The following is a 53,266-nucleotide window of genomic DNA, read 5'->3' on the forward strand; positions in this document are numbered from 1 at the left end:
ATCCGCGCCACCATTTCGCTCACCACCTGCAAGTCCAGCATGAACTGCTCCACGGTCTTGAACTCGTTGTCGTTGTGCCCGGTGTACTTCACGTCCGGCATGGCCAGGCCAAATTGCACACCGTTGGGAAGATCGTGCACAGAAGTCGCGCCGGCCGAGGTTCCGAACTCATGCTTCATACCCAGGTTCTCGGTGGCCACAGCGAGCAGAGCCTTGACCCATTCGCCTTCAGGGTTGCGGTACATCGGCTCGTCCAGGCTGAAGTCGAACGCCACCGAGGTGTTGCTTTGCCGGGTCCATTTGCCCAGTTTGTCGGCCAGTTCGTCCTTGATCGTGGCGATCGGCTTCCCCTTGGGAATGCGCAGATTCACCGCCAGTTTCAAGCCTTTGTCATCCACCCCGACAAAAGTCAGCGAGGTGGTCAGCGGGCCCATGAACGGGTCCTTGAAGGCCACGCCGAGCTTGTTGCCCAGGTAGTCCAGGCCCCAGTTTTCGGCGGCGTAGCGGGCCGCGTCGGTAAAGTGGTTGTGCTTGAGCGACACCTGCTGGCCGAGGCCATTGATGAAATCGAGCATACGCGCCACCGGGTTGATGCCGGATTCCGGCTCCGAAGAGTGTGCGGAAACACCGGTCACGGTGAGCAAGACTTGCTTGCCGTCGGCCTTGGCGTCGATGCTGAAGTCGCTTCCATGCTGCTTCACATATCTGGCGCCGGCTTGCTGCAGGTGCTTGACCAACTGTGCCGGGTTGTCAGAAATCAGGGTCGCAACCGAAGTTGTCGGGATCTGGTTGGTGGCCAGGCCACCGGTCAGGTTGACGATCTCGGCACCCTTGCCGCTAGCCGGGCGCTTGGTGAAGCTGGCCATGACCGTGCCGTAGCCTTTCTCGGCAATCACTACCGGGTAGCCGCCGTCGAGGGCCAGGTTGTAATCGGGCGTAGGGTTGCGCTCAAAGTAGTAGGGGATGGCATCACCGCTGGTTTCTTCGGTGGTGTCGATCAGCAGCTTGAACTGCCGGGCGAGCGGCAGGTTTTCGTCCTTGGCCACTTTCAGCGCGTACATCGCCACCACGATGCCGTTCTTGTCGTCTTCTGTGCCGCGGCCGTACATGCGGTCACCCACCAGGGTGACCTTGAACGGGTCTAGGCGCGTACCGTCGGCCAGCTTCCAGTTGTCCGGGTTGACCGGCACGACGTCAGCGTGGGCATGGATGCCGATCACTTCCTTCCCGCTGCCCAGCGAGATCTCGTACACCCGGTTGTCGATGTTGCGGAAGGCCAGGCCGAAGCGGTCGGCCAAGGCCTTGATCTTGTCGGCGATCTTGAGGAATTCAGGGTTTTCGTACTGCGGCGTACCCTCGACATTGAAGGTGGGGATGGCTACCAGTTCACGCAGGGTTTCGGTCGCGGCTTTGCCATACTTGATGCGGGTATACAGGCCGAGCAGGCGGTTGATCTCGTCTTGTTGCCCGGCGGCCAATGGCTTGTCGGCCAGGTAGGCGTCGACGGTTGCCTTGAGGTTGTCGGCCTTGCCCTGGTCGCTGTCTTTGAGCTTGCCGAGGAATTGCCTGAAGTCGCTTGGGTCGCTGCCGTCAAAGGCTTTGATGATGGCTGCGGACTGCTGCTGGGTGAGGTTGGCTTGAGCAGGCAGGGTAAACAGGCCGATGCCGGCCAGCAGCAGGGTGGTGGCGGTGAATTTTTTCAACTGCATGGTTGTGCGCATTCCTTTGCCAATCATTGTTCAGGGTTACCCGTTCGGGAAACGGGAAGACGCCCACGCTAACACCAATGACCCGTGGTACGGGAGTACCAGAAAGGTGACGTGTCGCACAAACGAAAAAGCCCCGGGCTCAGGCCCAGGGCTTTCTTGATATGGCGCACTCGGCGGGATTCGAACCCACGACCCCTGCCTTCGGAGGGCAGTACTCTATCCAGCTGAGCTACGAGTGCAACGCGCACGCATGATACCCATCTGTGTCGTTGACGTCCATCGCCTTGATCTGTAGCTGTTTTTACCGCGTTGGCTGTGCAGATCCCTTTGGGGTGGATACACGACAATACCGATCGGAAATGAACAACGGTGGGTCGGGGAGACCGGCCTTAACCGGGCGCACGCCAATGCCATCGATTACGGCGCCGATGACGACAGCATCATCGTTTCAGCCCAACATCAGGGCGGGGGGGAATTGGCCGTGACAAGCAGTAAAACGAATTTTTGCTTCGCCCCACGTCCGGCCGCAGCATCGTCTACCCTTCAGCGGCCATTCTGCGGGCGATTTCAGATGGGCTGTTCAACCATTCGTTCTTTTTTTCGAACAGCCTATTGTCCAACACCCCAGCAGCCGCTTAGCATTCGTTTGAGATTTCAAACGCTCGATGCCCTGCCTTGGGCGCTTTTCAACAATCAACAATTCGGGAAGCCGACATGCAGCTCAAAGACGCTCAGTTGTTCCGCCAGCAAGCCTATATCAATGGTGAGTGGCTGGATGCGGACAACGGCCAGACCATCAAGGTGACCAACCCGGCCACCGGCGAAGTCATCGGTACCGTGCCGAAGATGGGCACCGCGGAAACCCGCCGCGCCATCGAAGCTGCCGACAAGGCCCTGCCGGCCTGGCGTGCCCTGACTGCGAAAGAGCGCTCGGCCAAGCTGCGTCGCTGGTTCGAACTGATGATCGAGAACCAGGACGACTTGGCTCGCCTGATGACCACCGAACAGGGCAAGCCGCTGGCCGAAGCCAAGGGCGAAATCGCCTACGCTGCCTCGTTCATCGAGTGGTTCGCCGAAGAAGCCAAGCGCATCTACGGTGACACCATCCCGGGCCACCAGCCAGACAAGCGCCTGATTGTCATCAAGCAGCCAATCGGCGTTACCGCGGCCATCACTCCGTGGAACTTCCCGGCCGCCATGATCACCCGTAAAGCCGGCCCGGCCCTGGCCGCTGGCTGCACCATGGTCCTCAAGCCGGCTTCGCAAACCCCATACTCCGCTCTGGCGCTGGTCGAGCTGGCCCACCGTGCCGGCATCCCGGCTGGCGTGCTGAGTGTGGTTACCGGCAGCGCCGGCGAAGTTGGCGGCGAACTGACCGGCAACTCCCTGGTACGCAAGCTGTCCTTCACCGGCTCGACCGAAATCGGTCGCCAGCTGATGGAAGAATGCGCCAAGGACATCAAGAAGGTTTCCCTGGAGCTGGGTGGCAACGCCCCGTTCATCGTGTTCGACGACGCCGACCTGGACAAGGCGGTCGAGGGCGCGATCATCTCCAAGTACCGTAACAACGGCCAGACCTGCGTCTGCGCCAACCGTATCTACGTGCAGGACGGCGTCTACGACGCGTTCGCCGAGAAGCTGGCCGCTGCAGTTGCCAAGCTGAAGATCGGTAACGGCCTGGAAGAAGGCACCACCACTGGCCCGCTGATCGATGGCAAGGCTGTCGCCAAGGTCCAGGAACACATCGAGGACGCCGTCAGCAAAGGCGCCAAAGTGCTGTCCGGTGGCAAGCTGATCGAAGGCAACTTCTTCGAGCCGACCATCCTGGTTGACGTACCGAAGACCGCTGCTGTCGCCAAGGAAGAGACGTTCGGCCCACTGGCGCCGCTGTTCCGCTTCAAAGACGAAGCCGAAGTCATCGCCATGTCCAATGACACCGAGTTCGGCCTGGCCTCGTACTTCTACGCCCGTGACATGAGCCGTGTGTTCCGTGTCGCCGAAGCCCTGGAATACGGCATGGTGGGTATCAACACCGGCCTGATCTCCAACGAAGTCGCGCCGTTCGGTGGTATCAAGGCTTCGGGCCTGGGCCGCGAAGGTTCCAAGTACGGTATCGAGGACTACCTCGAAATCAAATACCTGTGCATCAGCGTCTGATAGCACGGTAAAGGCTTTACCTCTGCCAGCGGGGCGCGAGAGCGACGTCTCGCTGGCCTTTTTTACATTGCAGTACCTGGTGGCCAGGGCGTTCACGACAGTCGATCAACGAATACTGTTCGCGAGCACTCCCAGCCGCCCCCGAATAAAAGCGCCATTCCTGTCGGCGCAATGAGGGCATTATGAGCAAAACCAACGAATCCTTGATGCAACGTCGTGTAGCTGCCGTTCCACGTGGCGTCGGCCAGATCCACCCGATCTTCGTCGACACCGCGAAGAACTCGACCGTGATCGACGTTGAAGGCCGCGAACTGATCGACTTCGCCGGCGGCATCGCAGTACTGAACACCGGCCACCTGCACCCGAAAGTGGTTGCAGCCGTGCAAGAGCAGCTGACCAAGGTCAGCCACACCTGCTTCCAGGTGCTGGCTTACGAGCCCTACGTAGAGCTGTGCGAAAAGATCAACAAGCTGGTCCCAGGCGACTTCGACAAGAAGACCCTGCTGGTCACCACCGGCTCCGAAGCCGTTGAAAACGCCGTCAAGATCGCCCGTGCTGCCACTGGCCGCGCTGGCGTCATCGCCTTCACCGGCGGTTATCACGGCCGTACCATGATGACCCTGGGCCTGACCGGCAAGGTCGTGCCGTACTCCGCTGGCATGGGCCTGATGCCAGGCGGCATCTTCCGCGCCCTGTTCCCGAGCGAACTGCACGGTATCAGCGTTGATGACGCCATCGCCTCGGTCGAGCGCATCTTCAAGAACGACGCCGAGCCGCGCGACATCGCCGCAATCATCCTCGAGCCAGTACAAGGCGAAGGTGGCTTCCTGCCAGCGCCGAAAGAGCTGATGAAACGCCTGCGCGCCCTGTGCGACCAGCACGGCATCCTGCTGATCGCCGACGAAGTACAAACTGGCGCTGGCCGTACCGGCACCTTCTTCGCCATGGAACAGATGGGCGTTGCGCCTGACCTGACCACCTTCGCCAAATCCATCGCTGGCGGCTTCCCGCTGGCCGGTGTGTGCGGCAAGGCCGAATACATGGACGCCATCGCGCCTGGCGGCCTGGGCGGTACCTACGCCGGTTCGCCGATCGCTTGCGCCGCGGCCCTGGCCGTGATCGAAGTGTTCGAAGAAGAAAAACTGCTGGACCGCAGCAAGGCTGTGGGTGAGCGCCTGACCGCCGGCCTGCGCGAAATCCAGAAGAAGTACCCGATCATCGGCGACGTCCGTGGTCTGGGCTCGATGATTGCCGTCGAAGTCTTCGAGAAGGGCACTCACACCCCGAACGCTGCTGCTGTTGGCCAGGTTGTCGCCAAGGCTCGTGAAAAGGGTCTGATCCTGCTGTCTTGCGGCACCTACGGCAACGTCCTGCGTATCCTGGTTCCGCTGACCGCCGAAGACGCGCTGCTGGACAAAGGCCTGGCCATCATCGAAGAGTGCTTCGCTGAAATCGCCTGATGTGACGCGCTTCAGAAAAAACCCGCCTAGGCGGGTTTTTTTTATGCCCAGATAAGCCGTGTGGCGCTATGGTTATCGGAGGACTGGCTTTGGAAGCTGCGACGGACTGTGTGTCAGGTTATTCAGGAGTAGTTGGCGATGAGCGCTGCAGCCCCCACCCCACCAAGCGTACTGATTGTCGAAGGCGATCCTTGGGTACGGGACATGCTCAGCGAGATGCTGCTCAGCGTGCGCTGTGACGCCCGCCTGCAGGTATGCGCGGACGGCTCGCAGGCGCTTAGTGCCTTGTCCAGCAAGCCTGACCTGATCATCGCCGCCCGTGAGCTGGCCGGTGTCGACGGCCTCGACCTGCTGCGCAAGGTGCGCGCCAAAGGGCCAGGGGTGCCGTTCATTCTCATGAGTAACCGCAATGACAGCGCCAGTGTGCGCGAAGCGCTGCCCCTGCACCCCACGGCGTACCTGAGCAAGCCGCTGAACCTGGATAACCTGCGCAAGCGCCTGCAAGAGTTGCTGCTGGCCGTTGGCGAGGAGATCGCCTGCCCGGTACCGGCGTTGCAGGCGGGGGCCACCCTGTCAGCCTACCTTGAGCAGCGTCGCGCTACCGCCGATGGCGGGCCGCTGCTGGCCGATGTGCAGGTAGCGATCAATCGAGCGCTGAACCCCCAGGGCCTGAACCTCAGGGTGCTCGAAGAGGAAGTGCGTAACGACCCGCAAGTGACGGCGGTGCTGATCGCCGCCGCCAATAGTGCGGCATTGCACCGTGAAGCCCCGGTGCAGACGTTGCTGCAGGCCCTGAACAAGCTTGGCAGTACCCAAAGCATGAACCTGATCCTGGGCATGACCCTCAAGCGCAGCGCACGCCTCAGTGACCCGCTGTTGGCGGAGCACGCGACCCGTTACTGGGACCTGTCACTGCACACTGCCGAATATGGCCGCACTTTGGCGCGCATGCTCGAGCTGGACGAGGGGCGTTGTTACTGCGCGGGCTTGCTGCATTGCCTGGGCGACCTGGCGGTGTTGCGCTGCCTGCAAGAGTGGCGGTTGGCCGGGGGGGATCTGGACGAGCGCAATGTGCAGCAATCGCTGGAAGAGTTTGCTGCGGCATTCGGCTCGGCGTTGCGTACTCGCTGGCGTTTGCCGCTGGCACTGCGCGAGCTGATCGCTGCGATCTACCAGTTGGGTGGTGGCGTTTACTCGCTGGAGATCCTGGCCATGAACCTGGCTGGGCAGTTGTCGCGGCTGCCGGCTGGGCAGGGCCTGGAGAAGGTGGCCAGCGGCAAGACGGCGCGGCTGCTCAAGCTTGGCCTGCCGGAGCTGAGGCGGTTGCGCAAAGAAGAGAACCCGGAAGTAAAGCCGCAGGAAGAACCGCCGGTGGCTGGGGCCGAGGTTTCCAGCTGAGATTCGGGGCCGCATTGCGGCCCTTCGCGGGCTTGCCCGCTCCCGCAGGCCCTCGAATACCGGCCAAAGCCAGTGCCCGTGCCGCCTGATCAGCCGCGGACTATCTGGTTCTTGCCCTGCCGCTTGGCCCGGTACATTGCCGCATCGGCCCGCGCATACAGGCTGTCCAGCGCCACATCCTCGTCGGTCAGCCCGGTCAGCCCCTGGCTCACCGTCACCCCGTACGTCTGCTGGCCATGGGTGAAGCTCAAGTGCTGAATCTGCCGTTGCAAGCGCTCGGCAATCTGCTCCGCTACCTGGGCGTTGCAGCCCGGAAACACTGCCGCAAATTCTTCGCCGCCAATGCGTCCGAACAGGTCGCCCCGGCGTAGCACGGCCTTGCCGCTGTCGGCGATGTGTTGCAGCACCTGGTCGCCTTCCTGGTGGCCATAGCTGTCATTGATGCGTTTGAAGTCGTCGATATCCAACAGCAGGAAAGCCAGCGGTGTACCGTCCTCACGTGCACTGTCGAAGGCTTGCTGGGCACATTCGAAAAAGTGCCTGCGGTTACTGCTCTGGGTCAGCACGTCGGTGGTGGCCAGGCGCTGCAGTTCGCCTTCAAGCTGCTTCTTCTCGGTGATGTCTTCGGCGATACCGACAATGATTACCCGGTCGCTATCGTGCTGCTGGTTGATGTAGCACTTGTCGCTCAGCCAGCGCAGTTGCCCGTCGGCATTGAGGATGCGGTACTCGCGGTCTTCCACCGCGCCCTTGAGCAGTACCTGGGCCAGGCTACGTTCGGCGAACTCGAGGTCGTCGGGGTAGATGCTGTCACGCCATTCGTTGTAGTCAGCCAGCACCAGGCTGACCGGGCGGCCAAAGATGCGCTCGTAGGCTGGGCTCACGTACAGCACCTGACGGGTTTCCCAGTCGAAGGCCCAGAGCACTGCGTTGACGCTGTCGAGCAACGAGCTGAACAGCTGATCACGCTCACTCAGGCGGGCAACCTCTCCTTGGGCGTGGAGCAACGCCAGTAAAGTCTGGGCGGCTTCGGGAGGAGGGGTGCCGGGGAAAATCGTTGGAATGTTCTTGGCCATGTGCACGGAGCAGGTCTCAACGTGAAAGCGTGCGGCCAGCATCCGGCCCGCCACGCAGGCGATATTCCGGATTCGAGTGGAGAGGTGGGGGCGAAGTTCCGAATGGCACGCCCCGCTGCGGGGCGTGCCGATCAACGGCGGTCAGGCGCCGGTCGGGCGCAGCGAGTAAGTCTTGAGTTGTGCTGCGAAGTCGCGCAGTGCCTGGATGCCGCTGGTTTCGGCCTCATGTACCCAGTCTTTCATGGCTGCCAGCATGTCGTGGCCGTTGGCACTGGTGCGCGCCCAGATCTGCTGCAGGGCCAGGCGCTTTTCGTAGATGGTTTTCAGTGCCTGGCTGTGCGCGAGCATGGACTCGATGCGCACGTGGTGGCGGTCTTCCAGCAGGCTGGTTTCGCGAGACAGCAGCCGCTTGGCCCGGCGGAAACGGTGACGCACCGAGGCGTCGACACGGGCCAGTTCCTGTTTCACCAGCGGGCCGATCACCAGCTTGCGGTACTGGGCCATGATCTGGAAGCGGTTGTTGAGGATGGCCATGGCGGTGTCCATGTCCAGGCTGGCCTTGCCGGCCACCCGGTGGGCGATGGGCGCCACGCGCTGCACCTTGGCCAGACGCAGCAGGCAGAACAGGCGGATCCACGCCCAGCCCATGTCGAACTCCCAGCGTTTGACCGAGAGCTTGGCCGAGTTGGGGTAGGTGTGGTGGTTGTTGTGCAGTTCTTCACCGCCGATGACGATGCCCCAGGGCACCAGGTTGGTGGCGGCGTCGCGGCATTCGAAGTTGCGATAGCCGAGGGCATGGCCCAGGCCGTTGACCACACCGGCGGCCCAGAACGGAATCCACATCATCTGCACCGCCCATATGGTGATGCCCAGGGTGCCGAACAGCAGCAGGTCGATTACCGCCATCAGTGCGATACCGCCCAGTTTGTAACGCGAGTACAGGTTGCGCTCGATCCAGTCATCCGGGCAGTTCTTGCCATAGATGCGCAGGGTTTCGGGGTTGCGCGCCTCTTCACGGTACAGCTCGGCACCTTTGCGCAGCACTGTGCCCAGGCCCTTGTACACCGGGCTGTGCGGGTCGTCGGGGGTTTCGCACTTGGCGTGGTGCTTGCGGTGGACGGCGGTCCACTCGCGGGTGTTCTGCGCCGTGGTCAGCCACAGCCAGAAGCGGAAGAAGTGCTTGAGCGCGCCGTTGAGCTCCAGGGCCCGGTGCGCGGAGTAGCGATGCAGGTAGACCGTGACGCTGACAATGGTCACGTGGGTCATCAACAGAGTGATGCCGACCAGTTGCCAGGCCGACAGGTCGAGCAGGCCGTTATACCACATAGGTGCAAATACCCTCGAAATGCAGGGGGAAGGGCTGATTATCCCTTGGCGGGGAAATAAAACCAGTCAACCGTTGAGATAGGAGGTCACGACATGTTTCAGCCTTTATAATGCCCACTCCTTTTTGATGGCCTTTCCCACCCGACATGTCTGTTTCCGTTCGCGACGCCTTGCGCATGGCTGCGCTGTATGTGGTGCTCTCGATCCTCTGGCTTGCGCTGGCGGAGGTGATGCTGCACAGCATGACTGACGATCCCTTGGCACTGACCGTGGGGCGGCAGATCAACGTGGTGGTCTGGGTGCTGCTCAGTGCCTTGCTGATCTATGTGTCGCGCGTGCGCCTGCTCAATTTCATCGGCCATGGCGCGCGTTTGCGTTGTGAAGACCGTGAACGGCTGCGCATGGCTGCCGCAGTGTTCGACAGTACCCTCGAAGGTGTGCTGGTGACCGACCGCCAAGGCCTGATCGTGCACGTCAATCGTGCCTTCATGCGCATCACCGGCTACCAGCAGGATGAGGTTATCGGCCAGCGCCCGAGCAAGTTCAAGTCGGGCCACCATGGCCTGGCCTTCTACCAGGAGGTTTTCGCCACCCTGGCCGAGAAGGGCGAGTGGAGTGGTGAAATCTGGAACCGGCGCAAAAGCGGGGAAATCTACCCGCAGTGGCAGACCATTTGCGCCATTCGTGATGACGAGGGTGAGCTCAGCCATTACGTGGCGGTGTTCAGTGACATCAGCGCCATCAAGCATTCGGAACAAGAGCTTGCCTACCTCGCCCACCACGACCCGCTGACCGGCCTGCCCAACCGCCTGCTGTTTACCGACCGGCTGGAGCAGGCATTGGCGGCTGCGCAGGCCAACAAGCGCGGTTGCGCCTTGTTGCTGCTGGACCTGGATCACTTCCAGAGCATAAACGACGGCCTGGGCCATACCATTGGCGACCAGTTGCTGAAGCTGGTGGGCGAGCGTCTGGGGGAGGTGTTGGGTAACGGTGTGACCCTGGCGCGTCTGGGCGGCGACGAATTCGGCGTGCTGGTCGAGAACTGCCAGCAGGTCGGCCAGGCGGGCAAGCTGGCGCAGTGCATCATCGAGCGTATGCGTGAGCCGTTTCAGTTCGACGGCAATCGTCTGTTCATCAGCGCCAGCGTCGGAATCAGCCTTTACCCCAGCGATGCCTTGGGTGCCGAGCAGTTGCTGCGCAATGCCGACTCGGCGTTGTACAAGGCCAAAAGCAACGGGCGGGCCTGCTATGCGCTGTACACCGAAGAGCTGACCGCCCACGCCCAGCATCGGGTCGAGACCGCCGCTGAATTGCGTCGGGCCCTGGAGCAGGATGAACTGCGGGTGTACTTCCAGCCGGTACACGACCTGGCATCAGGCCGACAGGTCGGGGTCGAGACGCTGGTGCGCTGGCAGCACCCCAGGCGCGGTCTGGTACCGCCGGGCGAGTTCATCCCGATTGCCGAACGCACCGGCCTGATTGCCGAGATCGATACCTGGGTGCTGCGCCAGGCCTGCCGGCAAATGGTGCAGTGGCAGGCTCAAGGCCGGCAGCTGGCATTTGTGGGGGTGAACATCTCCAGTCGCCTGTTTGGCCAGCATGAGCTGTATCGGCAGGTAGCCGAAGTGCTGCACGACACCGGCCTCGCCCCGGCCTTGCTGGAGCTGGAAGTGACCGAAAGCGCGGTGATGGAAGACCCTGAGGTGGCGCTGGAGCAACTGCACCGCTTGCGTGAACTGGGGGTGACCCTGGCCATCGACGACTTTGGCACCGGGTATTCGTCACTGCTGCGGCTCAAGCGTTTGCCGGTGCAGAAGCTGAAAATCGACCAAGGGTTTGTGGCTGGGTTGCCAGTGGATGAAGACGACATCGCCATTGTGCGGGTGATCATCGCCTTGGCCCGTAGCATGGGTATGCAGGTGCATGCCGAGGGCATCGAGCAGGCGGAACAGGCCAGCTTCCTGCTGCAGGAGGAGTGCCAGTTGGGTCAAGGGTACTGGTTCGGGCGGCCAGTGCCGGCTGCGGATCTTCGCTGGGATTGAGACCGGGCTGCAACGCAGCCCTGGATTTCAACGCTTGTTCAAACCCTTCGCCAGGCGGTCCCCGCCCAGCTGGATCAACGCCACTAACGCTACCAGCATGGCGATCACGGTCAGCATGATCTGGCTGTCGAAACGCTGGTAGCCATACCGATAGGCGATATCCCCCAGCCCGCCGGCACCAATCGCCCCGGCCATCGCCGACGAGTTGATCAAGGTCACCAAGGTAATGGTGAAGCCCCCGACGATCCCCGGCAGCGCCTCGGGCAACAGTACATGCCAGACGATGTGCCAGCGCCGGCAGCCCATGGCCTGTGCGGCTTCCACCAGACCATGGTCGACCTCACGCAGGCTGACCTCGGCAATCCGCGCAAAGAACGGTGTGGCGGCAATGGTCAGCGGCACCACTGCCGCCCACACACCATAAGTGGTACCCACCACCAGGCGGGTGAAAGGAATCAGCGCAACCATCAGGATCAGAAACGGAATCGAGCGGAACAGGTTGACGAAGGCGCCCAGCACCCGGTTCAGCAGCCGCGCCTCGAAGATCCCGCCCTTGTCGCTGGTCACCAGCAGCACCGCCATGGGTACACCCACCAGCAGGGCGATCAGTGACGAAACCCCAACCATCAGCAGCGTATCAAGCAAGCCTTCCAGCAGGCGATCAATCCACATGGCCCAATACCTCCACGTCCTCGGCCCAACGGCGGGCACGTTCCAGCAATTGATGGGTGTCGTGCGGCGAGTGTTGCACCGAGAGGATGAGTTGCCCCAAGGCATGTTCGCCGATGGTTTCCACGCCGCCCTGCAGCAGGCGTACACGCCCGCCCAGGTCGTTGAACAGGGCAGACAGCTCTGGCTCGCCAAGCACCGTCAGTTTCAGCACTACGGCGCTGTTGCCGCTCGCCGGGTGGGCCTGGAGGCTGGCTTGCAGTGCGGCGGGTAGCTTGGCCTGCAAAGGGGCGAGCAGGGTGCGGGTAACCTCGTGACGAGGTGAACCAAACACCCGCCAGACCTCGCCCTGCTCGACCACTGCGCCGCGTTCCAGCACCACTACCCGGTGGCAGATGTCGCGAATCACCGCCATTTCGTGGGTGATCAGCACGATGGTCAGCCCCAGGCGCTGGTTGATATCGCGCAGCAGCTCCAGGATCGAGGCGGTGGTTTCCGGGTCCAGCGCCGAGGTGGCCTCGTCGCACAGTAGGATCTCGGGGCTGTGCACCAGTGCCCGGGCAATGCCCACGCGCTGTTTCTGCCCGCCGGACAGTTGCGCCGGGTACACGTGATGTTTTTCCTGCAGGCCGACCAGTTCCAGCAATTCGCGCACTCTGCGCTGGCGCTCGGCCTTGGGCACGCCGGCGACTTTCAAAGGCAATTCGACGTTCTGCCACACGGTCTTGGCCGACATCAGGTTGAAGTGCTGGAAGATCATGCCGATGCGCCGGCGCAGGGCCACAAGGTGGTCCTCATCGAAAAGCGCGATATCCACCTGGTCGATCAATACGCGGCCCTGGCTGGGTTGCTCCAGGCGATTGATGGTGCGCAGCAGTGATGACTTACCGGCGCCGCTGCGGCCGATGATGCCGAAGATCTCGCCATGGCGGATGTTCAAGTCGATGCCTTGCAACGCCGGTTGCGCCTGGCCCGGGTAGGTCTTGCCCAGGCCGATGAAGCGCACGTGGGCTTCATTGACCTCGGGGCGCAGGGCCTGTTCCCTGGCCATTGGCGGCAGTGCTTGGGGTGTAGGCGCCCTGAGCGCGCTGGCCTGGCTCATTTCAGCCTTCCCAGCCGGCTTGGTAGAGCTTGCCGTGAGCTTTGTTCAACGCAGCGCGCACCGCTGGCGAATGCTGGTAGATGTCGACGAACTTGGCCAGGCGTGGATCGTCCTTGCTTTGCGGGCGAATGACGAACTGGATCACGTATTCCTTGTTTTCCAGCCCGTCGAACAGCAACGCCGAGGTGGCATCGAAGGTGTTGGCCAGGCGGATGTAGGCCGGGTAACCCTGCACCAGGTCGGCGTCGTCGTAGGCACGTACCAGTTGCACCGCCTCCACCTGAAGGATCTTCAGCTTTTTAGGGTTGGCGACGATGTCATCCTCGGTGGCCTTGTAGCCCACGCCTGGCTTCAGGGTGATCAACCCGGCCTTGGCCAGCAGCAGCAGGCCACGGCCGCTGTTGATCGGGTCGTTGGCGATGGCCACGCTGGCGCCTTCAGGCAGCTCGGCAAAGCTTTTGTACTTTTTCGAGTACAGGCCAACGTTGTTGATGATGCCCGGGGCGTAAGGCACGAGGTTGAAGCCTGCAGCAGCCTTGGCGTTTTCCAGGAAAGGGATGTGCTGGAAGTAGTTCGCGTCGATGTCGCCGCTGTTGAGGCTGACATTGGGCGCAATCCAGTCGCTGAACTCGATCAGCTTCACTTCCAGGCCTTGCTTGTGGGCTTCTTCAACCGCGGCTTCCAGCGGAATGGCAAAGGCCGAGGTGGTGCCGATCTTCAACGGCTCGGCAGCAAGGGTACCGGCGCACAGGCCGAGGGTGATGGCAATGGCCGCGACGGGCCGGAACAGTTTCTCAAGCATGGTGCAGGGCTCCAGTCGGGGTAGGGGTAAAGCGGTAAGCCGAGCCAGGGTGGTCGGCGGGTAAGTGCGGGTGGTCGGCCTGGAACAGTTTTTCGCGCAGGGTGCCTTCGGTGTAGGCAGTCTTGTAGCGGCCACGCTGCTGAAGTTGCGGGATGACCAGCTCGATGAAGTCCTCGAAGCTCTCCGGGGTGACGGTGCGGGTCAGGTTGAAACCGTCCAGGCCGGTTTCATCGATCCACGCGATCAACTGCTCGGCCACCTGTTCAGGCGCGCCGACCAGGGTTACGTAGCGGCCGCCCAAGGCGTGCTGTTGCAACAGGCGCCGGCGGGTCCAGGCGTTGTCCTGCAACTGGCGCGTGGCTGACTGGATGGCGTTGCCCTGGTTGAAGGCAATGGGTTCGTCCAATTCATAGGCGGCGAAGTCGATGCCAGTGGACGCGGCGAAGTGCGCGACGCCCGCTTCGGCGCTGGCGTGGCGCAGGTACTCGGCATGTTTGGCCTGGGCCAGTTGCTCGGTGGCCGCAACGATCACCGTGATGCCCATGAACACCTTGACCGCCTGCGGGTCGCGGCCGGCGGCCTGGGCGGCCGCGCGAACCTTGTCGACCTGGGCGCGGGTGGCTGCCTTGTCCTGGCCACTGATGAACACGCATTCGGCATGGTTGCCGGCGAAGGCCAGGCCACGCGGCGAGCTGCCGGCCTGGAACAGCACCGGGGTGCGCTGCGGTGAGGGCTCGCACAGGTGGTAGCCTTCGACCTTGTAGAACTCGCCCTGGTGCTGAACCTTGCGCACCTTGTCGGGCGTAGCATAGACGCGATGCTCGCGGTCGGCGACCACTGCGTCATCGGCCCAGCTGCCTTCCAGCAGCTTGTACAACACCTGCAGGTATTCATCGGCCTGGTCGTAGCGGCGATCATGCTCCGGTTGCTGCGCCAGGCCCATGGCCCGGGCAGCGCTGTCGAGGTAGCCGGTGACAATGTTCCAGCCCACCCGGCCATTGCTCAGGTGGTCGAGTGTGGAAAGGCGCCGGGCGAACAGGTACGGCGCCTCGTAGGTGAGGTTGGCGGTAAGGCCAAAACCCAGGTGACGGGTGACCGCAGCCATGGCGGACACCAGCAGCAGCGGGTCGTTGACTGGCAGCTGGATCGACTCCTTGAGGGTGACGTCCAGTGACTGGCCGTAGATGTCGTAGGTACCGACGATGTCGGCAATGAAAAGCCCGTCGAACAGACCGCGTTCCAGCAGGCGTGCCAGGTTGGTCCAGTAGTCCAGGGTCTTGTACTGGGTTGAAGTGTCCCGTGGGTGGGTCCACAGACCGTGGTTGATGTGCCCGATGCAGTTCATGTTGAAGGCATTGAGCAGAATCTGCTTGGCCATCAGATGGTCCCCCGGCGTGGCGGGTTGGCATCGTTGAGGTAGTAGTTGCCGATGGCGTGGTACTTCCAGCGCACCGGGTCGTGCAGGGTGTGCACGCGAGCGTTGCGCCAGTGGCGGTCGAGGTTGTGTTCGGCCAATGTTGCCTGGCTGCCGCCCAGTTCGAACAGGGTGGTACCGGCGGTGAGGGAAATTTCGGTACTGATGGCGCGTGCTTCGGCCACGGCAATGGAGGCGGCGGCCACGTTGTCGGCAGTGCTGTCGTCGCGGGCGCGGTCGAGGTATTCGCCTGCGCGCTCCAGCAGGGCTTCGGCCGCATGCAAGCGGACCGCCAGATGGCCGAAGCTTTTCAGCGTTAGCGGGTCATCCGTGGCCTTGTCCAGGCCGGAGTCGACCCACGGACGGCTGCGGGTGCGCACGAAGTGCAGGGCGTCTTCATAGGCGGCGCGGGCAATGCCGGTGTCGATGGCGGCATGGAGGATCTGCGCCAGCGGGCCAACCGGGGTGGGGCGCTCGAAGGCGCTCTGGAACGGCACCACGTCGGCTGCGCTGACGTACACGTTATCGAACACCACCGAACCGCTGCCGGTGGTGCGCTGGCCGAAGCCGCTCCAGTCGTCGATCACCTGCAGCCCTTGGCTGTCGGCCTGGACGAAAGCCAACTGCTGTACGCCTTGCTCATCCACGACCGAGGTTGGAATGCGCTGGGCATAGATGGCGCCTGTGGAATAGAACTTGCGCCCGTTGATGCGGAAACCGTCGCCGTCACGGCTCAGGCGGGTGGTGCGCTCGTGGGCGGTCTTGGTGCCCAGCTCGGCCAGGGCATTGCCGAAACGGCGGCCAGCCAGTACCTCGGCGTACAGGCGCTGTTGCTGTTCGGGGCTGCCGTTTACCCGCAGCACTTCCAGACCGTAGAAATGATTCTGCGGAATCTGCCCGAGCGAACCGTCGGCCTGCGCGATACGGGCGATGACCTTGGCCAGGGTGACGTTGGAAACGCCGGCACCGCCGAAGGCTTTGGGCACGCTGATGGCCCAAAGGCCGGAGCGCGTGAACAGTTCGAGTTCGGCCAGCGGCAGGCGGCGCTCGCGGTCGCGCAAGGCGCTGTCGCGGCGCAGTTGCTGGGCGATGTCTTCGGCGACGGCCAGGGCTTGGGCGTCGCTGGTGATGATAGCGATTGTCATGGAGTTCTCCGGGGGCCGCTTTGCGGCCCTTCGCGGGCTTGCCCGCTCCCACAGGTAAAGTGATGCCGGTTCAGGCGGTGACAATCCTGTGGCAGTGGGCAAGCCCGCGAAGGGCTGCGCAGCAGCCCCAAAGGCAGCAAATCAGATCCAGGAATGCCGTGCAGGCAGGGTGCCGTTAAGGTGGTAAGCGCCCACCGCGTGGTACTTCCAGCGCACCGGGTCGTGCAGGGTGTGCACCCGGGCATTTCGCCAGTGGCGGTCGAGGTTGAACTCGGCAAGGGTGGCGCGGCTGCCGGCCAGCTCGAACAGCTTTTCGCTGGCCTGCAGGGCAATCTCGGTGGTCAGCACCTTGGCCTCGGCCACCGCAATCGAGGCCCGTGCCGCGCTGGCTGCGTCGATAGGCGCAGCATTGACCTCGTCGAGTACCCGAGCAGCTTTGCGCAGCAGCGCTTCGGCGGCGTGCAGCTCGAGTTTCAGGCGGCCGATGTCGGCAATTACATAAGGGTCGTCACTGGCACGGTCGACGTTGGCTTCAATCCACGGCCGGGACTTTTCGCGCACGAACGTGATCGCATCATCGATAGCCGCTTCGGCGATGCCGGCGTCGATCGCCGCCTGGATCAGCTGCGAAGCGGCGCCCTGAATGTTGGGGATATCGCGCTGGCGCCAGTTGTCGATCACCAGTTCCGCGTCAACCGGCACCTGGTCCAGCAGCACGGTACCGCTGGCGGTGGTGCGCTGGCCGAACCCGGACCAGTCATCGACAATGCGCAACCCCGGGCTTCCCCGGCGCACGAATGCCAGGCGCTGGCGGCCTTCATCGTCTAGGGCTTTTACCGCCACCCAATGGGCGAACAAGGCACCGGTGGAGTAGAACTTCTCGCCACTTATGCGGTAGCTGTCGCCGGCGCGCGTGATTCGGGCCTTGAGGGTGAGGGTATCCTTGGTGCCACGTTCAGGCCCGGCATTGCCGATGCGCCAGCCGTCGAGCACGCTGCGGAAGATCAGCGCTTGTTGCGCCTCGCTGGCCGTCAGGCGCAGCAGTTGCAGCATGCCGAACTGGTTCTGCGGGATCTGCCCCAGGGCGGGGTCGGCGGCGCTGATCAGGCGGAACACTTCGGCGACGGTTGCGAACGACACGTCGGGGCCACCGTAGGCCTTGGGTACGGTGATGCTGCCCAGACCGCTGCGGGTAAACAGTTCGATTTCGGCCCAGGGCAGTTTGCGTTGCTGGTCGCGCCGGGCAGCTTGCTCACGGGCGACCTCGGCCAGCTCGCGGGCCGCTTGCAGGGCTTCGGCGTCGTTGCGCAATACCTTGGCCGGCAGCAGCGGGGGCGAGCTGTCGAGATCGCTATGGAATTGGGTGTTGGCTTGGCTGGGCATCAGTGCCGCTCCTTGGCTGCACTCAATGCCCTGGCGTTACGCACTGGGGTGATTGTGATCCTGACCATTCCTGACCTCACAAAATAGTTATGTCGCTACAGCTGATCGCGACAGACGTGTGCTGGTCCGGTGGTCCGGTATATATACCCTAATGATTTATAAAAATTTTATGAACTAACTTTTTGGAATATTTATAGAAGGGGGATTTGTTACAGAGGTGCCGGGCTCTTCGCGGGTAAACCCGCTCCTACACACATGCCTCAAGATCTGTGCACTGTAGGAGCGGGTTTACCCGCGAATGGGCCGGAACAGGTTTACTCTGAGGCCGCAGTCCCGAGGAACTTGCGCAAGAACTGCCGCGTACGCTCTTCCTTCGGCGCTGCAAACAGGGCCTTGGCCTCGCCCTGCTCCACGATCACGCCCTTGTCGAAGAAGATCACCCGGTTCGCCACGTCCCGGGCAAAGCTCATCTCGTGGGTGACGATGATCATGGTGCGCTTTTCCTCGGCCAGGCCGCGGATGGTCGCCAGTACTTCACCGACCAGCTCCGGGTCCAGCGCCGAGGTCGGTTCGTCGAACAGGATTACCTCCGGTTCCATGGCCAGGGCACGGGCGATGGCCACGCGTTGCTGCTGGCCGCCGGACAGGCGCCGTGGGTAGGCGTCTTCCTTGCCCGCCAGGCCGACTTTGGCCAGCAGGCGCCGGCCAAGCTCGATGGCCTGCTCGCGAGGCGTCTTCTTGACGATCACCGGCCCCTCGATCACGTTCTCCAGGGCGGTGCGGTGGGGGAACAGGTTGAAGTTCTGGAACACGAACCCGGCCTGCTGGCGCAGACGGCGAATCGCACTCTGCTGCCCGCCCAAAGGTCGGTTGGCATCGATGCTGATGGCGCCGATCTGGATCTGCCCGGCATCGGGGGTTTCCAGCAGGTTAAGGCAGCGCAGGAAGGTGGTTTTGCCCGAGCCACTGGGGCCGATGATGGCCACCACTTCACCGGGCTGCACGGTCAGGTCGATACCGTTGAGCACGGTCTGGGCCTTGAACCGCTTGGTCAGGCCTTTGACTTCAATCATGCTCAATGCTCCTGGTCATGCTGGTTGACCCGCGCTTCCATGCGGTTCTGGAAGTGCGCAAGGATGCTGCACAGCACCCAGTAGATGACCGCGACCGCCACGTACATGGTGAACACTTCGAACGTGCGCGCAGTAATCAGCTGGGCTTGGCGGAACAGCTCGGGCACCTGGATGGTCGCCGCCAGGGCGGTGTCCTTTACCAGCGAGATGAAGCTGTTGCCCAGCGGTGGCAACGCGGTGCGCAAGGCCTGCGGCAGGATCGCCCGGCGCATGGCTTGCACGCGGGTCATGCCGATGCTGGCGGCTGCTTCCCACTGGCCGCGGTCGATCGAGGAAATCGCTGCGCGCAGGATCTCGCAGATGTAGGCCGCCATGTTCAGCGACAGGCCGATCAGCGAAGCGGGGATTGGGTCGAGCTCGATGCCGATTTGCGGCATGCCGAAATAGATGACGAACAGCTGCACCAGCAGCGGCGTGCCGCGGAAGAACGACACGTAGACCCGCGCCAGCCAGTTCAGCGGCAGAATCTTCGACAGCCGCATCAGCGCCAGGGCAAAGCCCAGCACCAGACCGAAGAACATGCCGCCGACACTGAGCAGCACCGTATAACCCGCGCCCTTCAGCAGGAAGGGCGCGGAGTCGACAACGAGTTGCAGGCTTTCAGCGATCATTTGGTGACATCGGCACCGAAGTACTTCTCGGACAGCTTGGCCAGCGTGCCGTCAGCTTTTAGCTTGTCGATGGCCTTGTTGATGGCTGCCAACAGTTCCGGCTCACCTTTGCGCAGGGCCACGCCGCTTTCCAGGCGCGAGAAGGCATCGCCGGCAAGTTGGGTGTCCTTGGCTTTCTGCGCGTATTCCAGCGCGGCCAGGCGGTCGATCAGGATGGCGTCGATGCGGCCGTTGCGCAGGTCAGCGAACTTGCTTGGGTCGTCTTCATAGGTGCGCACATCGGCTTGCGGCACGTCCTTTTTCACCCACTGCTCGTAGTTGGTGCCAAGGCCTACGCCGACCTTTTTGCCGGCCAGGTCCTGTGCGCCCTTGATGTTCAGCTGCTCGGCTTTCTTCTTCAGGATCAGTGCCTGGATGCCGGAGACAGTGTAGGGCTCGGAGAAGTCGTACTTTTTCTTGCGCTCTTCGGAAATGGTCACCTGATTGACCACTACATCCAGGCGTTTGGATTCCAGTGCGGCGAGGATGCCGTCCCACTTGGTCGGCTGGATCTTGGCCTTGACCCCCAGCTCCTTGGCCAGCAGCTCGGACAGCTCCACTTCGAAGCCGGTCAGTTTGCCGTTTTCGTCCTGGAAGCTGAATGGCGGGTAGGTGCCCTCGAGGCCGACGTTGATGACGCCCTTTTCCTGGATGGTCTTCAATTGCTCGCCAGCGAAAGCCTGACTGAGCAGGCCGGCACCCAGCAGGAGGGCCAGGCTGGCGTTGAGTAGCGGTTTGGCGAATTTCGACATGGCAGAGCCCCGCGCTTGTTGTCTAGGTAGTGAGGTGGCGACTATAGGGTTGGCTGATTAGGCCGGGAAATACTAAAAAATAACTTTAATATTCCCTTTTTTGATTTTTGCCAGGTGCCGGCTGCTTTGAGGGTAGGCGACGATACCCACTCCGTCATCGCGGCTTATGCCTGACTTAGCGCAGGATGGAATAAAGCGTTGTTTTTTCCAAGCCTCGGATTTGCCGTAAAGTGGATTGCATGCAGGCAGGTTCGGCCCTTTCGCGGGCCTGGCAACAAAATCAGATGGCCTATACGGCAGGAGAAAACCGTGAGCGAACAACCTTCATCCGCGCATTGGCAGTTGCAGAGCATTGTCACTGGCCTGCGCGGAGCCCGTGAGCAATGGCGCACCCGCAATGGCCGCAGTATTGGCGAGCAGGGCGGGCGCGAGCTGCCGTCGCGCGAAGCGATGCGGCAGATTCTGGAGCAACTGTGCGGGGCGCTGTTCCCCATGCGCCTGGGGCCAGTCGACCTGCGCGAAGAAAGTGAAGACTTCTACGTCGGCCATACCCTGGATGCCGCGCTGACCGCCTTGCTGGCCCAGGCTCGTCTTGAACTTCGCTACGCGGCACGGCAAAGCAAGGCTGAGCTGGCGGGCGTCGACGCCCGTGCGCTGAGCCTGATCCAGGGCTTTGCAGCTGCGCTGCCGGAACTGCGCGTTCTGCTCGACACCGATGTGCTGGCCGCCTACCACGGCGACCCGGCAGCGCGCAGCGTCGATGAAGTGCTGCTGTGCTACCCGGGCATCCTGGCGATCATCCACCACCGGCTGGCTCACCACCTTTACAAGGCCGGGCTGCCGCTGCTGGCGCGGATCAGTTCGGAGCTGGCGCATTCGGCCACCGGTATCGACATTCACCCCGGGGCGCAGATCGGCCCGAGCTTCTTCATCGATCATGGTACGGGTGTGGTGATTGGTGAAACCGCGATCATCGGCGAGCGCGTGCGCATCTACCAGGCGGTGACCCTGGGCGCCAAGCGTTTCCCCAGCGATGAGTCGGGTACGCTGCATAAAGGCCTGCCACGCCACCCGATCGTCGAGGACGATGTGGTGATCTATGCCGGGGCCACGGTGCTGGGGCGTATTACCATCGGCAAGGGTTCGACCATTGGCGGTAATGTGTGGCTGACTCGCAGTGTGCCGGCTGAAAGCAACATTACTCAGGCCAACCTGCAGCTGGATTGCCAGGACAAGAACTGATCCCGCATTGAAATTGCCTGTGCTGGCCTCTTCGCGGGCAAGCCCGCTCCTACAAAGAACATACCAATGTAGGGGAGGGCTAACCCGCGAAAAGGCCGGAGCAGGACGACACCAATCAGCGCCCCAATTCGCATTGAAATCCGATCCATGTTTAACTTGAACGCTTGTTCAATGAAAAAACGCTGGTCCGCTGCCGGTGTTCAACAGGAGGATTCCTTTGCTGAACCCGTTCATTCCGAACCTCACGTCATTCGACGAGGTGCACGCCCTATGAGTGCACCGAACCCTTCCCTTGCCAATGGCAAGATCCGCATGAACCCCCCGGTGTTCTACTTTGCGGCGAGTTTCATCCTCATCTTTGGCCTGGTAGTCATCTCCAACCCGCAAGCCGCAGGTGACTGGTTGCTGGCAGCGCAGAACTGGGCGGCCAACACGGTCGGCTGGTACTACATGCTGGCGATGACGCTGTACCTGGTCTTCGTGGTGGTCACCGCCTTGTCTGGCTACGGCAAGATCAAACTCGGTGCCGACCACGACGAACCCGAGTTCAGCTACCTGTCGTGGGCCGGCATGCTGTTCGCCGCCGGCATCAGCATCACGCTGTTCTTCTTCTGTGTCTCCGAACCGCTGACCCACATGCTGCAACCGCCGCAAGGCGAAGCCGGCACGGTCGAGGCCGGGCGCCAGGCGATGCAGATCCTGTTCCTGCACTGGGGCCTGCATGGCTGGGGGGTGTTCGCCTTCGTCGGCATGGCATTGGCCTATTTCGCCTACCGGCACAACCTGCCGCTGGCCCTGCGTTCGGCGCTGTACCCGCTGATTGGCAAGCGCATCAACGGCCCGATCGGTTATGCGGTGGATGGCTTCGGCATCATCGCCACGGTGTTCGGCCTGGGCGCCGACATGGGCTTTGGGGTGCTGCATCTGAACGCCGGTCTGGACTACCTGTTCGGTATCAGCCACAGCCAGTGGGTGCAGGTGATCCTCATCACCCTGATGATGGGCGCGGCTGTGGCCGTAGCCGTGGCCGGGGTGGAGAAGGGGGTGCGGGTGATGAGCGATATCAACCTGTTCCTGGCCTGTGCGCTGCTGCTGTTCGTGCTGTTCGCCGGGCCTACCCAGCACCTGTTCAACACGCTGATCCAGAACCTGGGCGACTACCTGGGTGCGTTGCCGCGCAAGAGCTTCGACGTGTATGCCTATGGTGAAAACCGTGGCTGGCTGGGCGGCTGGACCGTGTTCTACTGGGCCTGGTGGATTGCCTGGGCGCCGTTCGTGGGCCTGTTCATCGCCCGCATCTCCCGTGGCCGTACCATCCGCGAGTTCGTCTTTGGCGTGCTGCTGATTCCGCTGGGCTTCACCCTGGCGTGGATGTCGATCTTCGGCAACAGCGCCCTGGACCAGGTGATCAACCACGGCATGACCGCACTGGGTCAGTCGGCGTTGGACAACCCGTCGATGAGCCTGTACCTGCTGCTGGAAACCTACCCCTGGAGCAAGGCAGTCATCGCCACCACGGTGTTCATCAGCTTCGTGTTCTTCGTCACCTCGGCCGACTCGGGCACCGTGGTGCTGTCGACCTTGTCGGCCAAGGGCGGTGACGCTGATGAAGATGGGCCGAACTGGCTGCGTATCTTTTGGGGGGCGATGACTGCACTGATCACCAGTGCGCTGTTGTTCGCTGGCAGCATCGATTCGCTGAAGTCGGCAGTGGTGCTGACGTCGCTGCCGTTCTCGCTCATTCTGCTGTGCATGATGTGGGGGCTGCACAAGGCGTTCTACCTGGAGTCGCAGCGGCAGATCGCGCAGATGCACTCGCTGGCCCCGTTCGCCCAGTCACGTCGCGGTCGTGGCGGCTGGCGCCAGCGCCTGAGCCAGGCGGTGCACTTCCCGTCGCGTGATGAGGTGTACCGCTTCATGGATGATGTGGTGCGCCCGGCGATTGCCGATGTGCGTGAAGTGTTCGAGCAGAAAGGCCTGGTACTGATTACCCAGGACGACCCTAGCCATGACAACGTCAGCCTGAAGATTGGCCATGGCGAGGAACAGCCGTTCATTTACCAGGTGCAGATGCGTGGCTATTTCACGCCATCGTTCGCCTTGGGGGGGCTGGGTACGCAGGAGTTGAAGAACCGCCGCTATTACCGGGCGGAGGTGCACCTGAGCGAAGGCAGCCAGAACTATGACCTGGTGGGCTACAGCAAGGAGCAGATCATCAACGACATCCTCGACCAGTACGAGCGGCACATGCAGTACCTGCACCTGGTCCGCTGAGCAAGCTCTCCTGTCCTGGCCTCTTCGCGGGCTTGCCCGCTCCCACATGCACGGCACCGGTTTCGAACCCTGTGTTGTACCTGCGGGAGCGGCCCGCGAAGAGGTCAGGACGGGCAACCGCTAGAAGGGTGCATCCCCAAGGATGGTTGCCCGGTGCATCACCCGCCGGTTCGGTCGGTAATCATCCACCGCAAAATGCTGGGTCACGCGGTTGTCCCAGAACGCCACGTCATTCTCCTGCCAACGCCAGCGAATGCTGAACTCCGGTCGCGTCGCATGGGCGAACAGCAGCCTCAGCAGCGCATCGCTTTCCAGTTCGCTCAGTTCATTGATGCGTGTAGTGAACCCTTCATTGACGAACAACGCCTTGCGCCCGCTCACCGGATGCGTGCGCACCACCGGGTGCGACAGCGGCGGGTTGTTGCGCCGGGTGGCCTCCCAGCGCGCCAGGTCTTGCGGCGTGGTGCCAAAGCGCTCCAGCGGGAACGACTTGGTGAAGTCGTGGGTAGCGGTCAGCCCGTCCAGCATTTCACGCAGCGGCGCCGACAAGGCCTCGAAGGCCGCAATGCCGCTGGCCCAAAGGGTATCACCACCGTAAGCAGGCAATTGCTTGGCGCTGAGTACCGCGCCCAGTGCCGGGGTCGGCAAAAAGGTCACGTCGGTGTGCCACACTGCGTTGTCGCGCACATCGGTAACCGCCGTGTCGAGCACCAGCACCTGTGGGGTGTCTGGCACGTTGGGGTAAATCGGGTGGATGTGCAGGTCGCCGAAGCGTGCGGCAAAGCGCGCCTGCTGTTCCGGGTTGATCGGCTGGTCGCGGAGGAACAGCACCTGGTGCTGGAGCAGTGCCTGCTCGAGGGCATCGCGCTCTTCTGCACTGATATCGCGGCGGAGGTCCACGCCGCTGATCTGGGCGCCGAGTGCTGGGCTTAGGGGAGTGATGGTCAGGCTCATGTCGGTCTCTTCAATCGGGCGCCAGCGTGCTGGCGTGGACAATGGGGTTCAGTGAATCTGCCCATGCCAGGGCACCAGCTTGCGTTGCAGGGCACGCAGGCTCATTTCCAGAGCGAAGGCGATCAGGGCGATCAGCAGGATGCCCAGCACCACCACGTCGGTGACCAGAAACTGCGCCGCCGACTGCACCATGAAGCCCAGGCCGCTGGTGGCGGCGATCAGTTCGGCGGCCACCAGGGTCGACCAGCCGACCCCCAGGCCAATGCGGATGCCGGTAAGGATGTCTGGCAAAGCACTGGGCAAAATGACGTGGCGGATCAGTTGGGCCTTGGTTGCGCCCAGCGACTGCGCCGCCCGCAGCTTGGCCGGGTCTACCGTGCGCACACCGGTGGCTGTGGCAATGGCGATGGGGGCGAAGATTGCCAGGTAGATCAGCAGCACTTTCGACAGCTCGCCGATACCGCACCAGATGACGATCAGCGGCAGGTAGGCCAGCGGCGGGATGGGCCGGTAGAACTCGATCAGCGGGTCGAGAATGCCGCGGGCCACGCGGTTGTAGCCGATGGCGATGCCGACTGGTATTGCGGTCAGGTTCGCAGCCACCAGCGCCAGGCCGATGCGGCCCAGGCTTGCGCTCAGGTGCTGCCACAGGCTGGCATCCATGTAGCCTTGGGTGAGCAAGGTCCATGCCTTGGTCAGGATGTCGCCGGGCGAGGGCAGGAACAGGGGCTCTACCCAGCCGGCGGCCGTCACCAGCCACCAGACCAGTAGCAGGCTGGCCAGGGTCAGGGTGCTGATCCAGCGGGTGGACAGTGGGCGGCGTAGCGTGGCGGCTGGCCGGGTTTGGGCGTCGTGTTTGCCGGCGACCGGCAGGTCCAGGCTGCTCATGCGCGCTCCTGCAGGCTTTGGCGTTGGGAAAACACCCGCGCCAGCACATGCTCGCGGGTTTCGATGAACGCTGGATCGGACTTGATGGCCCGGGCCGATTCGCCAGCGGCATAGCGCTGGCCGAAGTTCAGTTGCAGGCGTTCCACTACGCGTCCCGGGCTGGGCGCCAGCAGTACCAGTTCACTGGCGAGGAACACCGCTTCTTCGATGTCGTGTGTAATCAGGAACACCGGCTTGGCGGTGCGTTGCCAAACTTGCAATAGCAGCTCTTGCATCTGCTCACGGGTGAAGGCATCGAGGGCACCGAACGGTTCATCCATCAGCAATACCCGAGGGTCAGCCGCCAGCGCCCGGGCAAGGCCCACGCGCTGCTTCTGGCCACCGGACAATTGCCAGATGCGCCGTTCGCCGAAGCCATCGAGGTCGACCAGTGTGAGCATTTCGCGGGCCTTGGCCTCACGCTGAGCGCGGGGTACGCCGGCCAGTTCGAGGCCGAAGGCGACGTTGCCCAGCACGTTCTGCCATGGCAGCAGGGCATCGTCCTGGAACACCACGCCGCGTTCTGCACCGGGGCCTTGCACCGGCACACCATCGAGGGTGATGTGACCGCCACTGGGGGCGACGAAGCCGGCGATCAGGTTGAGCAGTGAGGTCTTGCCGCTGCCGGAAGGCCCCAGGGCCACCAGCAGTTGGCGTGGCCCCAGGCTCAGGTTGATATCGGCCAGCACCGGGGTGCTGGCGCCTGGGTACTGTGCGCTGATGCGCTCCAGCTCGAGCAAGGCCATGACGGGCTCCGGATCAGTTTGGAAGGAACTTGGCGCTGACGTACGGCGAGTAGTCCGGCAGCACTGCTTCGACTTTGCCTTGCTGTTTGAGGAAGTTGGCGGTGTCCGTCAGCGCCTGGGTGGTCGGCGCGCCCAGGGCGTGGGCCTGGTCAGCGGCCAGCGGGTAGACGTTGCCCTCCAGCAGCACCGGGATGTCGCTGGCCTTGGCACCGGACAGCTTCACCAGCTTGTCTACGTTGCCCTTGTCGGCCAGCCAGGCTTTTGGGTCCTTGCGGTAGTCGGCGTAGGCATCGAGGGTGACTTTGGCAAAGGCCTTGACCACATCAGGGTGTTTCTCGGCGAAGTCCTTGCGCACGATCCAGGCATCGAAGGTAGGCGCGCCTTTCTGCGCCAGTTCACCGGAGGTAATCAGTACCTTGCCGTTTTCCTTGGCCACGCCCAGAGCCGGGTCCCACACGTAGGTCGCATCGATGTCGCCGCGCTTCCAGGCGGCAATGATGGCCGGCGGCGCCAGGTTGAGAATCTGTACCTTGGAAGGGTCGATATTCCAGCTTTTCAGTGCGGCCAGCAGGCTGTAATGGCCGGTGGATACGAACGGGACGGCGACCTTCTTGCCGATCAGGTCTTGCGGCGACTTGATGCTGTCACGGGCCACCAACGCTTCACCCGCGCCAATCTGGGTGGCGATGAGGAAGGTTTCAACCGGCAGCTTGCGGGTGGCGGCAGCGGCCAGCGGGCTGGAGCCCAGGTAGCCGATCTGCACGTCGCCGCTGGCCACGGCAGTGATCACGTCTGCGCCGTTATCAAATTTGCGCCAGTCGATGCTGGCCTTGCTGGCTTTTTCGTAGTCGCCATCGACCTGTGCCACTTTGGCCGGGTCGACAGTGGTCTGGTAGGCCACTGTCAGGTCGGCTGCCTGGGCCAACCAGCTGGTGCTGGCGAGGGTCAGGGCAGCGAACAGGCGCAGCGGAGCGTGCGGGATCATGGTTGAACCTCTCGTCAGGCAAGTCGGGTTGGATGACGAGAAGGCTAAATGATCTAAGAAAATTAAAATAAATAACTTTTTTGCATTAGCTTAGGAGCCAAACGCTTTAAAGCCATGACCCCTGACGAAGCCAGAGGTGCCTGCAAGACCCTATAGAACGATTTGGCATTAGGTTATGAGCAAACGTTTGCAAATAACCAAAAGCTATTAGAAGATTCTCTGCTACAACGGATGGCAGTAAAGGTTCCTAATATATTCCTTAAAAGTCTTACAAATTCATAAAACAGTCATTTTGGATTTATAGGATTGTCATTATCCTGTAGCGCAGGTGGCGTCTTAGACCAAAGTCGCGAAACGTTTAGAAACGATTGACTTAACGGTCACGCTTTGGGACTAAATCGCCCATCCCGGTGAGCGGGGCATCAGACCCCTCCGCCAGAGATACACAAAAATTAGAACGTAGAGGAGCAAAACATGTACAAGTCCAGCCTGGCTCTGGCCGTGGCACTGGGGGTTCTCGCCCAACAAGCAGGCGCTGCCGGTTTCGTTGAGGACAGCAAGCTGTCGCTCAGCTCGCGCACCATGTACTTCAACGATGACAACCGCGAAAGCGGTATTGACCAGAAAGAAAGTGGTCAGGGTTTCAAGCTCGACTACCTGTCTGGCTTCACTCAAGGCACCGTAGGTTTTGGTGTTGATGTTCAAGCGCTGTGGGGCATTCACCTGGATGGTGGCCGTGGTAGCCGTCCAGATGCCAACAACACGTTCTTCCCGAGTGACTCCGATGGTTCGGCAGTCCACGACTGGGCACGCATTGGTGGTAACGCCAAGGCGCGCTTCTCCAAAACCGAGGTCCACTACGGTAGCGCCCTGGCGCCTATGCTGCCGATCCTGGTCTCCAACGATGGTCGTCTGCTTCCGCAGACCTTCGAGGGTGGCACCCTCCAGTCGAAGGAAATCGACAACCTGACCATCAACGCGGGTCAACTGACTCACGCCATGGGTCGTGCTTCGAGCAACCGTACCGGTCTCTCCGTTTCCGGCGCCTTCCGCGACAGCAACAAGTTCCAGTTCGCCGGCGGTGATTACAAGCTCACCCCAGACCTGACCCTGCAGTACTACTACTCGAACCTGGAAGACTTCTACAAGCAGCACTTCCTGGGTGCGACCCACGTATTCAAGATTGCCGACAACCAGTCGTTCAAGACTGACCTGCGCTACTTCGACAGCAGCAGCGACGGCAAGAATGGCCAGACTGGCTATGCCTTCGACAACAACGGTGGCTACGCGAAGAACTCGGGCGAGGTCGACAACAAGACCTGGAGCGCCATGTTCACCTACACCCTGGGTGGCCATGCGCTGATGCTCGGTCACCAGCAAGTGGGTGACGATGGTGGTTTCGTCTGGCTGAACCAAGGTAGCGTCCGTAAAGACGGCTCCACTTCCTCTCTGGAAGGTAACGGCGGCGCGAGCTTCTACCTGTTCACCGATAGCATGATCAACCAGTTTGCCCGCGCCGGTGAGAATACAACCTTTGGTCAGTACTCCTATGACTTTGCGGCTCTGGGTGTTCCAGGCCTGAAGGCTTCGGTGTCCTACCTGCGTGGTGATGATGTTCGCAACAGGTCGGGTGACGGCACCTACAACGAATGGGAACGTGACGCCCGCGTCGACTACACCCTTCAGGAAGGCGCTCTCAAAGGCCTGGGCTTCAGCCTGCGTCAAGGTGTCTACCGTGGTAGCGGCGAAAGCGCCCTGGACAAAGACCAGACTCGCTTCATCGTGAACTACACTTACAACTTCCTGTAAGCGGTAGCTGAACAAGAAGCCTCGCGTGATGCGAGGCTTTTTTGTGCCTGTAAATTGCTATGCGTTATGGTTATAAATAAATTGTTATTTATTCTTTTTGTTTTTAATCGATTGCAGGCACATTGAACCCATACGGTACAGAACCCAGCCCAGGAGCCGCAGCCCATGAGCCTCAAACTCGGCGATATCGCCCCCGATTTCGAACAGGATTCCAGCGAAGGCAAGATCCGCTTCCACGAGTGGCTGGGCAACAGCTGGGGGGTGTTGTTCTCCCACCCGGCCGACTTCACCCCGGTGTGCACCACCGAGTTGGGCCTGACCGCCAAGCTGAAGGACGAGTTTGCCAAGCGCGGGGTCAAGGCCATCGCCCTGTCGGTGGACCCGGTCGACTCGCATCACAAGTGGATCGATGACATCAACGAAACACAGAATACCGTGGTCAACTTCCCGATCATTGCTGACGCTGACCGCAAGGTGTCCGACCTTTACGACCTGATCCACCCGAACGCCAGCGACACCCTGACCGTGCGCTCGCTGTTCATCATCGACCCGAATAAAAAGGTGCGCCTGACCATTACCTACCCGGCCAGTACCGGGCGCAACTTCAACGAAATTCTGCGGGTGATCGACTCGCTGCAACTGACCGACAACCACAAGGTCGCCACACCCGGTAACTGGCAGGACGGCGACGAAGTGGTGATCGTGCCTTCGCTCAAAGATGAGGAGGAGATCAAGCAGCGCTTCCCCAAAGGTTACCGGGCGGTCAAACCCTATCTGCGCCTGACCCCTCAACCCAATCGTTAATGGATTCCTCGTTGCATTGCTCTTAGCCAAGCAGGGATTTTCGGGCCGTTTCGACGGCCCTTTTTTATGCCTGCAAAAACCTGTGGGAGCGGGCGCGCCCGCGAAGAGGCCTTGATGAGTAAAGACAATAATGGAATAAACAAATGAAAAAATATGATTTCTAGATATATGTGGCAGCTGTTAATGTCACCTCCAACAGAACACAAGGAAGCGCAGCAATGCTGGTCGTCTCAATCGGTGGTAGCCCAAGTCTCCGTTCACGCTCCGGCGTGCTGCTCGAGCGTTCGCGCCAGTGGCTGCAGGATCGCGGCGTTGAAGTGGTGACGTTCCAGGTGCGTGACTTCCCCGCCGAAGACCTGCTGCATGCCCGTTTCGACAGCCCGCATGTGCAACACTTTCAGCAACTGGTGGCCCAGGCCGATGGCCTGATCGTCTCCACCCCGGTGTACAAGGCTTCGTTTTCCGGTGCCCTGAAAACCTTGCTTGACCTGCTGCCCGAGCGCGCCCTGGCCCACAAGATCGTGTTGCCCATCGCCACTGGCGGCAGCATCGCCCACATGCTGGCGGTGGATTACGCATTGAAGCCGGTGCTGTCGGCACTCAAGGCACAAGAGACCCTGCAAGGGATCTTTGCCGACGACAGCCAGGTGGCTTACGCAGAAGGCACAAAGCCCGCGCAGTTGGTACAGGCGCTGGAAGAACGCCTGCACGACTCGCTGGAAACCTTCCACGTCGCCCTGGCCCGTCGGCCGCGCCCCGTGGCCCCCGGCGTATTGAACGAACGTCTGATCAGCGCTCGCTGGAGCATCTGAACGGCATTACCCGCTTCACCACCTTACTCGCCCGTTAACGAGGCAAGCAGGTGCAACCCGAACCCCATTCGCACAGGAGAGCGCTATGCGCACAGTCTTCTTGCGTCGTGGTCTGGTCGCCCTGTTTGCGGCGGCTGTGTCCTTCGGCGCCATTACCCAAGCCCAGGCCGAGAGCCTGCGTATCGGTTACCAGAAATACGGCACCTTGGTGCTGCTCAAGGCCAAGGGCACGCTGGAGAAGCGCCTGGCCGAGCAGGGTGTACAGGTGCAATGGACCGAATTCCCCGGCGGCCCGCAGCTGCTTGAAGGGCTGAACGTCGGTTCCATCGATTTTGGTGTCACCGGCGAGACCCCGCCTGTGTTCGCTCAGGCCGCCGGCGCCGACCTGCTCTACGTCGCCTACGAGCCGCCAGCGCCACACAGCGAAGCGATCCTCGTGCCCAAGGGCTCGCCCATCCAGTCGGTGAAGGACCTCAAGGGTAAAAAGGTCGTCCTCAACAAAGGCTCCAACGTGCACTACCTGCTGGTCCGCGCCCTGGAAGACGCCGGCCTCAAGTACAGCGACATCCAGCCTGTCTACCTGCCGCCGGCCGACGCCCGCGCCGCCTTCGAGCGCGGCAGCGTGGATGCCTGGGTGATCTGGGACCCTTACCAGGCCGCCGCCGAGCAGCAGCTGCAAGCGCGCACCCTGCGTGACGGCAAGGGCCTGGTCGACAACCACCAGTTCTACCTCGCCACCCGCAACTATGCGACACAGCACCCAGCGGTGATCAACACCGTGATCGAGGAAGTGCGCGCTGTGGGTGAGTGGTCCCAGGCCAACCCGCAGGAAGTGACCGACCAGGTTGCCCCGCTGCTCGGCCTGCCTGCCGACATCACCCTGACCTCGGTCAAACGCCAAGGCTACGGCGCTGCGCCGCTGACCCCGGACGTGGTGGCCGCGCAGCAGAAGATCGCCGACACGTTCCAGGCGCTGAAGCTTATTCCCAAGCCGCTGAGCATCAAGGACGTGATCTGGACACCCCCTGCCAAAGTCGCTAGCGCGCCTTGATTGACTGCCAGTGCCGGGGGGCCGCCCCGGCTAGAGCCACCCTTGAGGAGACGACTCCAATGAGCCTTAACATTTTCTGGTTCCTCCCAACCCACGGTGACGGCAAGTACCTCGGCACTTCCGAAGGCGCACGTGCGGTCGACCACGGTTACCTGCAGCAGATCGCGCAGGCTGCTGACCGCCTTGGTTTTGGTGGGGTGCTGATCCCGACCGGGCGTTCCTGCGAGGACTCCTGGCTGGTGGCCGCGTCGCTGATCCCCGTGACCCAGCGCCTGAAGTTCCTCGTAGCCCTGCGCCCGGGCATCATTTCGCCGACCGTGGCAGCACGCCAGGCGGCCACCCTCGATCGCTTGTCCAATGGCCGCGCGCTATTCAACCTGGTGACCGGTGGTGATCCGGACGAGCTGGCGGGTGATGGCCTGCACCTGAACCACCAGGAGCGCTACGAAGCTTCGGTCGAGTTCACCCGTATCTGGCGCAAGGTGCTGGAAGGCGAAAACGTCGATTACGACGGTAAGCACATCCAGGTAAAGGGCGCCAAGCTGCTCTACCCGCCGATTCAGCAACCACGCCCACCGCTGTATTTCGGCGGCTCGTCCGAGGCCGCCCAGGACCTGGCGGCCGAACAGGTCGAGCTGTACCTGACCTGGGGCGAGCCACCGGCAGCCGTTGCCGAGAAGATCGCACAGGTGCGCGAAAAAGCGGCTGCTCAAGGGCGCGAAGTACGCTTCGGTATCCGCCTGCACGTGATCGTGCGGGAAACCAACGAAGAGGCTTGGGCCGCCGCCGAGCGCCTGATCTCGCACCTGGACGATGACACCATCTCCCGCGCCCAGGCCTCGCTGGCGCGTTTCGACTCGGTGGGCCAGCAACGCATGGCCGCCCTGCACGGCGGCAACCGCGACAACCTGGAAGTCAGCCCCAACCTGTGGGCAGGTGTTGGCCTGGTACGGGGCGGCGCGGGTACCGCGCTGGTGGGCGACGGCCCGACCGTGGCAGCACGGGTCAAGGAATATGCCGACTTGGGCATCGATACCTTCATCTTCTCGGGTTATCCACACCTGGAAGAGTCTTACCGCGTGGCGGAGCTGCTGTTCCCGCACCTGGATGTGCAGCGCCCAGAGCAGCCGAAAGCCGGAGGTTATGTAAGCCCGTTCGGCGAGATGGTGGCCAACGACATCCTGCCCAAATCTGTGTCGCAGAGCTGAGGGCCTGGCCATGAGTCGTGCAACTTCTTCCAACCTGACCCAGCGCCTGGCGCCGTGGGCGCTGCCGGTGCTGCTGTTGGCCATATGGCAACTGGCCGTCAGCGCCGGCTGGCTGTCGACGCGTATCCTGCCGGCACCTAGCGCAGTGGTAAGCGCGGGTGTCGAGCTGGTGCGCAGCGGCGAAATCTGGACCCACCTGGCCATCAGCGGCTGGCGTGCAGGCCTGGGCTTTGTCATCGGCGGCAGCATCGGCCTGGTACTGGGCTTCATCACCGGCCTGTCGAACTGGGGCGAACGCCTGCTCGACAGCTCGGTACAGATGATCCGCAACGTGCCGCACCTCGCGCTCATCCCGCTGGTGATTCTGTGGTTCGGTATCGACGAATCGGCAAAGATCTTTCTGGTCGCGCTGGGCACGTTGTTCCCGATCTACCTGAACACCTACCACGGCATCCGTAACGTTGACCCAGCGTTGGTGGAAATGGCGCGCAGTTACGGCTTGTCCGGCTTCGGCCTGTTCCGCCAGGTGATCCTGCCGGGGGCGCTGCCTTCGATCCTGGTGGGTGTGCGTTTCGCCCTTGGCTTCATGTGGCTGACCCTGATTGTTGCCGAAACCATTTCGGCCAACGCCGGCATCGGTTACCTGGCAATGAATGCTCGCGAATTTCTTCAGACCGACGTGGTAGTGCTGGCCATCGTCCTGTATGCCGTACTCGGCAAGCTTGCCGACCTTGCGGCCCGAGGCCTGGAGCGTGTGTGGCTGCGCTGGCACCCGGCCTATCAAGTTGCCAGGAAGGAGGGCGCATGACCGTGCTCAAGGAACAGCCGCCACGCCTGCTGCGTGGCACCCCGCTGGCCTCCAAGGGCCTGCGCAAGACTTTTGGCCAGCGCGAAGTTTTGAAGGGTATCGACCTGCACATTCCGGCCGGCCAGTTCGTGGCCATTGTCGGCCGCAGCGGCTGCGGCAAGAGCACTTTGCTGCGGCTACTGGCCGGGTTGGACCAGCCCACCGCCGGGCAGCTACTGGCGGGTGCCGCGCCGCTGGAAGAGGCCCGTGAAGAAACCCGCCTGATGTTCCAGGACGCGCGGCTGCTGCCGTGGAAGAAGGTGATCGACAACGTTGGCCTTGGGCTGTCTGGCGACTGGCGCCCGCGTGCGCTGGAGGCCTTGGATGCGGTTGGCCTGGCCGACCGCGCCAACGAATGGCCGGCAGCGCTCTCGGGAGGCCAGAAGCAGCGCGTGGCTTTGGCCCGAGCCTTGATTCACCAGCCCCGCCTGCTGCTGCTGGACGAGCCACTGGGGGCGCTGGATGCATTGACCCGTATCGAGATGCAGCAACTGATCGAACGCCTGTGGCGTCAGCACGGCTTCACTGTGCTGCTGGTCACCCACGACGTCAGCGAGGCGGTTGCCGTGGCGGACCGGGTGATCCTGATCGAGGACGGCGAGGTCGGGCTCGACCTCACTGTTGACCTGGCACGGCCCCGGGCGCGTGGTTCGCACCGTCTGGCCGCGCTGGAAAGCGAAGTGCTCAACCGTGTTCTGTCCACCCCGGGCACTGCGCCCGAGCCGGATCCTGTAGCCCCTCTGCCCACGCAGCTGCGTTGGGCGCTTTGAATCCCAGAAGCCAAAAGGAAGCAAGCCATGACTATCAAAGCCATCAACGTTCGCAACCAGTTCAAAGGTACTGTGAAAGAAATCCTCGAAGGCCCGGTACTGTCGGAAATCGACGTGCAGACGGCTTCGGGTATCGTCACTTCGGTGATTACCACCCGTTCCGTGCGGGAGCTGGAGTTGCAGGTGGGCAGTGAAGTGATTGCCTTTGTGAAGTCGACCGAAGTGTCCATCGCCAAGCTGTGATGCGGCGGTTTGATATTGGGGCTGCTTTGCAGCCCTTCGCGGGCACGCCCGCTCCCACAGGTACTTCGCAAGCTCCAGGGTGCGCGCGGGCTCTGTGGGAGCGGGCTTGCCCGCGAAGGGCCGCCAAGCGGCCCCAGATTTCTCAGCGGGAACGCTTGGCCAGAAACGGCGGCAGATACAACCCCAGATACGCTTCGAACACCCGCTTGCCTTCCTCGGCCATGCGCGGGGTGATCGCCTCGTGCAGCTGCACCGACCGCGCATACACCCGGTCGCTCAACTCCATGGCCAGGGCAAACACATCCACATCCGGTGGCATCACCGGCAGGTGAAAATGCTGGTCGAACAACTTGTGCATCAAGTCGCCCAGTTCCATGTCGTGCTGCCGGTCGGCCTGCACTACCTCGCTCAGGCCATGCTGCGCCAGGATCAACTGCCGCGCCGCCGCATCCTCGTGATAGATATCAAGCATGCGTTGTTCGATCAGCCGTGACAGTTCGTGCCAGGTGCTGAACGCGCTGCTATCGATCGGAGCGCTCAGGGCTTCGCGAAACGCCCGGTGCACATCTGCAGTAAGTGCCTCCAGCAAGGCCGGCACGCTGGCGAAGAAGTGATACACCGACGAAGGCGGAATCTGCGCCCGCTCGGCCACGCTGTAGATAGATAGAGCTGCCACCCCTTGTTCGGCCAACAGCTCACGCGCAGCCGCCAGGATCGCCTCGATCCTGGCCTGGCTGCTGGCGCGCGGTTTGCGCGGGGTGGTGGTGCGGTTCATCAACTGCTGATTGCCAGGATGCTGGCCTGGTAGGCGCCGACGAACAGGTCGAAATCACCGACTTCGTCTCGCTCCAGCTCGGACTGCCTGGCGAGCGACTCGCGGGCCAGCGTCTCGAATGCTTGCTGTTTTTCGTTGCTCAGCGGTTGCTCGCGGAAAGTCTCGGCGTGCACACGGCTCTGGCGCAGCGAGAACTGGACGAAGCTCTCGTCATGCTCGGTCATGCGTGCCAGCACCTGGGCCGACGGGGTCAGCGAGGTGTCGTCGACCTTGGCCTGCTGCGCATCCAGGGCCTTGGCGTGCTCATCAGAGCCTTGCGCCTGGTCGAGCAGATTGGCCAATTGGCGGATACGCTCGATCAGCTCGCTGGCCCAGTCTTTCAGGCTGATCGGCTGGCCATTGCGGTGCAACTCCAGGCCCGGACGACGGCCTTCCTTGACCACGGTCAGGAAGTTGCTGGTGCACTGGCCGCACTCACCGTTGTCCAGTTGCGGGCTTTCTTCCAGCGCGCAGAACAGCAGGAATGCGTCGAGGAAGCGCGCCTCGGTCAGGTCGATACCGACCGGCAGGAACGGGTTGATGTCCAGGCAGCGCACTTCCACATACTGCACACCCCGCGAGGTCAGGGCCTGGATCGGCCGCTCGCCGGTGTAGGTGACACGCTTGGGGCGGATGTTCGAGTAGTACTCGTTTTCGATCTGCAGAATGTTGGTGTTCAGCTGAACCCACTCGCCATCCACATGTGTGCCGATTTCAACGTAAGGCGGGTAGGGCGTGCCAACGGCCTTGCGCAGGCTGTCGGTGTAGCTGGCCAGGTTGTTGTAGCAGGGCGTAAGACCGGCCTGGGCGTTGCTCTGGTAACCCAGGTCGCTCATGCGCAGGCTGGTGGCATAAGGCAGGAACAGGGTTTCGGCATCCAGCTCTTCGAGCTGGTGCGGGCGGCCACGCAGGAAGCCTTTGTCCAGGGCCGGCGAGGCACCGAACAGGTACATCAGCAGCCAGCTGTAGCGGCGGAAGTTACGAATCAGCGCGATGTAGGCCGACGACTGGTAGTCGCGGTCATTTTCCGTACTGCCTTCGGCTTCGCGCAGCAGTGGCCAAAGCGCTTCGGGCAGCGAGAAGTTGTAATGAATACCGGCGATGCACTGCATGGTGCGGCCGTAACGCAGGGCCAGGCCCTTGCGGTAGACGTGTTTGAGCTTGCCGATGTTCGAGCTGCCGTACTCGGCGATCGGGATATCCTCCTCGGCCGGCAGCGTGCACGGCATCGACGGGCTCCACAGGTATTCGTCGCCCAGCTTGCTGTAGACGAAACGGTGGGTCTCTTCGAGGCTTTCGAGCACCTTGGCCGGGTCGGCCAGCGCTGGGGTGATGAACTCCAGCAGCGACTCGGAATAATCGGTGGTGATCTGCTCGTTGGTCAGCGCCGATCCCAGTGCTTCCGGATGCGGGGTCTGGGCCAGGCGACCTTCATCGGTCACGCGCAGGCATTCGCGCTCAATACCGTGCAGGCACTGCTTGAGCAGGGGGAGATTGGCGCCGAGCAGGCTCAGGCGGCGGTTGAGGAGTTCGCTCAAGATGTATTCCTTCACGCGTCAGTCGCCCCAATATGGGGGTAGAGATAACGGTCTACAAGGGTAGGAAGAAAGGAACTGGCGTTGTCGCCTGGTTTACGCGGTTCCAGCAGTGCCAGCGCACTGCTGAAAATACCGCAGATACTGCTTGGTGAGCTAGAGAACCGCGAAGGTTCCTTGCGCTTTGGCCACCAGCTTGTCGCCCTGAACTACGTCGGCGTCGACCACCAGGGTGCGCCGCCCGGCGTGCAGCACACGGGCGGTGCACAGCACTTCGCCGTCGCTGACGGCACGCATGTAGTTGATCTTGCACTCGATGGTGACGCTTTGCTGGTCAAAGCCATGGCTGGCCGAGCAAGCCAGGCCCATGGCGATATCCACCAGGCTGAAGATCGCCCCGCCGTGCAGCTTCTGGCCACGGTTGCGCAACTGGGGCTCGAGCGCCAGGGCTACTTCGGCAACACCGGTGTCCAGGTGTTGCAGGCGGCAGCCCAGCAGCTGGCTGAAGGCGCTTTCGACGTATTCGCGAGGTACGTCCATTACTTCTTCTTCAGTTGCTTGGCGTTGGCGAACAGGGCGGCCATGGCGTTGTTGGCCGGGGCTGCGGTGGCGGTTTCGCGCTGACGCGGTGCCTGCGGCTGGCGATTGCCGCCATTGCCACGATTACCACCGCGGTTGCCTTCGACCTTCTCGCCCGGGGTGTCGCTCATGCGCATGGACAGGCCGACGCGTTTGCGCGGGATGTCCACTTCCATGACCTTGACCTTGACCACATCGCCGGCCTTGACCGCCTCACGCGGGTCTTTGACGAACTTCTCCGACAGCGCCGAGATATGCACCAGGCCGTCCTGATGCACGCCGATGTCGACGAAGGCACCGAAGTTGGTAACGTTGGTCACCACGCCTTCGAGGATCATGCCCGGTTCCAGGTCCTTGAGGTCTTCGACGCCTTCCTGGAAGGTGGCGGTCTTGAACTCCGGACGTGGGTCGCGGCCGGGCTTGTCCAGCTCTTGCAGGATGTCGGTGACGGTTGGCAGGCCGAAGGTTTCGTCGGTGAACTTTTTCGGGTCCAGTCGCTTGAGGAAGCTGCTGTCACCAATCAGCGAGCGGATGTCGCGGTCGGTATCGGCAGCAATGCGCTGCACCAGCGGGTAGGCCTCAGGGTGTACCGCAGAGGCGTCCAGCGGGTTGTCGCCGTTCATCACACGCAGGAAGCCGGCGGCCTGCTCGAAGGTTTTCTCACCCAGGCGGCTGACCTTTTTCAGCGCTGCACGGGTAGCAAACGGGCCATTGGCATCGCGGTGGGCGACGATGTTCTGTGCCAGCGTGGCATTGAGGCCGGAGATGCGCGTCAGCAGCGCCACCGAAGCGGTGTTCACGTCCACGCCCACGGCGTTCACACAGTCCTCGACCACCGCGTCCAGGCCACGTGCCAGTTTCAGTTGGGACACGTCGTGCTGGTACTGGCCGACACCGATGGATTTCGGATCGATCTTCACCAGTTCGGCCAGCGGATCCTGCAGGCGGCGGGCGATCGACACGGCGCCGCGGATCGACACGTCCAGGTCCGGGAACTCGCGGGCGGCCAGTTCCGATGCCGAGTACACCGACGCACCGGCTTCGGAAACCATGATCTTGGTGATTTTCAGGGCGGGATATTTCTTGACCAACTCGGTCACCAGCTTGTCGCTTTCGCGGCTGGCTGTGCCGTTGCCGATGGCGATCAGCTCCACCGAGTGTTTGGCGCACAGTGCGGCCATGATGGAAATGGTGCGGTCCCAGTCGTTCTTCGGCGCGTGCGGGTAGACCGTGGTGTGGTCCAGCAGCTTGCCGGTTGCGTCGACCACGGCGATCTTGCAGCCGGTGCGCAGGCCCGGGTCGAAGCCCAGGGTGGCGCGCGGGCCGGCCGGGGCGGCCAGCAGCAGATCGTGCAGGTTGTGGGCGAACACGTTGATCGCCTCGCCTTCGGCACTGTCGCGCAGCTCGCCGAACAGGTCGGTTTCCAGGTGGGTGTACAGCTTGACCTTCCAGGTCCAGCGCACCACTTCACCCAGCCATTTGTCGGCCGGTCGGCTGCGGTTCTCGATGCCGACGTGGTTGCCGATCATCAGCTCGCATGGGTGCAGGGTGCCGGGCAGTTCTTCGCCGACCTTCAGCGAGACGCTCAACACGCCTTCGTTGCGCCCGCGGAAGATCGCCAGGGCACGGTGCGATGGCGCAGTACGCAGCAGCTCGTCATGAGCGAAGTAGTCGCGGAACTTGGCGCCTTCTTCTTCCTTGCCGGCCACAACGCGGGCGCTGAGCACGGCTTCCTGCTTGAGGTAGCTGCGCAGCTTGTCGAGCAGGGCGGCGTCTTCGGCAAAGCGCTCCATCAGGATGTACTTGGCGCCTTCCAGCGCGGCCTTGACGTCGGCCACGCCCTTTTCGGCGTTGACGAAGCGTGCGGCTTCGCTTTCCGGGGCCAGGGTCGGGTCGTTGAACAGGCCATCGGCCAGTTCGCCAAGGCCGGCTTCCAGGGCGATCTGGCCCTTGGTGCGGCGCTTCTGCTTGTACGGCAGGTACAGGTCTTCGAGGCGGGTCTTGGTGTCGGCCAGCTTGATCTCGCGGGCCAGTTCCGGGGTCAGCTTGCCCTGTTCCTCGATGCTGGAAAGGATGCTGGCGCGGCGCTCGTCGAGTTCGCGCAGGTAGCGCAGGCGCTCTTCCAGGTGGCGCAACTGAGTGTCGTCAAGGCTACCGGTCACTTCCTTGCGATAGCGGGCGATGAAGGGCACGGTCGAGCCTTCGTCCAACAGGCTCACGGCCGCCTCGACCTGCTGCGGGCGTACGCCCAGTTCCTCGGCGATACGGCTGTTGATGCTGTCCATGTAAACCACCTGACATTTGTGAATACGGGGGTCGCCTGTGGGCTTTTTGCCCGGCGGCGCTGGATGAAAGCCGCGCATTATACCCATCGCAAACGGCTTGCGGTGATGGCGCCCGGCCAGCCAGAACTGGCGCCGGGGGAAAAATCTGCTAACAATGCTCACGCAACGTGCAGCAATGGCTACGCCATAATGCGCGGCGATATCAGAGGAGTTATTCATGACCGGCACGCCAAACACCGCTGAAGGTGACAAGATTCTCATCGTCGACGACGATCCGGGGCTTAGCAGCCTGCTGGAACGTTTCTTCACCAGCAAAGGCTACCGTGCCCGTGCGGTGCCCAACACCGAGCAGATGGATCGCCTGCTGCAGCGCGAGGTGTTCAACCTGGTGGTGCTCGACCTGATGCTGCCAGGCGAGGATGGCCTGTCCGCCTGCAAGCGCCTGCGCCAGCAGAACAACCAGATCCCGATCATCATGCTGACCGCCAAGGGCGACGAGCTCAGCCGCATCAAGGGCCTGGAGCTGGGCGCCGACGACTACCTGGGCAAGCCGTTCAACCCGGACGAACTGATGGCTCGGGTCAAGGCGGTGCTGCGTCGTCAGGCGCCGAGCGTGCCGGGTGCGCCGGGCAGCGAGGACGAGTCGGTCACCTTCGGCGACTATGAGCTGTCGCTGGCCACCCGCGAGCTCAAGCGTGGCAACGAAGTGCACATGCTCACCACCGGCGAGTTCGCTGTGCTCAAGGCTCTGGTGATGCACGCCCGCGAGCCGTTGACCCGCGACAAGCTGATGAACCTGGCGCGCGGCCGCGAATGGGATGCGCTGGAGCGCTCCATCGACGTGCAGATCTCACGCCTGCGTCGCATGATCGAGCCGGACCCGTCCAAGCCGCGTTACATCCAGACCGTCTGGGGCGTGGGCTACGTGTTCGTACCGGACGGAAACGCCGGAAAATGATGCCTGGACGTCGATGAAAACACCGCTCTGGTTTCCGCAAAGTTTCTTCGCCCGCACCCTGTGGCTGGTGTTGATCGTCGTTCTGTTCTCCAAGGCGCTGACCCTGGTCTACCTGCTGATGAACGAGGACGTGCTGGTCGACCGTCAGTACAGCCATGGTGTAGCGCTGACCTTGCGCGCCTATTGGGCCGCCGACGAAGAAAACCGCGACAAGATCGCCGAGGCGGCAGGTCTTATCCGGGTGACCGGCTCGGGTGTGCCCGAAGGCGAGCAGCATTGGCCCTACAGTGAGATCTACCAACGGCAGATGCAGGCCGAGCTGGGTGACGACACCGAAGTGCGGCTGCGCATTCATGCACCGCCCGCGTTGTGGGTCAATGCGCCAAGCCTGGGTCCGGGTTGGCTGAAAGTGCCGCTGTACCCGCATCCATTGCGTGGGCAGAAGATCTGGAACGTGCTGGGCTGGTTCCTGGCCATTGGCTTGTTGTCCACCGCCTCGGCGTGGATTTTTGTGCGTCAGCTCAACCAGCCGCTCAAACGCTTGGTGTTCGCCGCCCGCCAGCTTGGCCAGGGGCGCAGTGTGCGCCTGCCGATCAGCGATACCCCCAGCGAGATGACCGAGGTGTACAAGGCGTTCAACCAGATGGCCGAGGATGTCGAGCAGGCCGGGCGCGAGCGTGAGTTGATGCTGGCCGGGGTTTCCCACGACTTGCGCACGCCACTGACGCGTCTGCGTCTGTCGCTGTCCTTGCTGAACAGCGACAACGAGCTGAGCGATGACATGGTTCGCGATATCGAGGACATGGACGCGATTCTCGATCAGTTCCTGGCCTTCATCCGCGATGGCCGTGACGAGCCGGTGGAAGAGGTCGACCTTGCTGACCTGGTGCGTGAGGTGGTGGCTCCGTACAACCAGCCGGTAGAGCGTGTGCGCCTGTGTCTGGAGCCGATTCCACCGTTCCCGCTGCGCCGGGTTTCGCTCAAGCGCATGCTGGGTAACCTGATCGGCAACGCCCTGCACCATGCTGGCAAGGGGGTCGAGGTGGCTGCCTATGTGTCAGGTGACGAGAGTGCGCCGTATGTGGTGCTCAGTGTGCTGGACCGGGGCACCGGTATTGACGAGTCGGAGCTGGAAACCATCTTCAACCCGTTCATTCGCGGTGACCGGGCACGGGGCGGCAAGGGCACCGGGCTGGGGCTGGCGATCGTCAAGCGGATTGCTGCGCAACATGGCGGGAACGTGGAGTTGCGTAACCGGTCTGGCGGCGGGATCGAGGCGCGGGTCAGGTTACCGCTGGGGCTGCTGCTGCCGCGTAATGCTGTGTGAGGCTCACTGGCCTCTTCACGGCTAAAGCCGCACCTACAGGGATTGCGCAGTACCTGTGGCAGCGGCTTGGCCGCGAAGCGGCGGGTACAGGCTTGAATCAGCCTTTGCCCTTGGTCCGGGTCTGATTGGGCCCGCCATTCTTCTCCAGGTGCTCGATGATCATCCCGGCGACGTTCTTGCCGGTGGTGACTTCGATGCCCTCCAGCCCTGGCGACGAGTTTACCTCCATCACCAACGGCCCGTGGTTGGAGCGCAGGATATCCACACCCGCCACGCTCAACCCCATCACCTTGGCCGCCCGAATGGCGGTGATGCGCTCTTCAGGGGTGATTTTTATCAGGCTGGCGACGCCACCCCGGTGCAGGTTGGAGCGGAACTCGCCTGGTTTGGCCTGACGCTTCATCGAGGCAATTACTTTGTCGCCTACCACGAAGCACCGGATATCTGCGCCACCGGCCTCCTTGATGTACTCCTGCACCATGATGTTCTGCTTGAGGCCCATGAACGCTTCGATCACCGACTCGGCCGCCTGGGGCGTTTCGCACAGCACCACGCCAATGCCCTGGGTGCCTTCCAGTACCTTGATCACCAGCGGGGCACCGTTGACCATCTGGATCAGGTCGGGGATATCGTCCGGCGAGTGGGCGAAACCGGTGATCGGCAGGCCTATGCCGCGCCGCGACAACAGCTGCAACGAGCGCAGCTTGTCGCGCGAGCGGGCAATGGCTACCGACTCGTTGAGCGGGTATACGCCCATCATTTCGAATTGGCGCAGCACCGCGCAGCCATAGAACGTAACCGAAGCACCTATGCGCGGGATCACTGCATCGAAGCCTTCCAGCGGCTTGCCGCGGTAGTGGATCTGCGGCTTGTGGCTGGCAATGTTCATGTAGGCCCGCAGGGTATCGATCACCACCATTTCGTGGCCACGCTGGGTACCGGCTTCGACCAGGCGGCGGGTGGAATACAGACGCGGATTGCGCGACAGCACAGCGATCTTCATGCAGCACCTGTGACAGGGGAAAGGGTGGCCGGGAAGGCCGGTTTGTCTTGTACGTATTTCAGGCCTGGGTTCACTACCAGCTGGCCGTGTATCAGGGCCTTGGAGCCAAGCAACAGGCGGTAGCGCATGTTCTTGCGGCAGGCCAGGGTGAACTCCACCTCCCATACACCATCACCCAGCGCCAGTGACGTGCGGATGACGTAGCGGGTCTGGGCGTGGCCGTTGGAGCTCTTGATGGTTTTCATCGTCACCAACGGTGCCTCGCAGCGGCGGTGGCGCAACTGCACCACCGAGCCCAGGTGCGCAGTGAAGCGAACCCAGGGCTGGCCGTCGCGCTCGAAGGGTTCCACTTCGGTGGCATGCAGGCTCGACGTGCTGGCACCGGTGTCGATCTTGGCGCGCAGCCCGGCCACGCCGAGGTCAGGCAGGGCGACCCACTCGCGCAGGCCGATCACAGTCAAATGGTCAAATGTCTTCACGAAGCGCACCCTGCGAATGAGGTGGTGAACTTTAAGCACGGCGGGGACTTTTTGCATCCGTATGTGAAGGTAGTACAGTTCGATGAAAGACAGAATCCGAGGTAACGGGATGGCACAAAAAGCCGAAGACGACGACAAGGTTCGCCTGGACAAATGGCTGTGGGCGGCGCGCTTCTACAAGACGCGAGCGCTGGCCAAGGCGGCGATCGAGAGTGGCAAGGTGCATTGCCGGGGCGAGCGTTGCAAGCCGGGCAAGGAGCCGCGGGTGGGCGACGAGTTCGTGCTGCGTACCGGCTTCGATGAGCGCACGGTGGTGGTGAAGGCGCTGTCGGTGGTGCGTCGTGGTGCCCCAGAGGCACAGGCGTTGTACGAGGAAACCGAAGAAAGTGTGCGTCGCCGTGAACAGGCGGCTGAGATGCGTAAGGCCGGGGCCATGGGCGTGACCACCGATGGCCGGCCGACCAAGAAGCAGCGGCGGCAGATTCACCAGCTGCATGGAAGTTACGATTGAATGGGGCTGCTGCGCAGCCCCAGGAATCTAGCGCAACACCGCCATTCGTCCGACCAACGGTAACGTGGACAGCAGCTTGAACAACGGCGCTGTCCAGCGCATCAACGCCTCGCTGCCTTTGGCCGCCAGCGGCGTGTAGTAGCTCCAGCCCAGCGCCAGTACGGCCATCAGCAAGCCGCCAATGTAGTCGTCCTGCCCCCAATGGGCACCGGCCACCAGGCGCGGCAGCATGAACAGCGCTGCGAGCCCCCAGACCATCAGGTATTGCGCAAGGCCGCGGCTGAACACGCTCATGAACAGCGCCCAGATCAGCAGCACCGAGGCGTGATCACCCGGGAAACTCTTACTGGAGCGGTCCTTGAGTTCCCAGGCAGCCTCCAGGTTCGGGTAATAGTCACTCAGGTGCACGACGTCGTCGAAGATCATCGAGGGACTCTTGTGTTGCCACCCGGCTGCATCCACCCACTTGGAAAACAGCGCGCGAATCACCACTAAGAGGAGTAGCGTGACCAGAAAGCCGAAAAATGCCTGGCGAACCTGAGCAGCCTTGAACACCCAGTCACCACGAATGAGCACTGCCAGCAGGATCAGGCCGACGACGATGTCGAACGGGCGTAGGCTGCCGATGGTCCAGATGTAGCGCCAGGTGGTGCTATCGGCCAGCGGCGCGTTCAGGCTGCGGAACAGCCACTCGTCGAAAGTCAGGCACAGGATCTGGCCAAAAGGCCATAACCAGAAACACAGTAGAGCGATGGGAAGCAGCGTAGAGGCTGCCAATGGCCCCCAGGACCACCTTGCTTGGAACAGTGGTCGATTGTCCATAAAATACCTCTATTGCAAACAGGAATCGGAGCGCCTTGTGAGCGCTCTGTCACGGGTTCTCGCCGGTTTTCGACAACCCTTGTAACCATTTTGTCATCATTTTTTAGATAGCCGAAACCTATGAGCGATTTGCCTGATACCGATTTCACCCAACGTTTCATCTTCGACGAGCGCGATGTGCGCGGCGAGTGGGTGTCTCTCGATGACAGCTACGCTGCGGTGTTGGCGCGTCATGAGTACCCCCAGCCGGTCAAGGTGCTGCTCGGCGAGTTGATGGCCGCCACCGCCTTGCTGGTGGGTGCGATGAAGTTCGATGGCCTGCTGATTCTGCAGGCGCGTTCGGCCGGACCGATTCCGCTGCTGATGGTGGAATGTTCCAGTGAGCGCGAGATTCGTGGCATGGCCCGCTACGAAGCGGACCAGATTCCGGCTGGTGCCACCCTGTCGCAGCTGATGCCCGACGGCCACCTGACCCTGACCATCGACCCGGTCAAGGGCCAGCGCTACCAGGGGACCGTCGACCTCGATGGCGCCAACCTGTCTGAATGTTTCACCAACTACTTCGTCCAGTCGCAGCAGCTCAATACCCGTTTCTGGCTCAATGCCGAAGGCGGCAAGGCCCGTGGGCTATTGCTGCAGCAACTGCCACGTGATCGCCAGCCGGATGATGAAGAGCGCGAAGACAGCTGGCAGCATGTGGTCGCCCTGGCCAAGACGCTCAAGCCTGAAGAGTGGACAGAGGGCAACGAAACACTGCTGCACCGCCTGTATCACGAAGACGCCGTGCGCCTGTTCGATATCCAGCCACTGCGCTTCAATTGCAGCTGTTCGCGGGAACGCTCCGGCAATGCGCTGGTCAGTCTGGGCGAGCACGACGCCAAGGCGCTGGTGGACGAATGTGGCGGGACGGTAGAGATCGATTGCCAGTTCTGCAACGAGCGCTACTTCTTCGATGCCAGCGATGTGGCGCAATTGTTTGCGGGTGGCGGTACTGACGTGGCCTCAGAAACTCGTCACTGAAACGTTAAATCACAGGATAATCTCCTGTCGAATTGCGCAAAAGCGCAGTTCTGACAGGAGGGGCCTACTTTTTTTGGGCGTTTCTGGCATAATCCGGCCACTTTTTTCGCTGTAGTAGTTTTTTCAAGACAACTACAAAACGTTTGGAGCACTCGGCCTCGGGCCGGATGGGGTATCTCATGACGCAAGCCAACAACACCGTGTACACCGACCTGAGCGTCGATGAGCTGGTAAAAGAAGCGCTGCAACGCGGTGAAGGCGTACTAGCCGATACTGGCGCACTGGTCGTGGAGACTGGTCACCGTACCGGCCGTTCGCCGGCTGACCGTTTCATCGTCGAAGAACCTTCCACCCAGGACGCCATTTCCTGGGGCCCGATCAACCGCAAGTTCCCGGCCGACAAGTTCGATGCCCTGTGGGCTCGCGTCGAGGCGTTCAACGACGCTCAGGATCACTTCGTTTCCTATGTTCACGTAGGGGCCGCAGCCGAGCACTACCTGCCGGTGAAGATGACCACCCAGACTGCCTGGCAGAACCTGTTCGGTCGTTGCCTGTTTATCAACCCGGAGCAGTTCAACCCGGCTGGCCGCGAGCAGTGGCAGATCCTCAACGTCGCCAACTTCGTGTGCGAGCCTGAGCGTGACGGCACCAACTCCGACGGTTGCGTGATCATCAACTTCGCCCAGAAGAAAGTGCTGATCGCGGGCATGCGCTACGCCGGCGAAATGAAGAAAGCCATGTTCTCGGTGCAGAACTTCCTGCTGCCGGCTGCCGATGTACTGCCTATGCACTGCGCGGCCAACATCGGCGAAGAAGGCGATGTGACCTTGTTCTTCGGCCTGTCCGGCACTGGCAAGACCACCCTTTCGGCTGACGAAAGCCGTTACCTGATCGGTGACGACGAGCACGGTTGGGGCGAAGGCGTTGTCTTCAACATGGAAGGCGGCTGCTACGCCAAGTGCATCGACCTGTCCGAGAAGAACGAGCCGGTCATCTGGAAAGCCATCAAGCACGGCGCAGTACTGGAAAACGTCGTTCTCGACGCCAACAAGCACGCCGACTACACCGATGTCAGCCTGACTCAGAACAGCCGTGCGGCCTACCCGCTGGAGCACGTTGCCAAGCGTTCGGAAGCGAACCTGGGCGGCGAGCCTAACGCAGTGATCTTCCTCACCTGCGACCTGACAGGTGTTCTGCCTCCGGTTTCGATCCTGAACAACGAGCAGGCGGCCTACCACTTCCTGTCCGGCTACACCGCGCTGGTCGGTTCCACTGAAATGGGTTCGGGCGGCGGCATCAAGTCGACCTTCTCCACCTGCTTCGGCGCACCGTTCTTCCCGCGTCCGGCTGGCGAGTACGCCGAGCTGCTGATCAAGCGTATCAACGGCTTCAACTCCAAGGTCTACCTGGTCAACACCGGCTGGACCGGTGGTGGCTACGGCGTTGGCAAGCGCTTCAGCATCCCCACCACCCGTGCCGTGATCGCCGCAATCCAGAGCGGCGCACTGGTCGGTGCCGAAACCGAGCACCTGGACATCATCAACCTGGACGTGCCGAAGGCCGTTCCGGGCGTTGAAACCGAACTGCTCAACCCGCGCACCAACTGGGCTGACAAAGCGGCCTACGACGAGGCTGCCAAAGGTCTGGCCAAGCTGTTCATCGAAAACTTCAAGAAGTTCGAAGTTTCCGACGCCATCAAGGCCGCTGGCCCGCAGCTGTAAGCCGAGCTCAGCCGCAACGAGAAAGCCGCCCCCAGGGGCGGCTTTTTTGTGGGTGCGGGATTACCCGCGAAAGGGCTGGACCTGCTGACCAATTTCCACCCGTGCTTCACCGTCGCAGCCGCCATCGTATTCGCGGGTAAACCCGCTCCTACACACTGATTGGCGGTGGGCGCAGGCCGTCGTGTAGGAGCGGGTTTACCCGCGAAGGGGCCCGCATAGGCAGCGAAATTCTGGTTTTTCTGTTTCACTGTCAGCATCCATTGCGTAGACAAGAGCCAGCCAGATGACCGAAGCCCCTCAGCGCACTGCCTTCTCCCACTTCCACCCGATCCTTACCCGCCCCCAGGACAACGACCTGAACGGCCACATCGCCGGTGCAACGGTGCACGGTTTCTTCGAAACCGCGATACAGGCGTTTCTCGTCGAGCAGGCGGAACTGGACCTGCGGCACGGTGAACTGGCCGCCTTCGTGGTCAGTTCGGCTGCGGATTTCTACGCGCTACCGGGCTTCCCGGATTTGTTGGAGGTGGGGTTGGGAGTGACGCGTCTGGCGGGCAGCACGGTAGAGTACCGGCTGGCGCTGTATCGCCCGGGCGAACCGGAGGCGTGCGCAGCAGGCACGGTAGTGCAGGTGTTCATCGAGCGCGACAGTGGACGGCCTGTGGCGTTGCCAGAGGCGCTGCAGGTGATCCTGTCCGGCCTCGTGCTGGAGCGGCAGGCATAAAAAAGCCCCGCTGGCAGGGGCGGGGCTTTTGTTGCCGGGGGCAGAGCCCTCAGGCGTTAGTCGCGCCAGTGGCGCTTGTGCTTGCGGTGGCCATAGTGGTGACCACGGTCCCAGTGACGACGGTCGTCGTCGTAGCCGCGACGATAGCGGCGATTTTCGTGGCGTTCGTCTTCGTCGGCCTTGTTGCCCATGTAGTTACCCAGTGCACCACCGGCGCCACCGCCGGCTGCTGCGCCAATGTAGCTACCGGTGGTGCCACCCACCGAGCGACCCACCACGTTACCGCCGGCAGCACCCAGCGCGCCGCCAATAGCAGCCTCACCGCGCTGGCGCTTGTCGGCGCCCAATGCGCCGCCTGCCGCGCCGCCCAGACCGGCACCAATGGCGCCACCGGTGCTGCCGCCGATGGAGTTGCCCACCACTGAGCCCAGTACCCCACCCAATGCGCCGCCAATGCCGGCTTCGGTGGTGCCGCCTGCCATGGCAACGCCGCTGAGCAAGCTGAAAGACAACAACAGAATCGAGGAGTACTTCTTCATCAAGAGAGCCTCATAGGGATGACGAGGCGAATTTGAGGCTAAGAGACTTGGCTGGCAACGGAAATCCGACGAGTAACACGAGTTGTACACAATTCTCTAACTTGCTGTATTTACTATGAAACTTTATCGTTTTCAGGCTGTCTGAGACCTTTATGACAAAGCCCTGAGCCGCCACGGAACAGGGCTTTTTTCGTTTTTACAGGATACGCCTGTCCTCGCTCGCACGCTCCAGCTTGATGGCAATGAACTTCGATGTCGGCGTATGGCTACCAACGCCAATGCTCTCCAGCGGCACCAGCGGGTTCACCTCCGGGTAATACGCCGCCGCCTGCCCGGCAGGTATGTCGAAGGCCAGCAGGGTAAAGCCTTGCACCCGGCGCACATGTTCATCCCCCCACAGCGAAACGATGTCGACCTTCTGCCCCGGCTGGAAGCCCAGGCGGATGATGTCGGCTTCGTTGGCGAACAGCACCTCGCGCTGGCCACGCACGCCGCGGTAGCGGTCGTCCAGGCCGTAGATAGTGGTGTTGTACTGATCGTGCGAGCGCATCGATTGCATGATCAAGTCTGGCAACTGGCCGCTGGCGCGTACGCGTTCGTCAAGCAGCGTGTCGGGCAGCAGGTTGGCCTTGAAGTTGGCGCGGCCGGTGCTGGTCGCCCATTCGCGGCTGGCCGCGCTGTTGCCTAGATAGAAGCCACCCGGATTACGCAGGCGCTGGTTGAAGCCGCTGAAACCGGCAATGGTGTCGCCGATCAGGTCGCGGATGCGGTCGTAGTCGGCCACCAGCCAGTGCCAGTCCACCGGTTGTTTGCCCAGCGTGGCGGCGGCGATGCCGGCGATCACCGCAGGCTCCGAGCGCATTTGCGTCGACAGCGGCTTAAGCTGGCCGTTGGAGGCGTGGACCATGCTGAACGAGTCTTCAACCGTGACTGCCTGCGGCCCTTCGGCCTGCAGGTCGATGTCGGTGCGGCCCAGGCACGGCAGGATCAGTGCCTGCTTGCCATGGACCAGGTGGCTACGGTTGAGCTTGGTGCTGATGTGCACGGTCAGCTCGCAGTTGCGCAGCGCCTGGGCGGTACGCTCGGTGTCGGGTGTGGCCTGGGCGAAGTTGCCGCCCAAGCCGATGAAAACCTTGGCCCGGCCATCGAGCATCGCGTGAATGGCTTCGACGGTGTTATGGCCATTGCGCCGCGGCACAGGGAAGCCAAAGCGCTTTTCGATGGCATCCAGCAGCGCCTCTGGCGGGCGCTCGTTGATGCCCATGGTGCGGTCACCCTGCACGTTGCTGTGGCCACGCACCGGGCACAGGCCGGCACCGGGCACGCCGATGTTGCCACGCAGCATCTGCAGGTTGACGATTTCCTGAATGGTCGGCACCGAATGACGGTGTTGGGTGATGCCCATCGCCCAGCACATGATCACCCGCTTGCCACGGCAGTACATACGCGCGGCCAGTTCGATATCGGCCAAGGTGAGGCCGGACTGTGCCTGGATGTGCGACCACGGCGTGGCGTCCACCACGGCCAGGTACTCATCGACGCCATGGCCATGTTCGGCGATGAAGGCGTGGTCGAATACGGCCGGTTCGCCGTTGGCCTGGGCTTCGCGTTCCCATTGCAGGACGAACTTGGCCATGCCGCGCAGCATCGCCATGTCGCCACCCAGGGCCGGGCGGAAGAAGGCGGTGTTGGTCGGGCGGTCACTGTTGGTCAGCATTTCCAGTGGGTTCTGGGGGTGCTGGAAGCGCTCCAGACCACGCTCCTTGAGCGGGTTGATGCACACCACCTGGGCGCCACGCTTTACCGCATCACGCAGTGGGTCGAGCATGCGCGGGTGATTGGTGCCGGGGTTCTGGCCCCAGACAAAAATGGCGTCGGCGTGCTCGAAGTCGTCGAAGGTGACTGTACCTTTGCCGACCCCGACGCTTTGCCCCAACGCCACGCCGCTGGCCTCATGGCACATGTTCGAGCAGTCAGGGAAGTTGTTGGTGCCGTAGGCGCGCACGAACAGTTGGTACAGGTACGCCGCTTCGTTGCTGGCACGTCCCGAGGTATAGAATTCGGCCTGGTCAGGGTTGGTCAGCTTGTTCAGTTCGCGGGCGATCAGGGCGAAGGCGGCATCCCAGCTGATCGGCAGGTAACGGTCGCTGGGAGCGTCATAGACCATCGGTTCGGTCAGACGCCCTTGGTACTCCAGCCAGTAGTCGCTTTGTTGCAGCAGCGAGGTGACGCTGTAACGGGCGAAGAAGGCAGCATCGACACGGCGCTTGGTAGCTTCCCAGTTCACCGCCTTGGCGCCGTTCTCGCAGAACTTGACCATGCCGCTTTCCGGCGAGTCCCCCCAGGCGCAGCCGGGGCAGTCGAAACCGCCGTTCTGGTTGGTCTTGAGCAGGGCGCGAATGTTCTTCAGCGCATTATCGCTGCCGACCCAGGCCTTGGCTACGCTACGCAGTGCGCCCCAACCGCCGGCGGGGCCGTGGTAGGGCTTGTAGCGAGGGGGGGAGGTTGGGGTGTTGTCCGGAAGTTGTTGGTACGAGGTCACGACTGTTACGACTCCGCCGCTGGGCTGTAGACCCGCGGTGCGCTGTGCTTGGGCAAGTGGATAAGGTTGAGGTTGTGCTTGCGCGCCCATTGCAGGGCAAGGCCGGTGGGCGCCGACAGGCTGACCAAGGTCTGGATGCCGGCACGCAGTACTTTCTGGATCAGCTCCAGGCTGCAGCGGCTGGTGACGATGGCCAGGCCACCCTGGGTGTCGATGCGTTGTCGCAGCAGCGCGCCGATCAGTTTGTCGAGGGCGTTGTGCCGGCCGATGTCTTCGCGGCCAAGCAGCAGTTCGCCTTGGCGGTCCATGAACAATGCTGCATGCACGGCACCGCAATGCTGGCCCAGTGGCTGGAAGGCGTCGATGCGCTCGCGCAGGCCGACCAGCCACTGGGCCGGGGGCAGGGGTGCACCCGGCAACACGGCCAGATCCGGCAGTGCCTGCTCCAGGGCCTCGACCCCACACAGGCCGCAACCACTGGTGCCGGCCAGTTGGCGGCGCTGGTTTTTCAGGTTCCAGAACGCCCGGCTGGAGATTTCCAGGTCGGCGTACAGTGCCGAGCCGCTGCCGGAGAGCTTGAGGTCGTAGATTTCTGCGGTGCCTTCGACAATGCCGCTGCCGACGCTGAAACCGACGGCGAAGTCTTCCAGATCGGTAGGACTGACCAGCATCACCGCCTGGTTGAGGCCGTTATAGACAATGGCCAGGGCCACTTCCTCGGCCAGCGGGGTGCTGTCGCGTTTGGCGTCGCTGAGCTGGACGTAGTCGTAGGTGTTGCTGGCGGCGGGCATGGACAAGGGCGATGAGGCCGCGCAGACCGGAGGTTTGCTGTTCATCGGGGCGCTGAATACCGGCGGCTTTCTGATAGCACAAGCCTAGGCGCGTGGGCCGGCGGCGTCTAATCGCTAGGGTCTATGCCTTGATAGACCGCGTCGATTGGTCGCGCAGGGCGGAAGTGGTAAAGCTGACCTAGACTCCTGTGTCCAAGGTTTCGTCAACAAGGAGAGCGCAATGAGCCTGTTCAGTTTCGTGAAGGAAGCCGGCGAGAAGTTGATCGACCTGCTGACCCCTGGCAACGCCAATGCCGACGAGCAGCTTAAGAAACATGTGGAAGCTGTTGGCCTGGGCAACCCCAACATCACCGCCACTGTAGAAGGAGACAAGATCATCCTCAAGGGTGAAGTGGCCAGCCAGGAAGAGAAGGAGAAGATTATCCTGACGGCGGGCAACATCAGCGGCGTGGCCAGTGTCGAGGACCAGATCACCGTGACCGGGCCGGTAGTCCAGGCGGCAAGGTTCGTCACAGTGAAGTCGGGCGACACACTTTCAGCCATTGCCATGGTCGTGTATGGCAATGCCAATCAGTACAACAAGATTTTCGAGGCCAACAAGCCGATGCTCAAGCACCCGGACAAGATCTATCCGGGGCAGGTGCTGCGTATTCCTGACTGATCGCTGAAGTCTGTACCGGCCTCTTCGCGGGCGCGCCCGCTCCCACAGGTACAGCGCCAGCACTG

General features: G+C 62.3%; 47 protein-coding genes and 1 tRNA gene. 21 read left to right on the plus strand and 27 right to left on the minus strand.

Annotated elements, in window-relative coordinates:
- Together V7787_RS33830 and V7787_RS33835 are read right to left on the minus strand one after the other, a co-directional pair.
- Positions 1–1,709, minus strand: a 1,709-nt coding sequence (locus V7787_RS33830; protein ID WP_336091744.1) for a dipeptidase, incomplete at its 3' end; no start/stop codon positions are given.
- 162 nt (positions 1,710–1,871) lie between these two features.
- Positions 1,872–1,948 (minus strand) — tRNA-Arg (locus V7787_RS33835).
- 475 nt (positions 1,949–2,423) lie between these two features.
- Here V7787_RS33835 and gabD point away from each other — a divergent pair.
- From gabD to V7787_RS33850, 3 genes are all read left to right on the plus strand, one after another.
- Positions 2,424–3,866 (plus strand): NADP-dependent succinate-semialdehyde dehydrogenase, encoded by a 1,443-nt coding sequence (gene gabD / locus V7787_RS33840; protein ID WP_010951596.1) that lies wholly within the window; start codon positions 2,424–2,426, stop codon positions 3,864–3,866.
- Positions 3,867–4,048: 182 nt separating this feature from the next.
- Positions 4,049–5,326, plus strand: coding sequence for a 4-aminobutyrate--2-oxoglutarate transaminase (gene gabT, locus V7787_RS33845; protein WP_003255866.1), 1,278 nt, complete (start codon positions 4,049–4,051; stop codon positions 5,324–5,326).
- 138 nt (positions 5,327–5,464) lie between these two features.
- On the plus strand, positions 5,465–6,724 hold the full coding sequence (locus V7787_RS33850; RefSeq protein WP_020192581.1) for a response regulator: 1,260 nt from the start codon (positions 5,465–5,467) through the stop codon (positions 6,722–6,724).
- Between the two features lie 89 nt (positions 6,725–6,813).
- Here the strand turns inward: V7787_RS33850 and V7787_RS33855 are convergent, their stop codons facing one another.
- Together V7787_RS33855 and desA are read right to left on the minus strand one after the other, a co-directional pair.
- The gene (locus V7787_RS33855) at positions 6,814–7,842 is read right to left on the minus strand and encodes a GGDEF domain-containing protein (protein WP_064491760.1); all 1,029 of its coding nucleotides are present in this window, start codon (positions 7,840–7,842) and stop codon (positions 6,814–6,816) included.
- Between the two features lie 99 nt (positions 7,843–7,941).
- Positions 7,942–9,126 carry a delta-9 fatty acid desaturase DesA gene (gene desA / locus V7787_RS33860; RefSeq protein WP_014589316.1) on the minus strand — a complete coding sequence of 395 codons (1,185 nt, stop codon included), beginning with the start codon at positions 9,124–9,126 and terminating at the stop codon, positions 7,942–7,944.
- Positions 9,127–9,272: 146 nt separating this feature from the next.
- Here desA and dibA point away from each other — a divergent pair, with 146 nt between their 5' ends.
- Positions 9,273–11,168, plus strand: a complete 1,896-nt coding sequence (gene dibA / locus V7787_RS33865; RefSeq protein WP_064491761.1) for a phosphodiesterase DibA — start codon at positions 9,273–9,275, stop codon at positions 11,166–11,168.
- A 27-nt stretch (positions 11,169–11,195) separates the two neighbouring features.
- On the opposite strand, the gene V7787_RS33870 is transcribed toward dibA, so the two are convergent.
- The 9 genes from V7787_RS33870 to tcyJ all read right to left on the minus strand — a co-directional run bounded on the left by V7787_RS33870 (position 11,196) and on the right by tcyJ (position 20,218).
- On the minus strand, positions 11,196–11,840 hold the full coding sequence (locus V7787_RS33870; RefSeq protein ID WP_010951601.1) for a methionine ABC transporter permease: 645 nt from the start codon (positions 11,838–11,840) through the stop codon (positions 11,196–11,198).
- Entirely contained in the window at positions 11,830–12,939 is a 1,110-nt protein-coding gene (locus tag V7787_RS33875; RefSeq protein WP_064491762.1) for a methionine ABC transporter ATP-binding protein, read from the minus strand. Before V7787_RS33875 ends, V7787_RS33870 begins: the two co-directional genes overlap by 11 nt.
- Before the next feature lies 1 nt (position 12,940).
- Entirely contained in the window at positions 12,941–13,741 is an 801-nt protein-coding gene (locus tag V7787_RS33880) for a MetQ/NlpA family ABC transporter substrate-binding protein (protein ID WP_064491763.1), read from the minus strand.
- Positions 13,734–15,119 carry an LLM class flavin-dependent oxidoreductase gene (locus V7787_RS33885; RefSeq protein WP_064491764.1) on the minus strand — a complete coding sequence of 462 codons (1,386 nt, stop codon included), beginning with the start codon at positions 15,117–15,119 and terminating at the stop codon, positions 13,734–13,736. The genes V7787_RS33880 and V7787_RS33885 overlap by 8 nt, the downstream gene beginning before the upstream one ends.
- Positions 15,119–16,300, minus strand: coding sequence for an SfnB family sulfur acquisition oxidoreductase (locus V7787_RS33890; RefSeq protein WP_064491765.1), 1,182 nt, complete (start codon positions 16,298–16,300; stop codon positions 15,119–15,121). The genes V7787_RS33885 and V7787_RS33890 overlap by 1 nt, the downstream gene beginning before the upstream one ends.
- Positions 16,301–16,441: 141 nt before the next feature.
- A complete protein-coding gene (locus V7787_RS33895) occupies positions 16,442–17,683 on the minus strand; it encodes an SfnB family sulfur acquisition oxidoreductase (protein ID WP_129932968.1) in 1,242 nt (413 codons plus the stop codon).
- Between the two features lie 314 nt (positions 17,684–17,997).
- Positions 17,998–18,756, minus strand: coding sequence for an L-cystine ABC transporter ATP-binding protein TcyN (gene tcyN, locus V7787_RS33900; protein WP_336091752.1), 759 nt, complete (start codon positions 18,754–18,756; stop codon positions 17,998–18,000).
- A 2-nt stretch (positions 18,757–18,758) separates the two neighbouring features.
- The gene (gene tcyL, locus V7787_RS33905) at positions 18,759–19,427 is read right to left on the minus strand and encodes a cystine ABC transporter permease (protein WP_003255849.1); all 669 of its coding nucleotides are present in this window, start codon (positions 19,425–19,427) and stop codon (positions 18,759–18,761) included.
- Positions 19,424–20,218 (minus strand): cystine ABC transporter substrate-binding protein, encoded by a 795-nt coding sequence (gene tcyJ, locus V7787_RS33910; protein WP_003255847.1) that lies wholly within the window; start codon positions 20,216–20,218, stop codon positions 19,424–19,426. The genes tcyL and tcyJ overlap by 4 nt, the downstream gene beginning before the upstream one ends.
- Before the next feature lie 309 nt (positions 20,219–20,527).
- On the opposite strand from tcyJ, the gene epsC reads away from it, so the two are divergent.
- Together epsC and betT are read left to right on the plus strand one after the other, a co-directional pair.
- On the plus strand, positions 20,528–21,460 hold the full coding sequence (gene epsC / locus V7787_RS33915) for a serine O-acetyltransferase EpsC (protein WP_003255846.1): 933 nt from the start codon (positions 20,528–20,530) through the stop codon (positions 21,458–21,460).
- A gap of 312 nt (positions 21,461–21,772) precedes the next feature.
- Positions 21,773–23,734 carry a choline transporter BetT gene (gene betT / locus V7787_RS33920; protein ID WP_010951610.1) on the plus strand — a complete coding sequence of 654 codons (1,962 nt, stop codon included), beginning with the start codon at positions 21,773–21,775 and terminating at the stop codon, positions 23,732–23,734.
- Between the two features lie 120 nt (positions 23,735–23,854).
- Here the strand turns inward: betT and tauD are convergent, their stop codons facing one another.
- The 4 genes from tauD to tauA are packed head-to-tail and all read right to left on the minus strand — an operon-like array spanning position 23,855 to position 27,346.
- Positions 23,855–24,688 (minus strand): taurine dioxygenase, encoded by an 834-nt coding sequence (gene tauD, locus V7787_RS33925; protein ID WP_020191044.1) that lies wholly within the window; start codon positions 24,686–24,688, stop codon positions 23,855–23,857.
- A gap of 48 nt (positions 24,689–24,736) precedes the next feature.
- The gene (gene tauC, locus V7787_RS33930) at positions 24,737–25,576 is read right to left on the minus strand and encodes a taurine ABC transporter permease TauC (protein WP_336091757.1); all 840 of its coding nucleotides are present in this window, start codon (positions 25,574–25,576) and stop codon (positions 24,737–24,739) included.
- Positions 25,573–26,361, minus strand: coding sequence for a taurine ABC transporter ATP-binding subunit (tauB, locus tag V7787_RS33935; protein ID WP_064491768.1), 789 nt, complete (start codon positions 26,359–26,361; stop codon positions 25,573–25,575). The genes tauC and tauB overlap by 4 nt, the downstream gene beginning before the upstream one ends.
- 13 nt (positions 26,362–26,374) lie before the next feature.
- Positions 26,375–27,346 (minus strand): taurine ABC transporter substrate-binding protein, encoded by a 972-nt coding sequence (gene tauA / locus V7787_RS33940; protein WP_020191047.1) that lies wholly within the window; start codon positions 27,344–27,346, stop codon positions 26,375–26,377.
- A gap of 474 nt (positions 27,347–27,820) precedes the next feature.
- On the opposite strand from tauA, the gene V7787_RS33945 reads away from it, so the two are divergent.
- The 8 genes from V7787_RS33945 (at position 27,821) to V7787_RS33980 (ending at position 34,890) form a co-directional block, all read left to right on the plus strand.
- The gene (locus tag V7787_RS33945; RefSeq protein ID WP_064491769.1) at positions 27,821–29,155 is read left to right on the plus strand and encodes an OprD family porin; all 1,335 of its coding nucleotides are present in this window, start codon (positions 27,821–27,823) and stop codon (positions 29,153–29,155) included.
- Positions 29,156–29,320: 165 nt separating this feature from the next.
- Entirely contained in the window at positions 29,321–29,959 is a 639-nt protein-coding gene (locus tag V7787_RS33950) for a peroxiredoxin (RefSeq protein WP_003255836.1), read from the plus strand.
- A gap of 218 nt (positions 29,960–30,177) precedes the next feature.
- On the plus strand, positions 30,178–30,771 hold the full coding sequence (gene ssuE / locus V7787_RS33955) for an NADPH-dependent FMN reductase (RefSeq protein WP_003255835.1): 594 nt from the start codon (positions 30,178–30,180) through the stop codon (positions 30,769–30,771).
- 85 nt (positions 30,772–30,856) lie between these two features.
- The gene (locus V7787_RS33960) at positions 30,857–31,822 is read left to right on the plus strand and encodes a sulfonate ABC transporter substrate-binding protein (RefSeq protein ID WP_014589331.1); all 966 of its coding nucleotides are present in this window, start codon (positions 30,857–30,859) and stop codon (positions 31,820–31,822) included.
- A gap of 59 nt (positions 31,823–31,881) precedes the next feature.
- The gene (gene ssuD, locus V7787_RS33965) at positions 31,882–33,030 is read left to right on the plus strand and encodes an FMNH2-dependent alkanesulfonate monooxygenase (RefSeq protein WP_003255833.1); all 1,149 of its coding nucleotides are present in this window, start codon (positions 31,882–31,884) and stop codon (positions 33,028–33,030) included.
- Between the two features lie 10 nt (positions 33,031–33,040).
- Positions 33,041–33,838 carry an aliphatic sulfonate ABC transporter permease SsuC gene (gene ssuC / locus V7787_RS33970; RefSeq protein ID WP_003255831.1) on the plus strand — a complete coding sequence of 266 codons (798 nt, stop codon included), beginning with the start codon at positions 33,041–33,043 and terminating at the stop codon, positions 33,836–33,838.
- Entirely contained in the window at positions 33,835–34,647 is an 813-nt protein-coding gene (ssuB, locus tag V7787_RS33975; RefSeq protein WP_064491770.1) for an aliphatic sulfonates ABC transporter ATP-binding protein, read from the plus strand. The genes ssuC and ssuB overlap by 4 nt, the downstream gene beginning before the upstream one ends.
- A 27-nt stretch (positions 34,648–34,674) precedes the next feature.
- Complete coding sequence (locus V7787_RS33980) at positions 34,675–34,890, plus strand: TOBE domain-containing protein (RefSeq protein ID WP_003255829.1); 216 nt, start codon at positions 34,675–34,677, stop codon at positions 34,888–34,890.
- 142 nt (positions 34,891–35,032) lie between these two features.
- On the opposite strand, the gene V7787_RS33985 is transcribed toward V7787_RS33980, so the two are convergent.
- From V7787_RS33985 to V7787_RS34000, 4 genes are all read right to left on the minus strand, one after another.
- Positions 35,033–35,665 (minus strand): TetR/AcrR family transcriptional regulator, encoded by a 633-nt coding sequence (locus tag V7787_RS33985; protein ID WP_104886824.1) that lies wholly within the window; start codon positions 35,663–35,665, stop codon positions 35,033–35,035.
- Positions 35,665–37,242: a glutamate--cysteine ligase gene (gshA, locus tag V7787_RS33990; protein ID WP_269806267.1), complete on the minus strand. Its 1,578-nt coding sequence runs from the start codon at positions 37,240–37,242 to the stop codon at positions 35,665–35,667. The genes V7787_RS33985 and gshA overlap by 1 nt, the downstream gene beginning before the upstream one ends.
- Positions 37,243–37,395: 153 nt before the next feature.
- Positions 37,396–37,779: a PaaI family thioesterase gene (locus V7787_RS33995; RefSeq protein WP_003255824.1), complete on the minus strand. Its 384-nt coding sequence runs from the start codon at positions 37,777–37,779 to the stop codon at positions 37,396–37,398.
- Positions 37,779–40,103 carry a Tex family protein gene (locus V7787_RS34000; protein WP_198747275.1) on the minus strand — a complete coding sequence of 775 codons (2,325 nt, stop codon included), beginning with the start codon at positions 40,101–40,103 and terminating at the stop codon, positions 37,779–37,781. The genes V7787_RS33995 and V7787_RS34000 overlap by 1 nt, the downstream gene beginning before the upstream one ends.
- A gap of 217 nt (positions 40,104–40,320) precedes the next feature.
- On the opposite strand from V7787_RS34000, the gene ompR reads away from it, so the two are divergent.
- Together ompR and V7787_RS34010 are read left to right on the plus strand one after the other, a co-directional pair.
- The gene (ompR, locus tag V7787_RS34005) at positions 40,321–41,061 is read left to right on the plus strand and encodes an osmolarity response regulator transcription factor OmpR (RefSeq protein ID WP_003255821.1); all 741 of its coding nucleotides are present in this window, start codon (positions 40,321–40,323) and stop codon (positions 41,059–41,061) included.
- 13 nt (positions 41,062–41,074) lie between these two features.
- Positions 41,075–42,388 carry an ATP-binding protein gene (locus V7787_RS34010; protein WP_014589336.1) on the plus strand — a complete coding sequence of 438 codons (1,314 nt, stop codon included), beginning with the start codon at positions 41,075–41,077 and terminating at the stop codon, positions 42,386–42,388.
- Between the two features lie 97 nt (positions 42,389–42,485).
- On the opposite strand, the gene rimK is transcribed toward V7787_RS34010, so the two are convergent.
- Entirely contained in the window at positions 42,486–43,391 is a 906-nt protein-coding gene (rimK, locus tag V7787_RS34015; protein ID WP_003255817.1) for a 30S ribosomal protein S6--L-glutamate ligase, read from the minus strand.
- Positions 43,388–43,870, minus strand: coding sequence for a retropepsin-like aspartic endopeptidase RimB (gene rimB, locus V7787_RS34020; protein ID WP_004576370.1), 483 nt, complete (start codon positions 43,868–43,870; stop codon positions 43,388–43,390). Before rimB ends, rimK begins: the two co-directional genes overlap by 4 nt.
- Positions 43,871–43,979: 109 nt before the next feature.
- Between rimB and V7787_RS34025 the strand changes: the two genes are divergently transcribed.
- Positions 43,980–44,381 carry an RNA-binding S4 domain-containing protein gene (locus V7787_RS34025; RefSeq protein ID WP_003255812.1) on the plus strand — a complete coding sequence of 134 codons (402 nt, stop codon included), beginning with the start codon at positions 43,980–43,982 and terminating at the stop codon, positions 44,379–44,381.
- Between the two features lie 27 nt (positions 44,382–44,408).
- Here the strand turns inward: V7787_RS34025 and V7787_RS34030 are convergent, their stop codons facing one another.
- Positions 44,409–45,203, minus strand: coding sequence for a phosphatase PAP2 family protein (locus V7787_RS34030; RefSeq protein WP_010951623.1), 795 nt, complete (start codon positions 45,201–45,203; stop codon positions 44,409–44,411).
- Between the two features lie 120 nt (positions 45,204–45,323).
- Between V7787_RS34030 and hslO the strand changes: the two genes are divergently transcribed.
- The 3 genes from hslO (at position 45,324) to V7787_RS34045 (ending at position 48,668) form a co-directional block, all read left to right on the plus strand.
- Positions 45,324–46,223, plus strand: coding sequence for an Hsp33 family molecular chaperone HslO (gene hslO / locus V7787_RS34035; protein ID WP_020191055.1), 900 nt, complete (start codon positions 45,324–45,326; stop codon positions 46,221–46,223).
- 179 nt (positions 46,224–46,402) lie between these two features.
- On the plus strand, positions 46,403–47,944 hold the full coding sequence (locus V7787_RS34040) for a phosphoenolpyruvate carboxykinase (RefSeq protein ID WP_064491773.1): 1,542 nt from the start codon (positions 46,403–46,405) through the stop codon (positions 47,942–47,944).
- Positions 47,945–48,227: 283 nt separating this feature from the next.
- Complete coding sequence (locus tag V7787_RS34045; protein ID WP_003255804.1) at positions 48,228–48,668, plus strand: acyl-CoA thioesterase; 441 nt, start codon at positions 48,228–48,230, stop codon at positions 48,666–48,668.
- A gap of 56 nt (positions 48,669–48,724) precedes the next feature.
- Here V7787_RS34045 and V7787_RS34050 read toward each other — a convergent pair whose 3' ends face one another.
- The 3 genes from V7787_RS34050 to fdhD form a co-directional block, all read right to left on the minus strand.
- Positions 48,725–49,207, minus strand: a complete 483-nt coding sequence (locus V7787_RS34050; RefSeq protein WP_064491775.1) for a glycine zipper domain-containing protein — start codon at positions 49,205–49,207, stop codon at positions 48,725–48,727.
- Positions 49,208–49,403: 196 nt separating this feature from the next.
- Positions 49,404–51,749, minus strand: a complete 2,346-nt coding sequence (locus V7787_RS34055; protein ID WP_336091763.1) for an FdhF/YdeP family oxidoreductase — start codon at positions 51,747–51,749, stop codon at positions 49,404–49,406.
- A gap of 5 nt (positions 51,750–51,754) precedes the next feature.
- Positions 51,755–52,585, minus strand: coding sequence for a formate dehydrogenase accessory sulfurtransferase FdhD (fdhD, locus tag V7787_RS34060; RefSeq protein WP_010951628.1), 831 nt, complete (start codon positions 52,583–52,585; stop codon positions 51,755–51,757).
- Between the two features lie 175 nt (positions 52,586–52,760).
- Here fdhD and lysM point away from each other — a divergent pair, with 175 nt between their 5' ends.
- Entirely contained in the window at positions 52,761–53,201 is a 441-nt protein-coding gene (gene lysM, locus V7787_RS34065) for a peptidoglycan-binding protein LysM (protein ID WP_336091765.1), read from the plus strand.
- Positions 53,202–53,266: the final 65 nt, after the last annotated feature.

This window comes from Pseudomonas sp. CGJS7 (assembly GCF_036961695.1).

Coding starts and splice junctions, on each gene's coding strand:
- ssuE (WP_003255835.1), top strand. CDS start 30,178: ATGCTGGTCGTCTCAATCGGTGGTAGCCCAAGTCTCCGTTCACGCTCC.
- V7787_RS33945 (WP_064491769.1), top strand. CDS start 27,821: ATGTACAAGTCCAGCCTGGCTCTGGCCGTGGCACTGGGGGTTCTCGCC.
- gabD (WP_010951596.1), top strand. CDS start 2,424: ATGCAGCTCAAAGACGCTCAGTTGTTCCGCCAGCAAGCCTATATCAAT.
- V7787_RS33885 (WP_064491764.1), bottom strand. CDS start 15,119: ATGGCCAAGCAGATTCTGCTCAATGCCTTCAACATGAACTGCATCGGG.
- V7787_RS33855 (WP_064491760.1), bottom strand. CDS start 7,842: ATGCTGGCCGCACGCTTTCACGTTGAGACCTGCTCCGTGCACATGGCC.
- tauD (WP_020191044.1), bottom strand. CDS start 24,688: ATGAGCCTGACCATCACTCCCCTAAGCCCAGCACTCGGCGCCCAGATC.
- V7787_RS33960 (WP_014589331.1), top strand. CDS start 30,857: ATGCGCACAGTCTTCTTGCGTCGTGGTCTGGTCGCCCTGTTTGCGGCG.
- V7787_RS33980 (WP_003255829.1), top strand. CDS start 34,675: ATGACTATCAAAGCCATCAACGTTCGCAACCAGTTCAAAGGTACTGTG.
- tauC (WP_336091757.1), bottom strand. CDS start 25,576: ATGAGCAGCCTGGACCTGCCGGTCGCCGGCAAACACGACGCCCAAACC.
- tcyJ (WP_003255847.1), bottom strand. CDS start 20,218: ATGTCGAAATTCGCCAAACCGCTACTCAACGCCAGCCTGGCCCTCCTG.
- V7787_RS33985 (WP_104886824.1), bottom strand. CDS start 35,665: ATGAACCGCACCACCACCCCGCGCAAACCGCGCGCCAGCAGCCAGGCC.
- V7787_RS33880 (WP_064491763.1), bottom strand. CDS start 13,741: ATGCTTGAGAAACTGTTCCGGCCCGTCGCGGCCATTGCCATCACCCTC.
- rimK (WP_003255817.1), bottom strand. CDS start 43,391: ATGAAGATCGCTGTGCTGTCGCGCAATCCGCGTCTGTATTCCACCCGC.
- ssuD (WP_003255833.1), top strand. CDS start 31,882: ATGAGCCTTAACATTTTCTGGTTCCTCCCAACCCACGGTGACGGCAAG.
- V7787_RS33890 (WP_064491765.1), bottom strand. CDS start 16,300: ATGACAATCGCTATCATCACCAGCGACGCCCAAGCCCTGGCCGTCGCC.
- desA (WP_014589316.1), bottom strand. CDS start 9,126: ATGTGGTATAACGGCCTGCTCGACCTGTCGGCCTGGCAACTGGTCGGC.
- tcyL (WP_003255849.1), bottom strand. CDS start 19,427: ATGATCGCTGAAAGCCTGCAACTCGTTGTCGACTCCGCGCCCTTCCTG.
- dibA (WP_064491761.1), top strand. CDS start 9,273: ATGTCTGTTTCCGTTCGCGACGCCTTGCGCATGGCTGCGCTGTATGTG.
- V7787_RS34000 (WP_198747275.1), bottom strand. CDS start 40,103: ATGGACAGCATCAACAGCCGTATCGCCGAGGAACTGGGCGTACGCCCG.
- V7787_RS33950 (WP_003255836.1), top strand. CDS start 29,321: ATGAGCCTCAAACTCGGCGATATCGCCCCCGATTTCGAACAGGATTCC.
- tcyN (WP_336091752.1), bottom strand. CDS start 18,756: ATGATTGAAGTCAAAGGCCTGACCAAGCGGTTCAAGGCCCAGACCGTG.
- V7787_RS34050 (WP_064491775.1), bottom strand. CDS start 49,207: ATGAAGAAGTACTCCTCGATTCTGTTGTTGTCTTTCAGCTTGCTCAGC.
- ompR (WP_003255821.1), top strand. CDS start 40,321: ATGACCGGCACGCCAAACACCGCTGAAGGTGACAAGATTCTCATCGTC.
- lysM (WP_336091765.1), top strand. CDS start 52,761: ATGAGCCTGTTCAGTTTCGTGAAGGAAGCCGGCGAGAAGTTGATCGAC.
- V7787_RS34025 (WP_003255812.1), top strand. CDS start 43,980: ATGGCACAAAAAGCCGAAGACGACGACAAGGTTCGCCTGGACAAATGG.
- tauB (WP_064491768.1), bottom strand. CDS start 26,361: ATGGCCTTGCTCGAGCTGGAGCGCATCAGCGCACAGTACCCAGGCGCC.
- ssuC (WP_003255831.1), top strand. CDS start 33,041: ATGAGTCGTGCAACTTCTTCCAACCTGACCCAGCGCCTGGCGCCGTGG.
- ssuB (WP_064491770.1), top strand. CDS start 33,835: ATGACCGTGCTCAAGGAACAGCCGCCACGCCTGCTGCGTGGCACCCCG.
- hslO (WP_020191055.1), top strand. CDS start 45,324: ATGAGCGATTTGCCTGATACCGATTTCACCCAACGTTTCATCTTCGAC.
- fdhD (WP_010951628.1), bottom strand. CDS start 52,585: ATGAACAGCAAACCTCCGGTCTGCGCGGCCTCATCGCCCTTGTCCATG.
- tauA (WP_020191047.1), bottom strand. CDS start 27,346: ATGATCCCGCACGCTCCGCTGCGCCTGTTCGCTGCCCTGACCCTCGCC.
- V7787_RS34045 (WP_003255804.1), top strand. CDS start 48,228: ATGACCGAAGCCCCTCAGCGCACTGCCTTCTCCCACTTCCACCCGATC.
- V7787_RS33995 (WP_003255824.1), bottom strand. CDS start 37,779: ATGGACGTACCTCGCGAATACGTCGAAAGCGCCTTCAGCCAGCTGCTG.
- V7787_RS33870 (WP_010951601.1), bottom strand. CDS start 11,840: ATGTGGATTGATCGCCTGCTGGAAGGCTTGCTTGATACGCTGCTGATG.
- V7787_RS34030 (WP_010951623.1), bottom strand. CDS start 45,203: ATGGACAATCGACCACTGTTCCAAGCAAGGTGGTCCTGGGGGCCATTG.
- V7787_RS34010 (WP_014589336.1), top strand. CDS start 41,075: ATGAAAACACCGCTCTGGTTTCCGCAAAGTTTCTTCGCCCGCACCCTG.
- V7787_RS33895 (WP_129932968.1), bottom strand. CDS start 17,683: ATGCCCAGCCAAGCCAACACCCAATTCCATAGCGATCTCGACAGCTCG.
- V7787_RS34040 (WP_064491773.1), top strand. CDS start 46,403: ATGACGCAAGCCAACAACACCGTGTACACCGACCTGAGCGTCGATGAG.
- V7787_RS33875 (WP_064491762.1), bottom strand. CDS start 12,939: ATGAGCCAGGCCAGCGCGCTCAGGGCGCCTACACCCCAAGCACTGCCG.
- gabT (WP_003255866.1), top strand. CDS start 4,049: ATGAGCAAAACCAACGAATCCTTGATGCAACGTCGTGTAGCTGCCGTT.
- betT (WP_010951610.1), top strand. CDS start 21,773: ATGAACCCCCCGGTGTTCTACTTTGCGGCGAGTTTCATCCTCATCTTT.
- V7787_RS33850 (WP_020192581.1), top strand. CDS start 5,465: ATGAGCGCTGCAGCCCCCACCCCACCAAGCGTACTGATTGTCGAAGGC.